The organism is Oscillatoria sp. FACHB-1406 (assembly GCF_014698145.1).
In the GTDB taxonomy this organism is placed as follows: Bacteria; Cyanobacteriota; Cyanobacteriia; order Cyanobacteriales; family Spirulinaceae; genus FACHB-1406.
The window spans coordinates 115,344-165,679 of sequence record NZ_JACJSM010000009.1; the positions used below are offsets into that span (position 1 = coordinate 115,344).

Here is a 50,336-nt window from a genome sequence, read left to right on the forward strand (position 1 = left end):
ACCGCTGGCGCGATGGCTTCCCTCGCCCTACCCGGAATGAGCGGTTTCGCTAGCGAACTTTCGGTGTTCGTCGGTTTAACCACCAGCGATATCTACAGTTCTTCCTTCCGTACCGTGACTGTCTTCCTCTCAGCGGTTGGATTGATTCTCACGCCGATTTATCTGCTGAACTTGCTGCGCCAAGTCTTCTATAACTGCGGTTCCGATCTCAGTTGCGGAATTTCGCCGGCCAACAAGAACGGAAATGAAGAGGCGGTTTGTTTCGGAACCAGTTGCGTATTACCTTCAGAAGCGCATTACAACGATGCTAGCCTGCGCGAGGTGTTTATTGCCGCTTGCTTCTTAATTCCGATTATCGGGATTGGGTTCTATCCCAACTTGGCGATGAAGGTGTACGATGCAACGACGGTAGCAATTAATGCTGAAGTTCGTCAGGCTCATACGGAAATCGCCCATACTAATCCTCGAATTTATGCTGATAATGTGTTATCGCTGCCCTCAACGTTAAAGCCTGAAGTTGCAACGCTTGCGGGTATTGTCAAATAAAGTTTCGAGACTCTCTGTTTAAATGCGATCGCACCCCAAAAGTGCGATCGTTTTTTTGCTTAAACTTCCCTATTTCCCGCTCGGAGAAAGGAAAGACCTTTAGCCTCGCCCCCTTAGCGGATTTGCGTAATGCGCAGGGTATAGGGGAAATATTTATCTTTTTGGTAGGAACCGATCCAAATTTCGTAGGTTCCTTCTTGCCATTGACCGCCAATCCCGGGATTTTTGCCGGTGATATCGTCGTTGCACCAAGCGCCGCCGGGACCTTTAACTGTCATGGTGGTGTCTGTGTCTTCGGAACTATTAACTTCAATGCTGAGAAAGTCAAAAAAGCTGGTGAGCGTAAGGGTATGATCGGGGGAGCTATCCATAAAGCCGACGCAGGGTCCGGTGGCTGTCTCAGCGCGCCCTGAAATTTCGCGAGCGGGAAACTGACCGCCGCTAATCCCGCGCAGGATAACGGGATCGGGTGAAAAGCTGGGGCTGACGGTGGCGTTTTCAAAGATAGGGGGCGATTGCGCAAGCGCACGTTCCGAGCATAACTCGAAGGCAATTCCTGCAAGCGAGGCGAGAAGGGGGAGGGAGAAGCGTTGAAGTTGGCGGTTGCGAGAGACTGAGTTGACCATGCCGGGTTGCGAATAGCGCGTTGATAGAGTGGTGGAAAACTAGACGATTGCGATTGACGCGAAGCGCGAGACATTTGTTTCGTTTGAAATCGCTCGAATCTGCATCTTAAAATAAACGATAGCGAAGCGAAAAGTATAAGCCATTATCCTGCCAGGTGCGCCGTTGAGTATTGGTTGAGGTTAGGGGAATCCCCCAATCTAAACGCATCTGCAAGCGATCGCTTTGTTCCCAGCGCAGTCCCAAACCGATCCCGGCTATCGTTTCGGTGGCTGTCGCCCCATCTGTCGCCCAAGCTAAGCCAAAATCGACAAAGGGCGAGACTTGCAGCAGTCCTTGAATGCTGGGAACGCGCAAAATGGGAATGCGCCCTTCTGCCGATACTAGCCAACCGCTGTCGGCGAGGGCATAATCTTGGCGGTAGCCGCGCACGGTATCGCTGCCTCCTAAGCCGAACTGTTCTAAGGTTAGCAGGGAGCGATCGGCAATTTGCAAGTCGGTTCGCAATAACAGGAGTGTTTCGGGGGCAAGCAGTCGCACCCATTGCGCTTGTCCGCGCCAGGTGAAGAAGTTGCTGTCGGGCGGATCGGCGTTTTGAGTGGAATCGAACCAGGGTACGCCGAAACTGAATTGGGAACGCGCGGCAAACACTTCGCGATCGCTGCGATTAACCCATTCTTGATAGAAGCGCAGGGCAGTCACCTTGGTGCGTCCTTCGCTATCGGCTCCGGGAGAGAGGGGAAAGCCATCGAGATCGGGTAAGATGCCGAGGGCGGTTTGACTGGTTTGGTGGGAGAGGGTAAAGCCGAGGGCGAATTCTTGATTGGGGGTTTGCAGCAGGGGTTGGCGCAAGCTGAGTTCGTAGTAGCGCGATCGCGAGGTGATATCGAGGATTTCAAAGGCGGGTTCGATGACTTTACTCAGGGAAGTCCCAAAGGAAAAGCGTAATGTGCCGTTGCGCGGATTGAGGGGGACGGTATAGCTGAGATCGAGGCTATTGCTGCCGTCGGTATTGCTATAACTGGCGCTCAGGCGATCGCCGATCCCCAGGAAGTTGGCTTCTGTTGCTTCGACACCGCGCCGAAAACTGCCGACATTGGGGGAACGGCTGTTATTGAGGACGACATCGAAGTTAAAGGTTTTGGCTTCAGCGATTGTAACGTTGAGAACATTAAAGCCAGTTCGCGTTCCTGCGGATAATTCCGCCGAAATACTACCAATTAGGGGATCGAGTTGCAGGAGTTGCAAGCCTTCTCGCAAGCGATCGATGTTTAAGGGAGTATCGGCGGCGAGGGCGAGGCGACTTTCGATATAACCGGGATTGAGTCGCCGCGTTCCCTGGATGTTGATGGCTTCGAGTCCCCCTTCAATGACTTGAATGGTTATGGTTCTGTCGGTTAGTTCTTGGGGGGGAATGATTGCACCCGTTGTGATGTAGTTGCGATCGATATAGTATTGAGCGATCAGCGATCGCACCTGCAAGAGTTCGGCAAAGCTCAGCGGGCGACCTAAAAAATCTTTGGTTATCTCGTCAACTTCTTCCTGCGACAAAATCGTGCTGCCCACCACCTCGAAGCGATCGACCTCAAAAGGTGTAGTGTCTGCTTGGGGCGGCGGAGTTTCAGGCATCGTTCCCGGCGGCGGCAACAACTCTTCGGGCGGCGGCAGTTGCGGCGGCGACTCGGGCGCGGGCTGCGGCGCAGTCGAAGGCGGTTCTGGTGGAAGCGGCTCGATCGCGGGCAAATTTACACCCGGCACTGTTACCGGGCGCTGAGCCATCTCAAAATTCAATTCCGAGCCATTGACAATTTCTAAGTCTTGTGATATAAACCTTTTTTCCGGTGGGAAGGTAGCTTCGTATTCCCCTTGCTGCGCTGTCGCTCCTGCGATCGCTTCTCCAACACCCAGCCCAGAAATGTGAACCCACGCACAAACTGCCCAGACTCCAACGCGCGCCAAGGGATTGAATCTGATGTTAACGGGCATAGACAACGTTTGATCCTAAAGTTTTGCCCCCGCGAGCGGTAGAAAGCCTCAATGCCTCAAACCCTTTTGTATCTTACCGTCTAAAGCCCGGTTTTTAGGCAGTAATTAGGAGATAGGGTAAGCTCAATTCACCCATTCAGGACTTTAAAATCCAAATTGAAGCAACCGGGAGACGGGAGGACGGCGCGAGCGTTCTTCTCACCTCCGAACCCCCAACTCCCAATCCAGTTCGGATTAACGGCTTGAAGTCGCGGTTTTATCCGGAAACGGGCGCTCCAGCGATAATTTCCGAGTTTCTGCCCCTTCATCGAGCGGTTCAAACTCAATGCGATTGAGCAAAGTCGTGACGAAAGCAAATAACAGAAAAGGAAGAGACAGCACTAAGATAATGCCAATCGTCGCGAAGGCGTAAGGTTGTCCCGTACTGCTCCACAGCGCCAGCGTCGCCGCCAAGCTCAAGAAAATGACGATTAGCCAGACGATGATTTGACCGTAAATATCTCCGAAGGTCAACGTGCATCTGAGGCGATATTTCGGTAGCTCGTTATCCATATACTTCTCCTAATAGCTCTCAATCATGATTTTCTAGCGTATAGCGAGCTATTTTTTTAGGGACGTATCTAAAGGTTTTTCTCAGAATTGCTGGTGAGGGGGGCGGGGGTGAGGGGGTGAGAGGGTGAGGGGGGGACGGGGGGAGGGGGAGACTGGGAGACTGGGGGACGGAGTGACGGGGTGACGGGGTGACGGGGTGACTTGGAGAGAAATTCTAACAGTCGTTCAAGTGTTTATTATTCACAATTCCCCATTCATTATAGCAGTTTTCACATGGATGAGGTACACTCAGCGGGCGAATACCATTCGCCCCTACCGATTTGATTTTTGGAACTGTACCTCACGCAAACGAAAAACGCTATATTCATTATTCACTATTCATTAAGCCGGGGTGACGGGCTAAATGTTGGCTGAAATCGGGTTCTGAAAAACTGAGCCAAAAAGTGAACCCAACGATTGAGCCAATCGGTCGCAGATATCCAGACAAACTATAGACAGAGAAAAAAAGAGCCGTCCGGAAAGCACGCCCGAACCCGGATCGTAGCTCTCCTTAGAGAGGGTAAACACAAAGCGTCCCAAAGCGATCCTTGATTCCACTGCACCCACCCACAAAAGCCAATGAAAACGCCGAACTTCCGCATCGCCGAACTTCTTGCCAGTTACGCTCGCAACCCTTCTATCGAACTGCGCAATCAACTCGTTAAGCTCAATACGGGTTTAGTCCGCAAAGTGGCTTATCAAATCAGCAGGCAATCGGCGGAACCCTACGAAGATTTATCGCAAGTCGGTTATATTGGTTTGATTCTCGCGATCGAACGCTTCGACGGACGCAAAGGATATGCTTTCAGTTCCTTCGCCATTCCTTACATTCGCGGCGAAATTCTCAACTTTATTCGCGATCGCAGCACAACCCTAAAAATTCCGCGCCGCTGGCAAGAACTCTACCGCAAAGGCAAAAAGGTGCGTGGAGAACTCGCACTTTCTCTCGGATATCAACCCTCAGAAGATGGCGTGGCGCGCGCCCTCGGCGTGACCCCGCAAGAATGGCGCGAATGCAAGAGCGCGGCGCAAAATCGCTTCCTCGTGAGTTTGGATGCAACCGCGAGCAAAGATACGGACAATTCCCTCCCCTTAGAAGAAATACTCGCCGATCCTCGCGATCGCGCCCGCCAAGCTTGGCAAGAAGATCGCCTGCAACTGCAAGGAGCGATGAGTCAACTCGATCGCAAAACCCAAGACGCGATCGAATTCGTTTACCTGCGCGACTTATCCCGCAAAGAAGCCGCAAAACAACTCGGAGTCAGTACCATTACCGTCAGCCGCCACTTGCAAAAAGGAATCAATCAACTCGCCTTGCAACTGCAAACCGCAGTTTAGTTTAAAGGCTGATGATTTTGAATCTTGAATTTGAGCTTACGCCAGGGGCAAGCAAAAACGAAACGTACTCCCTTTTCCTAACTCGCTCTCAACCTCCATCTGCCCGCCTTGCAACTCTACCAAACGCTTAGAAATCGCCAAACCAATCCCCGTACCCCGCGAACCTTTCAATCGTTCGCTACCCGCCCGCCAAAACCGCTCGAAAATGTGGGGCAAATCTTCTGGTGCGATTCCCGCCCCTGTATCGCTAACCGCTACCCAAACCCAATGGCGATCCTGCCAAGCTTTTAGGGTAATGGTTCCATTTTCAGTGTAGGAAATGGCATTACCGAGTAAATTGATTAATACCTGCTCGGCGCGATCGCTATCAGCCGAAACCGCAGGCAACGACGGCGAACATTTTAGCGCGATCGCGGGGCCATCCTCCAACAACTGCTCCGAAAACCGCTCCACCAACGATATCAGCAACGGATAAAGCTGCACCTGCGTCAAACGAATCGGCAAATACCCCGCCTCCGCCTTCGACAACTCCTGCATATCGTTCACCAAACGCTGCAACCGCTTCGTTTCTCGCATTAACCGCTCGTACAACTCCGGGGTTGGTTCGATATGCGCGTCGCTCAAACCCTCCAAATACCCGTGAATCACCGTCAGCGGCGTTCTTAACTCATGCGTCAAATCCCCTACCAACTCCCGGCGGCGCTTCTCAACCCCCTCCAAACTCATCGCCATGCGATTAAAACTCGCACTGAGGCGATTTAACTCCGGAATATCGCTCGGCGGCAAGCGTTTGTCGAGTTGTCCTTCCGCAAACTTTTGCGTCACCCGCTCGATTTGCGTTAGCGGTTTCGTAATCCGTTGCGACACCCAATAACTCAAAATCCCCGCTGTCGTCGTTCCCGCCAAAACCGCCCAAAAGGTACTGAGATTCCAAGCCGTTTCAAAACCTTGCACTAGCGAAGTGCGAACGTACTGCAAACTATATCCTCTTCCCTCCAGACGTTGCAGGTGCAAGACAAAAAAGCGAGGAGACGATAATTTTCCAATCGCCACCAAAGCACCCACCGCAACAATCATCACCAATAGATACGACAGAAACAAACGCGATGCTAACGGCAATGATTTTGTCCAACGCTGACTGGCCATAAAGAGAGGAGAAAGATGATTCTTATCTTTCACCCTAAAACATCTACCTTACTGCTTGCCACTTTTAAATTTCCATCTCAAAAATAAATTTCAAGCAAATTCGACGCTACAAACCGGGTTTCCTCAAATTTATCCTCAAAAGATTAGTTGGAATGAGGAACCCGGTTTCATTAAACCTCCGTGAAATTAAATATTCTATGACGTTATGACGGGTTCAAGGCAGCTTGAGTGTGAGAACCTGCCACACCATCAGCAGGCAAACCGTGCTTGCGTTGAAACGCGATAACCGCAGCGCGCGTTCCCCGCCCAAAAACACCATCAACTGTACCTTGATAGAATCCTGCCTTCTTCAGAGCTTCTTGCAGCGCTCTGACATTCTCCCCTCGGCTTCCTAAGCGCATTGTGCCGTTCGCCGATGCAACCGTTGAGCGATTCGCAGGTGGAGACATTGGCATAGAAGCAGCAGTAGGATTGGAATGAGAAGACGATGAGGTTCCCTGATGATGCGCTCCGTTTGGCATTTGGCTGCGATTGCTGCTGTTCTGAGCGGTGGAATTACTGGGATGATGCGCTCCGTTTGGCGTTTGGTTGCGATTGTTGCCTTTTGGGGCGGATAATTCAACCGCACTATTCGATTGATGTTGATGTACCTTTCCTGAAGGGTTTGTTGTTTCGGCACGAACGGGTAAAGTTATTAACGCGATCGCGGCGATCGATAGGGGGGCTAAATAACCCAATGTGAGTTTTTGTGTCATAAGGAACCTATTCTTTTGTAAGAAGAAAGAGTATTAATTTAAAAACACTCTATGGTTTTCAGATGACATTGCAATGTCAAGATTGTGGCAATCTCATGTTAGTTTTTAGATAAGTTTTTATAAGATTCCTAGATAAGCTCATCTTGTTTTAGCATTCCTTTTAAACTTCAACAAGACTCCGTAATAACTCGTGGTAGGGTTTAACCCCTCAGCCCCTCTAGGAGAAAAATATGATAGTAATATTATAAAGCGTGCTACGAGTTAAAAAATTTTAGTAAGTCCATTGTAAAGCAAGTTCTTACGAGAATTTACTGGCTCGTTAAGGAGAATTTTTGTTATTTATCACCTATCATTCAGTGATTTTATCGGGAGTATCACATCTATCTCTCTCTTTCTCTAGCTATGATGTTTTCTCAATCTTTTTTTCCAGAAGTTCGCGAAACACTTAACGACCTAGAACGTCTCTTTCACGAGCAAAATCAACTTGACCTCAAAGATAAAATTGCCGCTCTTTATTTATTTAAGTTAGGGCGCGCTAAAAATTCTGCCGATCTCGCTCGTATTATCGGACAGGATGTCACAACAATCGAGCAATGGCTTGAAATATACAGCAGACAGGGTTTAAAGGCACTCCTCACTATTTAAATCGTAAAAATGTTCCTTTGTTAACCCCTCTTTCCGCTGGAAAAAGGGGTTTTTATCCTGCTTAATTCGCCAAAGCAGGTTCGCTTTCCCGTGCGAGGCTTAAGGTTTGCGTAGCACGACGGCAATAAATTTCACAGGAATTATTGGGACTTTCAATCAATTTCACCTTATCGAGTTCGACACCGAGTTCTCGCAGCGGTTCCTGAAGAAGATTCGCGATATGAAGTGCAATATTTTCGGCAGTCGGAACAACTTTAGCGAAATAGGGAATATCTTTATTGAGGAAAGTATGATCGAAGGGTTCGATGACGAGTTCGTTGACAACCTTCTGAAAGTCCCCTAAATCCACAATCATTCCCGTGCGGGGGTTCATTTCTCCGACAACACTGACTTCGAGGTGATAGTTATGTCCGTGTCCGTTCGGGCGCGCGCACTTGCCGTAAATTTCGACATTTTCGGCGTAGCTGAGACTATCGAGAGCTAATCGATGCGCGGCGCTAAAATGATTGCTAATTGTCAGTGAAGCTTCCATACCGTTTCCGTAATATTCTGCCCAAAGTTCGGGATGTTCGACAAGTTGAATTTTAACGACGGGTAAGTGAGGGATAAGGCGCTGCCAAATCGCCTTAGCAATATTTTCCGTCGTGGGAAGGGTTTGCTCGAATTCCGGCCACGCCTGATTGAGGTAGGAGAAGTCGAGTTGGCTGGTAACTTCCTGCTTGATGACACGCTTGACATCTGACAGGTTTTGCACCATTCCATAACAATCGAGTTCCTCTTCAAGAGAAACATAGAGAACGTAGTTATGCCCGTGTCCGGGAAAGTTGCTGCCAACGCCAAATTTGGCTTGATTTTCTTCGGGCGTGAGTTCGGGCAACCAATATCGATGGCTTGCAGAAAACTGCGCTCGACGGTGAATGATACATTTCATTGGGTTTGGTGGCGTGCAAGACTTTGTGAAGTTCTGTGAACTCCAGTTTTTACTAGAATAAACGAATTCCCTTTCACTTGACTAGCAAATTACTCGGGAGCGCGGTGCAAAAAATTAACCCGTCCCAAACTTGGAGCAGAGGGCGGGTTCTAGAAGGAATGAAGTATTTACTGGGACAGGGGAAGAGTTTGACTCTCGGAAGTGGCGGGATTGTTGGGGGTGGGGCGTTGTTGCTGGAAAAGTTCGGCTTGCTGGCGGCGGAACTCTGCTGTTGCATTGTCGAGTTTTTTATTGCCGTCTTGCTGAAACTCGCTGAGGGTACGTTGAGGTCCCATAGTAGAACGAAGTATCCAATCCATCGGATTGAAGTTTCCTTGCTCGAGGCCGGTGAAGTTATCGATTTCGTTATTTTGATAGCCTTGAGAGGGCGCATTGGGTGTTAGCTGTGCTGCGGCAGGTCGGGCTAGCCCGCAGGACGCAAAGACTAAAGCAGCGCTCAGACCCAAGCTCGGAACTAAGGCGGGTTTGACAGAGACTATCGACCGAAAAGCTGTTGTTTTGGGGGTCATGACCGTATACCGAGAATTGAGAACGAATCTTAGAAGGGGCGGGGTTGAACCGTATAGCCATTATAGCGGCTGCTTTCGAGCGATCGCATCTCGCGCTCGGGGAACCGATCTCTTTTCCGTTCTTCGTATTAAAGATAGTTTCTACTCAGAATAACGTAAACTTTGGTGTCGGGTTTGTCCGCTGAAGAAGAAAGGGTGATAAATTAAGAATTGAAGCAAGTAAAGCTTCCCTGACAGAGATACCCTAAAAGGGTTGATTGAAAAGAAGCAAAGAGGTAAAACGATTGCCGATTCTATCTGTCTCGTTTCATAACAAAAACAGCAACCTACAAGAACGCTACGATTTCTTCTAATTTAAGCAGCGGGAGCTAAGCAACCGAACAAGTTGTTTGAGTTGAACTCCGTACCGTATTAATTATGAGAAGAAAAGGGTAAGCAAGTCTAGTCTGGTTGCTGTTTTTGCGCGCGTGTTAGGCGAGATCGAAGAGTATCACTTCAGCTTCAGTCTTAGCTTCGAGAACTAAGCGAGTTTGTTCGGAAATTGCGGCTCCATCCCCAGCATTCAGGAGCGTATCGTTAACAGAAAGTTCCCCGCGCGCAACTTGAATCCAAGCATGGCGCTGCGGTTGTAAGGTGTAAGAAAAAGATTCTTTTTGGGGTATCGTTCCTGCATAGAGTTTAGCATCTTGATGCAAGGAAATTGCACCTTCTATGCCGTCTTTTGCGGCGATGAGTTGAAGAGAACTGCCGTTACGATCTTGCTGTAAATCGCGTTGTTCGTAGCGGGGTTCTAAGCCGTCGCGATCGGGAACGATCCAGATTTGCAGGAGATGAACGGGATCGGTGCTAGAAGCGTTGTATTCGCTGTGGAGAATTCCGGTTCCAGCACTCATGTATTGAACTTCGCCCGGTCGAATCGTTCCCCGATTGCCGAGACTGTCTTGATGTTCTAAAGTGCCTTCGAGAACGTAGGTGATAATTTCCATATCGCGATGGCCGTGTTTGCCAAAACCAGCGCCGGGATCGATGCGATCTTCATTAATGACGCGCAAACTTCTGAAACCCATATAATTAGGATCGTAGTAGTTGGCAAAAGAAAAGGTATGACGAGCATCTAACCAGCTATGATGGACATGACCGCGATCGCTAGCGCGACGAATTGAGAGCATTTTTTCCTCCTGATTAAAAGTTTGAGGTGAGCGACGCGATTCGATAAGGATGTGCATTATGGCGCATTGTGTCGGTTCTCCGGAGAGTCAATCTCATAATGCGATCGCGTCTGTGTTTTTTTTGAGCGTTACCAGTTGTGGTGCGTATCTTTAATATAGCGAAAAGGTAGGTATGCTGGGAAGTACGCACTTAAAAGTCAGATAGTTACCTAAACGATACGATGGACGGTTCTACTTCATCAAAACCCCAAAAAAATTGTCCGGCAGAACAAACGCTAGCCGCAATTTCGGGACGCTGGAAACTCTTAATTTTGCGAGAACTCGATCGCGGTACTCAGCGGTTTGGCGAATTGCAACGCGCTCTAGAGGGTATTACTCAAAAAGTTCTGACGCAGCAATTAAGAGAGCTAGAAACAGATGGTTTAATACATCGAGAAGTGTACCCTCAAGTGCCGCCAAAGGTTGAATATTCGCTGACTGCACTGGGAGAAAGCTTACATCCTGTTATCCAACAAATGCACGCTTGGGGTTTGGAACGGGGGGAAGAATTGAGAATTAAAAATTAAAAATTAAGCATTCTACTGTAAGTCATAAGCTCAAATCCAGGCGCTTTTGTCGAGTTTCTCCGATTCGCAACCTCGTCCCCTCTATTATTGGGTAGGAAGCTGGCAGAGTTTGCCTTAGACTGAAATGAATCGGGTAGAGCGTTTTAGCGATCGCTTGATACAATGTTCTCAGTATCCGCGTCTTAACCCTTCAGAGCGTAAAATCGATGCAAAATACTCGTCTCAGCACGTTATTCGATGCTTTTAGCGATCGCATCGTCGGACTCTTCATCAATCCTTGGCGGCGCGTTGCCTTACTCGCAATTGCCCTGCTTACAGGTTTTTTCTTAGGGGGCAGTGCCGTAACCAGTACGGCGGGACAGTTGGCTTACTGGGATGTCCCAGCGGCGGCAGCAGTCACCGTATCCCTAGAGTTAATTAATATTTACGTTTATCGCCGTCCGCCTCGACCCGTGCGAGGAATTTTAACAGGAGGAAAACTCTTTGTCGATACGCTTAATGCGACCAAAATTGGTATTCTTTATGGTCTCTGTTTGGAAGGGTTCAAGTTAAATACTTAAAGTCGAAATGATATGAAATACGAGCGTTCGGCGAATCTCATTGCGAGCGCCGATTTTAATCTTTTAACAAAACCTCTATTAACATTTACCGATTCGGACTGGGCAAATTTAGCGGCAGAATTTGCGCGTTCTTCCCGGGCAATTAATGCCAAAGAAAAGGGCGGCGCGTACAAAGTTAAGGAAAACATTACGCCATCGACAGAATTTTATCGAAGTCTGCCGCCGGGAGTGCCGCGCTTGTTGCCTTCTCTTCAGTTGCGGGACTACCAGCGAGAGGCAGCGGTGCGATGGATAGAACATCGCGGTCGGGGGACGCTAAAGATGGCAACCGGAAGCGGCAAAACAATCGTCGCGCTGGCGATCGCGGCCGAACTTTACGCTAAAATTGGCTTGCAAGTTTTACTCGTTATATGTCCTTATCGTCACCTTGTCGCGCAGTGGGGGCGGGAATGCGAGCAATTTAATTTACAACCGCTTCTAGCTTTTGAGAGCGTTCGGACTTGGCACGAACAGCTAACTAACCAACTTTATAACCTTCGCGCTGGTACGCAGCCTTTCCTCACAATTATTGCGACGAATTCTACCTTTGTTAGCGAAAATTTTCAATCGCAATTGCAATTTTTACCTGAAAAAACCTTAATTGTCGGAGATGAGGCGCATAATTTAGGTTCGGTGCAATTAGAAGCTAGTTTACCGCGATCGATTGGCTTGCGTTTGGCGCTTTCTGCTACGCCGGAACGCTACTTTGATGAGGGGGGAACCGATTTGCTGTTGGATTATTTCGGCGCGATCTTACAGCCGGAGTTTACGTTAAAAGACGCGATCGCGCAAGGCGCACTGGCCCGCTACAACTACTATCCCCTCTTCGTCGAACTAACTCCCGCTGAAGCTTGGAGTTATGCCAAACTTACCAAACGTATCGGCTGGGCGCTTTCGGAAAATGAGGGTTGGGAGACTAATCCTACTGTAACCGCTTTGTTGATGCAGCGATCGCGCCTCGTCGGTTCCGCCGCCAACAAACTCAACGCCCTGCGCGAACTGATGCTTCCTCGCCTCAATACCACCCACACCCTCTTTTATTGCGGCGATGGTAGCGTCGATGTCACCCGCGAGAGTGAAACCGGATTTGCTAGCGTTCCCAGCAGCAAGCGCCAACTCGCCGCTGTCGCCCGCTTGTTGGGTTCGGAATTGGGATATCGCATTAATACCTATACCGCCGAAACCCCGCTTGCCGAACGGGAGGCGATGCGCGCGCAGTTTGAACGGGGAGAATTGCAAGGGTTAGTGGCGATTCGCTGCTTGGATGAAGGGGTTGATATTCCCGCCATTCAAAATGCCGTGATTTTAGCTAGTACCGGCAATCCGAGGCAATTTATCCAGCGTCGGGGGCGAATTTTGCGCCCTTATCCGGGAAAGGAACGGGCGAACTTATTCGATACTATCGTTTTGCCGCCGGAGTGCGATCGCGAAACTTGGGAAGTCGAACGCAATTTGTTACGAAAAGAACTCAAACGCTTTCTTGAATTTGCAGAACTTGCTGAAAATGCAGGAGAAGCAAAGCAGAAATTATTCACAATTCAGGAGCGATTTGGGCTTGAATGATTATGCTATGAATCTTAATGATTTGTGCTTTAAAAATATCGCTCAATTCTCAAATTGATAGCACTATAGCAGTTTTTATATGGATGAGATACACCTAGCGGGCGAATACCATTCGCCCCTACGAAATTGCGTTTGATTTTGAGACGATTTTATTGAAATGTGCTGCCATAAATTGAGGCAAAACATTGAATCAAAGCTAAGTTTTAAGCTTGCCGGTCTAGTAGGGTGGGCAGCGCCCACCAGCCAAGACTTTGGTGCGTTTATAGACTGATTCTATAGGATTTTGCATGATTTCTCAAGAGGGCATAGCAGCGATCATTAGCATCAACTTAGGGTGAAACACTTAGCCCGCCAGGAACTCAAGTTCCTGGCTAATAGCTGAAACCCGTTGAAACGGGTTAGATACATCTGAATTTCCCAGTCCTATAAATGAGGACTTGAGCTATTAGCCTTGGGTTTGAACCCAAGGCGGGCTGCGCGAGCAGGTTTAAGCTTAATTAAGTTGACACCAATGAGCAGTGCTATGCCCCTACAGTATTGCGTTTAATTTTGAGGCAATTTTGATTAAATTTCTTTACTATAAATTGAGGCAAAAAAATGACTTGAAGTTACGGATTCGTTACCGCTTTAACTGCGGCTTCAGCATTCAACAAACCGCTGCCGAAGAAATAACGATTGGCAGAAGGGACGCGATTTTTACCTTGTTGTTGATAAATTTCTTGCTCTTGGGCGGTTAACTTCAAACCATCGTAACTGGCGGTTTTATCGAGAATGTTGAGAATTTGGGCGCGAGTGAGGCTGCGCTGTAGATCTTTGCCTTTCACGAGCGCGATCGCGCCTGCTACCATTGGCGAAGAAAAGGACGTTCCCGTCGTCCAGCGATAGTTACCCCGCGCGTCCAAATTTGGTCCCCAATCGGGAGTAATTTTTGCTGTCGGAATGTCGCTCCAAAAAGCATCTAACCCCGTTCCTCCCGTGGTTAAAATACGCCCTAAAGGACGCGGTTCGGAGTTGTCGCCACCGGGGGCGACGAGGGTAAGCGCTTGTCCGTTGGGGGTTAAACCGTAGTTGCTGTAAGGCGCGCGATAGCCGGAGCGATTGGTTGCACCGACTGCAATTACGCCATCGATCGCGGCGGGATAGTTCAATTGTCCGCGATTTTCGTTACCGGCGGCAGCAACGATAACTAACTTGGGATTTTTTTGCAACAGTTCGGAGATGAGTTCGATTTCGCCGCGCGCCGGAAGCCCAGAACCCAAGCTAATGTTAACGATCTCCGCACCCCGCGCCACAGCATAAGCGATCGCTTCTAAATACCCACTCAAAGAAAAACTATCGTTAATCCCCATCACCCGCACGGGCAGAATTGTCGCCTTCGGAGCAACGCCAATCGTTCCTTCTGTGCCGACAGGACGCGCCGCGATCGCACCCGCTACCATCGTACCGTGGAAATCTCCGGCGACTTGATTGGCAAGGCGAGATCGCACCAACTTCGCAACTTCTGCTTCCGAAGCTTTAGCATTTTTGCTCTGAATATCTTGGTACGTTTCGGGATACTTCTGCCGCAGTTCCGCTTCCGCCAGCAAAAAGGAATCTGCAAACTGAGGGCGAACGAGGCGCAATTCCGCCTCGCTGATGCGCGTGTCGGGATCGTTTTCAACAAAATCCCAACCGTGGACTTCCCCCGGAAGCGCATTGCTCGTACTAACCTCGTATAGATTGGGAGCGAGATCCGGGCGATCCCACTGAATCCAACTATCGATAATCGCAATTGTCACCCCTTCCCCTTGGTTGCTTAGCTGCCAAGCTTCAGGCGCGCGAATATCGACGCGCGGTTGGCTGAAATTGCTCGTTGGTTCGCTTTGCAAGCATTTGCCCACAGGTTCGGCGAGTCCGTCCGATCCGGCAGTCGTATGTTTGAGGCAGGTAGAAAGCGGGAGACTGTTGAGATACCATTGCATCGGTAATAGAGAAGCCGAAGCAACAGCACTTTCATTAGCCAACAGCGCCACCTCGCGATTGACCAAGGTTTGGATAAAATTGGGCGTAGCCGACTGAATTTTGGCAACGCTGTTGAGTCGCTCGACAACGCGCAACACTTCCAGTCCGGTAGCAAGGCGGGAGCGCACTAAGTAGCGATTTTCCGCAAAGCGAAACGGGTGCAAGAGTTCCAGTTGATTATCATTGAGAATGGCTTCTCGCTCGCTGTCTGAAAGTCCCGGTTGCAACGTCAGAATAATCTCATTCGGCAAAACAATCGAGCCTTCTTCACTGCCTTTTGCGCCTTGGCGCGCGAGTACGGGCAAGGTGGTTTCGACATAAGGTTGCGCTTCGATGCGCTCTTGCACCCGATTGCTGCCGCCAGAAGTGAAGTTAACTAAAGCGTAGTCTGTGTTTAAGGGACTGACTTGGACGGCGAGGGGTGCTGCAAAATCGGCACTACTACTCTCGGTGGGTTCTACCCCCCCAAAGGGCGTAACGCCTCGAGTCGGACTGCTTGGGGCGGGCGGTTCGACTTGTAAATCTTCTTGCAGTTGTAGGTAAAGCGGAAGTTCGGGGCTGCGTTCTTGCTGAACCTGAAACTCTCCTCCTCCTCCTCGCGTTACTTGCGGACTGCTTTGGGCGAGATCGGGCGCTTTGAAGGATACCGCGATCGCGTCATCTCGAACGACGAGGGGAACTTCGCGATCGAATACCCTGTAAGTTATCGGTTGCTGTGCCGGAGTTTGAGCGTTGGCGCGCTCCAGAAAATGAAGACTGCGAGCGAATATGAGCAGGCAAGCTACCGCCAGCGAGAGGGTCAGGAAGCGTAAGATAGACTTGTTCGTGGTCATTGTCCCCCGCGATCGTCGTTCGCCCAATATTTTAACATTCAGCTTAAAACCGCAATCGAGGCATGACAGAGCAATGTTGTTGCCTCCATTTCGCCGATGATGTCGGGTGTCAATGCACCAGTTTTAAGAGGGTTCCAGGACTAACAGTTTTCTCGATTGTTGCCTCTGCGACTAATCCTTTGCGTCTGGTAAGTCGTACTTGTCCGGAACCGGAAAGCGCTTTGAAAACCATCCCGCGTTCCAGAATTCCCCCATCAATCCCGCCTAACCATAATTTTGCCTGCGTTTGGTTCGCTTCTGTCACGACGGCATCGGCTACTGGATTTGAAGGATTGACAAAATACAAAGGTTGTGTATTGTAGTCGCTATCGGGCTTAACTTCAAACTTTGGGCTTTGACGGTACTCTTTGGGTATTTGAGGCAGGATGCGCGCGATCGCACTTTCTGGCGTTCCATCTTCTTGCCACAGGTATTGCGTCAGCAGGTAGGTAAAAATCCCGGCAGTAAAACCGTTCAATTGTGCATCGGCGGCAGTTTGGTACGGTTGGGCGGCGGCGAGAAGCACGCCTTTGGCAACGCCGCGTCGATACCCTTCGATAAACTCCTCGCGGGAGAGGTTGAGGCGAGATAACCACCGGGCTTGATAGTCTTTTTCAGCTTGGGATAGCTGCAAATTTTTGCCGCCATTGCGCGATCGCGCCCGAAATTCTCGCGTCGCCCCGCCGGAAAAACAGCTATCCAGCACCGCCGTCACGTTCTCGGTTTGCAACGCAGACATCAACAAAAAGAGCGTATGCCCCATAATATCTTTAACTTCGCCACCTTGTTCGGGATATCCCGGTGGCAAGCTCGCATCGACGGGGACAAAAGTCCCGTTGGTTCCAAAAAGAGGATCGGCGCGGTTTGTAATAATTGAATCCGGATCTGAAGCGATAGAACCATGTCCGGAGTAATGAAAAACGACGACATCTCCCGGTTTGGCTTGTTCGATCAGATGCTCTTCAAAAGCATCCAGGATGCCTTGGCGCGTGGCTTGTGCGTCCGTTATGGTAAGAATATCGCTGGGGTTAAACCCAAAGCGGTGAATCAATAGATGTTTTTGTAGCTCGACATCGTTAACGCATCCTGCTAATGCTAATCCTTGTTCGGGATAGGCATTGATACCGACGAGTAGGGCGAGTTTGCGCGATGTCGGCTGGGCGAGAACTTTACCGTAGCGATCGATTTGGTGCAAGCCAAGGGAAGCAAGGACTGCACCCGCAAATTGGAGAAAGGGACGGCGAGATAGAGGATTCATAGCTCTCCAGTAAAAATTACTATATATCTATTTTTCAATTTACCCTGCAACTTAGATGCGCGATCGCCCGTTACAATTTTGATAACGATTAGTTACCTGGCGCGATCGACAGCAGGGACAATGCGCCGAACTTGGGGTTTTTATCCCTCAGCGCCACTCGCCCTGCGCCGTAAACGCCGCCCAATAATAAGGCGCGCTCCACTGTTGCGTTTGCCACATCTCCAACTGCGCCGAACGCAACGCCGCAACAGGATTCATCCCCTCGCTCAACATCTTGCGATAAAACCTCGCCATCAACTCCGAAGTTGCCGTATCGTTAACGCTCCACAAACTCACCACCACGCGACGCGCCCCTGCATACATTAACCCTCTTGTCAACCCCACCATCCCTTCTCCCCCGACATCATTGCCCAGTCCCGTCTGACAAGCACTCAGCACCACCAACTCCGCCGGGAGATTGAGATTAAAAATATCGCCCAAACGCAGAAACCCATCTTGAGGATTCCTCTGCGCGTCCAGCATCGACAGCACCACGCCCGATAACGTTGGATTATCGCGAAGGCAGCCGTGCGTTGCCAGGTGAACCATCTGGTACTGGGCAATTTCCGGGCTAGTAGCCGTAGCGCGAGAAGCATCGAAACCGAGCGCTTGCAAGCGTTGCCCTTCCGGGACGAGAGCCAGAAGGTTTTGAGCTTCTTTTGCCGTGTATTCGAGACGATTGAGGGAAGTACAAGATTCTGGGGCGAGGCGCTGAGCATCGGGCGGACTCGTTTGGGAGGTATTATTTCCGCTCAAACGCGAGTCGGACTCATCAAAAACCGGATCCGCAAGTACGGCGAGGGTTTTGGGCGCGCGGGGACGATTTTGCAGTTGGCTGCGCGAGATGTCGATAGTAGAGGCGGAAGGGAGGGTAACGATTTCGTGGTTAACCAGTAGGGGAGGAGATGGGGTGACTGGGGGAGTGGGGGACTCGGGGACGAGGGAAGTAGGCAAAGCGGCGAAGGGGATGGTTTGCAGAATACCGTCGCCGACAATTAACAAGCGCTGTCCGTGCAGTTGGGAAGCGACGGGCGCGAGAAGCATTTGAGTGAGTTGATTTGCCGCAGTTAAATCGGTACTTTGGGCAGCAATCGCACCTAAAAAGTTCTTGGCAGCGGCTTCAATTTCGGCGCGGGGCGGTAAGGTATAGCTGGCAATTCCGGTTTTGCTAACTGCCCAGAGATAGCTGCGATCGTCGCCGAGGGAGTATTCGAGCAGTAGGGTGTCGCTGTCGAGGACGCGGCTTTGGATTTCAGGGACGGTGAGGGGTTGGGGATATTTGAGGTTGGCGTAGGTGGGACTTTTAACGCGGATTTGGGCGGCGACTTCATCGAGTTGGGCGAGGAGAGATTCAGTTCGTTTTTGCAGGGTTTCTAATTCTCGATTGGAAGCGCCTTCTTTATAGCTTTGGGTTCTTTTGAACTCGGTGGCGTTGATTTGTTGGAGAAGGGTGCGTTCTTGGGTTAATAAGGCAGGATCGACTCCTTGACGGATGTTGGCGTTGGCTTCGGTGAGGAGTTCGAGGAGAACGCGGGCGCGACTGCGTTCGCTGATATTTAGCGCTTCGATGTTGTAACCTTTGTTGGGGTTTTGTTGATGCAGTTGCATCAGCAAATCGATGTAGAACTGGTAGTAGCTTTGGACGGTGGCGAAGTAGGAGGTACGGAGTTCGGGGCTGGCGATTTTGGTGCGGAGTGTTTCGATGATGTCGATGGCGGCTTCGATATTTTGGCGCGCGCCTGCAAGATTGCCTAAATTGTGTTGGTATCGAGCGAGATCGGCTAGGGTTTCAGCTTCATTGTTTTTGTCCCCTAACGTTCGATACAGTTCGAGCGCGCGTCGGTCAAATTCAAGGGCTTTGGGATAGTCTGAAAGCCCATCGTAGACGGAAGCAATATGACCCAATATTAGTGCTTGACTCGATAGGTCTTCTAAGGTTGGGACAATAGCGATCGCGCGATCGAGATATTCTAGAGCTTGGGATTTATCTTCCAAATAGCTGTAATACAACGCGAGTTTGCCCAGAATGAAGGCTTTTTGGTGTTGAGTTCCCTCAGTTTGAAAAATTGAGAGGGCTTGCTTAAGTTCCTCGAGTCCCTGTTGATAATCGCCCGTTCCATACACAAAAGGATTCCAGTAGTGAATCGTACTGATATCTTCGAGGGTTGTGGCTTCTTCAACTCGATTATTTAACTGTCGCCAAAGGGTTAATGCTTGGTTGTAGTAAGAGAGGGCTTGCTCGAAGTCATTCGAGTTGTAATAAGTCATACCAATATCCCTTAAGATTGTCGCCCGTCCGGAAGGATTGTTGAGGGATTCTTGCAGGGTAAGAGCGCGATTTAAAGAGATAAGGCTGGAGCGATTATCTCCCAATTCCAAGTATATTTGAGCTAATACCTGTAGAATATCTGCTTCTTCGGAAGTTTTTTTGAGGGCTTGAAAGCGGTTTAATCCTTGGTTGTAATAGTCTAGTGCTTGTTGGTAATTGCCAAGATCGCTCGACAAGCCTCCGATTATTTTTAACGTATTAGCTTCGCGCTCTGTCTCTCCTGTGGCTTGCCAAAGGGGAAGGGATTGTTGGAGTTGCGAGAGTGCTTGGCTATCGTTGCCGAGTTGATGGTAAATAAGGCTGAGATAGTCGAAAGCATTCGCAGCGCTGGAAAGGTTATTGACTTCGAGATATAAAGAAGCGGCTTGTTTTAAAACAGTTAGCGCTTGCTCTCTCTGTCCGAGCTTGTTGTAAGCTTGTCCCATTAACAGAAGGACGTGAGCTTCTTTGGTTTTATCTGCGGTTTCTCTGACAAGGGGTAATGCTTCCAGGGCATAGGCGAGGGCTTGCTCGTAATCGCCTAATTCAGAGTAAGCCAAGCCAATCCGAACGAGCGCTGTCATTTCATCGGTGCGTTTGCCTAAAGCTCGAAAGATTTCTAGGGCTTGTTTGAAGTATTCGATGGCCTGCGGATTTTGTTCTAAATCGGAGCTAATAAAACCCAAATATCCTAACGTTTTGCCAATGCCCTGGCGATCGCTGGCTGCTTGAAATCCTTCGAGAACTTCTTGAAATTTGAGGCGAGCTTGTTGCAGAGATTCCGGCGTTCCCTGCTCGTAGATCTTTTTAGCGTCTTGAAACAGTTGTTCTATGGCAGGGTTGGCGAGTTCTGAGGAATTATTTTGCGGTTGTTGGGCGAGGGGGATTGCTCGACTCGGTATCCCTATAAATCCGAAGCAGAGAAATGCGGTTGCCAATCCCAAAAAACAACCTTGCCACCCAACTGCACCCGGTTTGCTGCGTCGCGCGATCGCCATAGCCACCTCGGTTAGTTACATAGCTCGATAACCAATTATCGATTTTCTCTATTCTCCTGTCAATTATGGCAAAGCAAGTGGGATACGATCTAATCTGACGGCTCAGTACCTAAAGGAGCTTGACGGCGGTGACGAATATGCAAGATGGCGACGGTATCGCCCTCGATCGCAAACAGAATCCGATAGGCTCTTGTTTTGCCAACCCACAGCTGCCGAATTTCTCGACCAATGATATCGGCTTCAGGTGCAAACGAGCAGCGGTAGGGAAACTTTTGCAGAGAGGCGATCGCATCTTGGAGATCGTAGTACCACTGGTTTGCTGCATCAGCACTGAGATTATCGCACATCCAACGGTAAGCAGTTTCAATTTCTGCAAAAGCAGGAGGTTGGATGAGTATTCGATAGCTCATGGACATGGAGGAATGTTGAACTGCCGCTGTAGCGCTGTCATGGCAAGATCGGCTGGGATACCTTCACCCCGCTCGAAGCTTTCGAGTCCTTTGCGGATACCGATAATGGCTTCGAGGTAGTCAATTCGCTCTAGCAATTGTTCGTAGATATTAAGCTGACTGGGTGGAGAGGATTTCAGCGATCGCACTAAGCTAAGAAGTTCGACAAGCAGTTCGTCGGGGGTGTTATCAATTTCTTGGATTAGAAGTTCTTTGAGCGTCATCGTAGCATCTACCGAGGGTTAATACTTTGAGTATACTCTGCCCATACTTCAAATTGTCTCAGAAACCATCGCTCAGGAGCTAGAGCGATCGTCTATGTACAGACGGATAAATTCAATTGCTGCTTCCGGATCGATTTTTTGCAATCCTTTACGAATCTCTAATACCGCCTCAGCAGACGGATCGCGACTTTCATTGACCCAACGATGAATATTAGAACGCCTGACCTCCATCGCGATCGCCAATTGATTTTGGCTAATGCCGTACTCGTCTAATACTTGCCTCAGTGCTTGACCTGCTTTTCCCATGCTTCAAATTGTCTCAGAAACCATCGCTCAGGAGCTAGAGCGATCGTCTAGATACAAACGAATAAATTCAATTGCCGCCTCCGAATCGATTTTTTGCAATCCTTTACGAATCTCCAATACTGCTTCAGCCGCTGGATCCGTCGTTCCACTAACCCAGCGGTGAACGTTAGAACGCCCAACCCCCATGACAACGGCTAATCGATTTTGGCTAATGCCGTACTCGTCTAATACTTGTTTGAGTGCTTCACCTGCTCTTCCCATGCCTCAAATTTTGTCAGAGGCTCATAATTCCGTAAATGTTCCAGATATGAAACATTCGAGGTAAGATAAAGGCGTTCCATATACGGAACACTTGCGTCAAAGCCTAAACTTCTTTATGCCTAAAAACTTCCTTGCCGATCGCGCTCTAGCGACTCTTTCCGCAACCCCAACCGCCGTTCCCGAACTCCAACCGCCCCAACGAGAACCGCTCAAAGTAATGCTCGTAGGTTCTCCTAAAGCTGTAACCCGCACCATTCACCGCTTGCATCGCTTGGGTTTTGCTGAAGTGGGAGAATGGAGTCCATTGGTTCCGACTCAAAATCCCGGCGAGGTGTTGAGTATTTTGGTGCGTCGTTTGCTGATGTAGGCGCGCCCGGGGTTGGCTTTGCCGATCGCTAATCTACCGCTTTTAGCAAAATTACGATGATGGGCATTGCCGACTTTCTGCCCTTTTATTAGGTTTAATCCCAGGAACAGCAATGCGATCGCATTGCTGTTTCAACGATCCCCGATTCCGGTCAATTTGGGCGAACCTTCCGAGGTGGAATACAATACGGATGCAGGGAACCGCAATTGCCAAAGGGTGTAACTAAGAATGGCCGGGAGTGAAGTTAAAGCCGATCTGTGGCTCAAAGATTACATCACGCCGTGGGATGTGTACGAACATGGCGTGACGAAAATTCTAGCTTGCCAGAAGACGGCCTACCAAGAGATGCACATTGTCGAAACGGGAACCTACGGAAAAGCGCTGGTTCTCGATGGCAAGTGGCAGTCCTGCACGGGCGATGAGTTTCTGTATCACGAACCGCTCGTTCATCCGGCAGCGATTTGTCATGGCGCGCCGAAAAATGCCCTGATCCTCGGTGGCGGCGAAGGCGCGACGCTACGGGAAGTCCTGCGCTGGAAAACATTGGAGCGGGCGTTGATGGTGGATATCGATGGGGAAGTCGTCGAAGCCTGCAAAAAACACTTGACAGAGATGCACAGAGGTGCATTTGACGATCCGCGAGTCGAAGTGAAGATTGCCGACGCGATCGCGGTACTCGATCGCATGGAGGAACGGTGGGATACGATCGTTTCAGACCTATCGGATCCGATTGAAGAAGGACCATCCTACCGCCTCTTTACCCAAGAATATTTTCAAAAGTTGCGGGAAGTTCTCGCTCCCGGCGGTTACTTAGTCGTCCAAGCGGGGCCGACTTCCCCCGGAGAAATTCAAATGCACGCGCGGTTGGTCAAAACCTTAAAAACGGTCTTTCCTTACGTGGTTTCCTATTCTTCCCCAGTTCCCACCTTTGCAGGGGCTTGGGGTTTTGCGTTATGTTCCGATCGCGCGATCGAAACGCGACCCGATCCCGACGAAATCGATCGCTTACTTGCCGAAAAAACAACCGGAGGACTGCGCGGTCTTGATGGAATAACCTATTTGGGCCTGCTGCAAACGCCGATTCATATCCGCCGCGCGATCGCGCAAGCCGATCGCATTTATACCCTTGCAGAACCGCCTAAATTTGGCAATAGCTACGTTGCACCTTCGAGCGAACCGGAAACAATCGATCGATTTAACCCAATCTCTATTAATTCAATCTCTTAAAAAAAAATGACTAAATCGCTCGCACAGATGGGTTTATATATCAGCTTATTAATCCTGGGGGGTGGAATTGGTGTATTCGGCAGTCGCGCCCTTGCACCCAAAGCACAGCAAACGACCCAATCGGTGCAACCCCTCGTCCCAGCCACCTTAAAACCTTCAGCCGTTCAGCCTAGCACGACTCCGGTAGAGACGGATAATCGACTCAATTTTATCGCCCGTGCCGTCCAGAAAGTTGGACCGGCGGTGGTTCGCATTGATGCGTCCCGAACCATCGATCGCGACACTCAACCCCCCTTCTCCCAGCCATTTTTCCGCCGCTTTTTCGGGGAAGAAGCGCCGATTCCGCAACCGCGCGTCCAACGGGGGACGGGATCGGGTTTTATTTTAAACTCGGACGGGCGCTTAATCACTAACGCTCACGTTGTCGAAGGAGCCGATCGCGTCGTGGTAACGCTCAAAGACGGGCGAGAACTGGAAGGGCGCGTCGTTGGTGTGGATGATGTCACCGATGTAGCAGCGGTCAAAATTGACGCGAAAGAATTGCCAACGATTAAATTGGGAGAATCGGAAAAAGCGATCCCCGGCGAATGGGCGATCGCGATCGGCAATCCTTTAGGCTTAGATAATACCGTTACCGTTGGCATTATCAGCGCGATCGGACGTTCTAGCCGTCAAGTCGGCGTTCCCGACAAGCGCGTCAGTTTCATTCAAACCGATGCGGCGATCAATCCCGGTAATTCGGGCGGTCCGTTACTCAATGCTAACGGCGAAGCGATCGGCATGAACACGGCGATTCGCGCCGATGCCCAAGGATTGGGTTTTGCGATCCCGATTGAAACCGCCCAACGAGTCGCCAATCAATTATTTGCAAAAGGACGCGCCGATCATCCCTATTTAGGCATTCAAATGCTGGATCTCAGTCCCGAACTGCGCAAAGAACTCGAGGCAGATCCGGAAACGCGCTTTAAGCTCGATCGCGATCGCGGCGTTGTTGTCGTCCAAGTCGTCCCCAACTCTCCTGCGGCTCGAGCCGGACTGCAAACAGGAGATGTCATTCATACCATCGCTGGCAAACCGATTCAAGAGTCGGCAGAAGTGCAGCACGAAGTCGAACGCAGCGCGATCGGTCGCGTTTTAGCTGTGGAGATTTCGCGCGGCGGACAAAAACTGACCTTACAAGTTAAACCCGGGCCTTTCCCTGCACGCAATAATGAATAACGTCTGATGTGCATTATCCAAAAATCTTGATTTCTCTCACCCCCAGCCCTTCTCCCGATCCCCCCTAACCCCCCTTACTAAAGGGGGAAAATGCGAGGGGAGAAAGAACAGTAAGATGGCTCTTTCTGGCTTCTAATTCACATTAGGCGTGAATAATGAATGATACTGAATTTAAAGTATAGTAAGTGATGCCTCATTAATACCCTCAGAATTCCTAATTCGCGGTCATTGAGACTTCGGCGCGAACTACAGCATTTCGGAATTTAGGTATTTCGGCAAGTGCTACACTGAGCTTGTGAAGGTACGTTTATAAACGCACAAAATGTCCTAACCGAGTTGCGTAGCGCTTTAGCTGTCGAACTTCATAATTCCCTTTTCATAACTCATAACTTATAATTCATAACTCATAACTCCCTTTTCATAACTCACCATTCATAATTCCCCCCACTCATAACTCACCACTCATAACTCATAATTCATAACTCCTCCCAGCGTGATAAAATTGCGTATCGTTTCAAAGGAAGAGACTATCGTGGTTCAATCGCCAGTTTCCGCGTCTTCACGGGAATTTGAACTTGCAACCGGAACCGCTCTCGCCGCCGAACTCAACCGATTAGCCGATCGCATCATCAACGGTTATCGGCTGACGCGGGACGAAGCCAGAGCGTTAACTCAAATAGAAAGTCAAGATGACATCTTGCTCTTATGTGCGGCAGCCGATCGCGTGCGCCAAGGGTGCTGCGGCAATACCGTCGATTTGTGCAGCATCATCAACGTCAAATCGGGCAACTGTTCGGAAAATTGCGGCTTTTGCTCCCAATCCGCCCACCATCCCGGCGAAGGTTCCCCGATCTACGGTTTAAAGAGCAAAGAAGAAATTCTCGCCCAAGCTCGCGCGGCGGCGGAAGCAGGAGCTAAGCGTTTTTGCTTAGTGAGTCAAGGACGAGGCCCTAAGTATAACAGCCCGAAATCAGGAGAATTCGAGCAAATCTTAGAAACCGCGCGCGAAATTGCCGAAACGCTCGATATCAAACCTTGTTGCGCCCTCGGCGAAGTCACAATCGAACAGGCGCAAGCATTAAGAGAGGCAGGCGTAACGCGCTACAACCATAACTTAGAAGCATCGGAAAACTTCTTTAGTGAGATCGTCACCACACATCAGTGGCGCGATCGCGTCGAAACCGTTCGCAACCTGAAAGCAGCGGGAATCCAAGCTTGTAGTGGCGGTATTTTTGGCCTCGGGGAAAGCTGGGAAGATCGCATCGATCTCGCCTTCTCCCTGCGCGAGTTGGAAGTCGAATCCGTACCATTGAACCTGCTCAACCCGCGCGGCGGCACGCCTTTAAGAGATCGTCCCCAACTCTCGCCTTACGAAGCGATTAAAGCGATCGCGATTTTCCGCTTGATCCTACCCCAACAAATTCTGCGCTACGCAGGCGGCAGAGAAGCAGTCATGGGCGAGCTACAAAGCCTCGGATTCCAAGCCGGGATTAATGCTATGCTAGTCGGGCATTACCTAACAACTTTGGGGCAACCCCCCGAACAAGACCGCGCCCTATTAGAATCTCTAGGACTTGAAGGTGGCGAAGCTCCAATTCCCGGGGAATACCCGCTCGCGTCGCCGGACTAGGCGAACGTCCAACGCCGGACGAAAACCCTCGCGTCGTCCTGAAGGCAAACCCAAAAGCGAGCGATTGCCCTGGGTTACGCCCTACCAATTGCTGTGGGCAGCGATCGGTCTATTGCTGACCATTAGCGGTACGCTCGTCGAAGCCTTCGTCACGAATTCCCCCTGGCAATGGTCGCAGCAAGGCATTCAACCCCAATCGTTAGGCGTAACCTGCCAAATTGGGGCAGTGCTACTCGTCGGTTGTTTGGGGGGAAAGAAAGCGGGTGCGATCGCGCAGATCGCTTATGTTATCTTGGGCTTGACCGGCTTGTACCCCGTATTTACCCAAGGTGGCGGCTGGCGTTACCTGCTCGAACCAACTTTCGGTTACATTATCGGCTTTATTCCCGGTGCTTGGTTGTGCGGTTGGCTCGCCTTTCGTCGCAAGCCCAAGCTGGAAACCCTCGCTTTTAGCTGTACGATAGGATTGTTCGCCGTTCATCTGGTCGGGATTGCGTATTTGTCGGGATTGCATCTTTTAAGCCATCCTGGGGGGGAAAGGGCGCTTTTGGTCGGCGCGATCGAAAAGTATTCTTTGAATCCCTTAGCAAGCCAATTCGCGATCGTCTGTGCCGTTTCTTTAATCGGCTATATCCTGCGCCGCATTTTATTGTACTAATGTGAAAAATCGTTTTTTTTGGATAATTGCCCTCAGCGGATTGCTCCTCGACCAACTCACCAAGATGTGGGTCAGCCAAAGCTTTCAAGAAGTGGGCGATACCATTCCCCTGATTCCGGGAATCTTTCACCTCACCTACGTTCATAATACCGGAGCAGCCTTTAGCTTGTTTGCAGGCGGTGCAGATTGGTTGCGTTGGCTGTCGCTAGCCGTGAGTTTGGGGTTGATTGCACTGGCGATTTGGGGGCCGAAGTTGCGCCCCCTCGAACAGGTTGGCTATGGGTTCATTCTGGCTGGTGCTTTGGGCAATGGGATTTGTCGTTTTCTCAACGGTTACGTGATCGATTTCCTAGACGCACGCTGGATTAATTTTCCTGTGTTTAATATTGCCGATGTCTGTATTAATTTAGGAATTATTTGCTTGCTTGCTGCCAGCTTGAATTTGAAGCAATAGAGGGATAATTGATAATTGATAATGGACAATGGATAACGCCTTCAAGAATTGATAGATAATGGACAATGGACAGTCGAGCAATGCCCAGCAACGATATTCAAGCCCCCGACGACCGTCGTGGTGGTAAGATATAATTACGAACTACGAATGATCGATCGCGAATTATGTTGACCCAAGGCAAACCCTTCAACTTCTGAGTTCTTCTATCCATTGTCCATTATTCTACACAAGCCCTCGTCAAAGGGCGATCGCGCCTACCCTCGATACTAGGAGTGAGAACTTTAGCAAGGAGCAGAAAGAAGTTGTAGGCGGGTTCGGCGGCAACGCAACCGTTCCTACCGCTCTACTTCGCGATCGTGCAAAGCCTTAGCGATCGAGAACATAAAGTTTCCGCTTCCTTAACCGAGCAGATTTGTCAACTCCGACACGCTACGATAATACAGTAGGCTTAGAGTTAAAGGCATACCAGCAGTTCTTCTTTCTGCTGTTCTCCTATCCGCATCCTAAAGTTTTTGTAACTGCTGAGAAGATGAAAACCGTTTTGCTTGTCGAAGATAGTTTGACCGATAGAAATATCATGGCATCTTACTTGCAACAAGCGGGTTTGCTGGTTGTTAGCGCATCCAGCGTCGAGGAAGCTCAAGAAAAGCTTTCTCACAATAAGCCCGATCTGATCGTTCTCGACGTAATTTTGCCCGGTCAGAGCGGGTTTGAAATGTGTCGTACTTTAAAAACAAATCCCGAAACTCGTAAAATTCCCGTCATTATCTGCTCGACTAAAGGAACCGATGTCGATAAAATTTGGGGCAATATGCTGGGAGCCGATGCCTATTTAATCAAGCCCGTTAACGATGCAGAGCTTCAAGTAACGCTAAAGCAGTGTCTCGGATAGTCGTTAAAGGTTAACTCTTAGAGACTGCACCGGGGAATCGCTTAGAATCCCGCTCCCTTCTAGAAAGGGGAATCTAGGAAGAGCGGGCTTTCGCTGACTGTTCGTTGGAGCCGCCTGTAGCGTATTTGCGGGCAATATCCAAAAGTTTTTGTTTGTCGGCGGGCTTGGTCAAAAAGTCCGTCGCACCAACAACTTTAGCGCGTACCCGGTCTACTAATCCATCCTGACTGGTCAGAATAATAACGGGCGTATCTTTAAGATTGGAAACGCGGCGGATTTGGCTGCAAATTTCGTAACCGTTGGCGATCGGCATCATCAAATCGAGGAAAATGACATCGGGTTTGTGCTGCAATAACGTTGGTAAGGCTTGAATGGCTTCTTGAATGCCGATAAACCGATAGCCTGCTCCCGTTAGCAGTTTTTCCATTGCTTTGCAGACTCGAGGACTATCATCGATACAGACAATGCAAGGGCGATCGGGAGACGAGTCGAAAGTCGGCACTCTCTCGGCTGTCGGGGTCGCCTCTCGAGCCAGATCGCAATAGGATTGATAGGGGTTCGGTAAATCTGGGACTTCCACTAAACCGATCAATTGTCGGCGAATATAGGGTAGTAACGATTGACAGACTCCAACAAGATCTTTTTTAAGGAGAACGCTAATATCTCGCATCGTGCGCCGACCATCAATTAGTGCCACTAAATTTTTGTAGGTACTGGGAGAAGCTTTAGCTTGAAGCTGTTCGCTTTTTTTGATGACGGGGGCGAGATTGGGGGAATAGAGGGCGAGTCCCATTTGACTCCACTTTTCCCACACTTTTTGAGTACCGCTGAGCGCAAGTTCTATATCCCAGCTTCGCGAACGGGGGAAAATTCCTAAGTCTTTACTCGAAGGTCGCGCGCCTAACTTGGGTTTAATTTTAAAAGTGGAGGCAGTCCTAAACTCTTCAACCGACTCGCCTCGATCCCTAGGTTTCTCGTAAAATTGAGCGATTTGTTGGGTGACGGCAGCAATCTCAATGGCTTGGAGGAGATCGAATAAAACTTCCGCAATGAGTCCGCGCGCAATCTCGACCACATCATCAGTCTGAGCGAGATTGCGCTGCACCAATAAGGCGAGAGCGTGATAGTCCCAACACTCAAAAAAGTCCGATTGACGGGGCGAGATGGCTTTAGGGTTGACTTTCGGTAAAGTGCTGGCTAACTGGCGGCGAAACCGCCGCACCGGATGCAAGCCTTCTGTTGCCCAAACTAAATTTCCAAGACTTAGGTAAAGCCCCCATTGCTGACCCGTCACCAACTGAATATCCAACCTTCCTGTAAATTGTTGCTGACTGTAAAGATTTAGCTGCGAAAAGAAAGCTTCGTTGCGGTTTGGAGCAGATGTCATCATGAGCAATATGGCTGTGCCGTTACATTAAGACTTGTTCAATAACTGGATACCCCCAAGCTTTTTTGAGACTGGATAACCGGCGTTCTGTCTTGATTTCTACGGACTTGCTGCTTGGCTCGATCGCGGTTTGTCTGGTCGGTGCAATCTAACAATTGATATTGGTGCTTGTTGATTCTTGCTCCTTCTCCTCTGGCGACGAACCTGACAAACGTTGATTTGCTCTCGGTTAAAAGAAGACTCGATTTTGAGTCGCCTTTGATTCGCAGCTATGCCTTCTCATGCAGGCGCTTTTCAGCTATAGTGTTGGCTTGCGAATTGCAAGCAGGGATGTCTTGCAGTTGGGAGCATCTCGGCCAACGAGCTAATGCTTGCAAGCTCAAAAGAACGGCATTATCCATAGGACAGCGCGCTTCAGAAATCTTGAAGGAAATATATAATTCCTTTCAATCTTAACTTTATTTTAAGGTTAACTGTTACTCCGACCGAATTTTAATCTCAACCGTTACTTCGACCGAATATAACTTTATCTTACTTTTGAACCTAAAATTATAAACGATAGGGTCTCCCTAGGGTTGGAGGGTGTAGCCCCAATCGCTGGTAGCGTCCGCGTTTGCTAGCCATTGCGCCGAGCTTTCAAACTTTTCTACAAGTCGTCCTCCCCAGCAGTAGTGCTTTAGGGCAAGCGATCCATTAGCATAGAGTTAAGCGACACCTTTGGCGAATTATGGCAGTTTATCCTCAGCAAACCAGTCCGGAGCAAAATCGAGACGGCGAACGAGACATCGCCGTCGGTCAGAATGGTAAAGGTCAAACCCAACCCGAACGCCCGACAGCCGCCGTCAGCGCCCTGCGATCGCAACTCGAACAAGCAGGCCTGCTGTCAAACCCGCAAATCGAGCAGTATTGGCAGCAAATCGAGCAATTAACGGCAAAACAACCGGAACAAAACTCTTTTAAACTCGCGCGAGAGCGTTGGATCGAGCTAGCAGCCACTTTGCGCGCCTGTCCCAGTCGCAATGTCCTGCTCGAAACGGCAGTGACTCTACTCCGACAAACCTTGGATGCCGATCGCGCCATCATCTGCCAGATTAAAGGTCAGCAATCGGCAACGTTGCTCGCTGAAGCGCGAAGTCCCGGCTGTCCCCCTCTAGTCGCCTCTAGCCTTCCCTTAGCCTGCTTTGGAACGCGCTCGACAGCCGAGTTGCGCGATCGCGGCACGATCTCAACTCCCGCCCCCGAACGAGGCGAAGCCAATCCCTACATCGGGCAAACGCTGCAACAGTTCCAAATTCAGTCCCAGTGTTGTGCGCCCATTCTCCTCGACGGGCAGGTCTGGGGCATTCTCGCGCTGCAAAGCACCCAAGCCCCGCGCATCTGGCAAGAGTCCGAACTCAACCTCCTCCTCGCGATCGCCACCGAACTCACCGCGCTCTTGCAGCCCCTAAAATTCCGCTTTCAACTGCAACAGCAGATCGAACGCGAAAAAACCTACGATAAAGTCGTCGAAGACCTCGCCAGCGAAGATCGCACCATTGACGAACTGTTCCTCAACACCTGCCAAGAAGTTCGCCAGCGCTTGCGAGCCGATCGCGCCATCATTTATCGTTTCAATCACGACTGGAGTGGCGAAGCAATTGCCGAATCCGTCGGGCGCGGTTGGATTTCCCTGCTTTCAGCGCAAGAAACCGACGAGGTTCTAAAAGGCGATCGCAGCGGTAACGAACGTTCCATCCTCCGTGCATGGGGCAAAGGCGGCAGCATTATCGCCAAAGACACTTACCTGCAAAATAGTCAAGGTGGCTCCTACTCCCACGGTCAAAAATTCACCTGCGTCAACGACGTTTATGCAGCGGGTTTCTCCCCCTGCTACCTCGAAAGCTTAGAAAAATACCAAGTCCGCGCCTACGTCATCGTTCCCATCTTCCACGACGAACGCCTCTGGGGCTTGATCTGCGTCTATCAAAACTCCGGCCCTCGCACTTGGCAAGACGCTGAAGTACAACTCGTGGTGCGTTTGAGCGCTCCCCTGGGGGCTGCCCTGCAAAAATCTGCCAGCCGCGAACAGATCGCCGCCCAATCCCAAAAGCTCGCCACCGATGCCAAACAAGACCTCGCCTTTATCAAAACGATCGAGCGTCTGTGGCAGTCCTTGGACGTTAATACCCTATTTCAAACCGCTGTCGATGAAGTGCGACAATTGTTGCAAGTCGATCGCGTCCTCCTCTACCGCTTCGCCGACAAACAAAGCGGGGACTTAATCGCCGAATCGGCAGGCAAAGAATGGTCGTCGCTGATGCAAGAACGCAAAAAGAGTAGCGCGATCGATCCCGCCAGCGGACAAAACCTCTACGATGCCTATTTTCGGGAAAGTGGAGACGAGTTGCGGCGCAAGAATGCAGCCTTCTCGCGCGTAGACGATATTGAAACCGCCGGAATTGCGCCCTTTAGCCTCGAACGGCTCAAAGAAATGGAAGCCCGCGCTTGCATTCTGATTCCTATCTTTCAACCCAAGTCCGGCAGTAAATCCGAGAGTCTCTGGGGATTGCTGGGCGTTTATCAAAATCGCAGTTCCCGAGAGTGGCAGCAAAGCGAACTGAATCTGTTGGTTCAGTTAGGCAAACAATTGGAAGTCGCGATGCAGCAAGCTGAATACGTTGCGCAATTGGAGCGGCAAACGCAGCAACTCTCCCAAAACGCAGAACGCGATCGCGCCCTGGCCCAAATTGTCGATCGCATCCGCAGCAGTCCCGACATCGACAGCGTTTTTCGCAATACCGTTCGGGAATTGCGCGGCATTTTAGAAGGCGATCGCGTCATGATTTATCGCTTCAACCCAGATTGGAGCGGTATTGTCCTCGCTGAATCCGTCGGCGCGGGTTGGGTTTCCTTACTGAACGAACAAGACAACGATGAAGTATTGCGCGGCGATCGCATCGCCACCGATCGCTGCATTCTCCGCGATTGGTCTACTAACACCCTTGTAGAAGATACTTACCTCCAAACCACCAAAGGCGGACGCTACCGCAAAGGCGAAAGTTATACAGCCGTCAGCGATATTTACGAAAAAAACTTTCCCCGTTGCTATGTCGAGTCCCTAGAAAAATATCAAGCCCGCGCCTATATCATCGCGCCAGTTTTCCAAGGCGAAAAACTCTGGGGACTGTTGGGAATCTATCAAAACAGCGGCCCGCGCGCTTGGACAGAAGCAGACATTAACCTCGTGCAGCGCATTAGCCTGCCCCTCGGTCTAGCCATCCAGCAAGCCGAAGCCCTAACTCGCCTCTCCAACCAAGCCAAGCAAGAACAAGTCCTCAGCAAACTCCTCGAAAAGATTCAGCAGGCTCCGGGGATAGATACCATTTTCCGCACAACTTGTCAAGACTTGCGCCAACTGCTCTCGGCAGATCGCACCGCCATCTACCGCTTTAACGCAGATATGAGCGGCGAAGTCCTTGCCGAAGCCGTCGGTAGCGGCTGGACATCCCTGTTGATCGAACAAGAGCAAGATCCCGTCCTTAAGAGCGATCGCGTTGCTACCGACCGCTGCATCCTCAGAACCTGGGCAACCGGCAGCATCGTCGAACGCGATACCTACCTCCAAGAAACGGGCGGCGGCAAATACGCGCGCGGCGTAAAATTCACCCGCATCGACGACATTTACAACGCCAACTTTCCCTCCTGTTACACCGACACCCTAGAAAAATATCAAGCCCGTGCTTATGTCATCGTCCCCATCTTTCAAGGCGAAAACCTTTGGGGACTCTTGTGCGCCTACCAAAACTCCGGCCCGCGCCAGTGGCTCGAAGAAGAAGTGCAACTGATGACGCGCTTGAGTGTCCCGTTAGGCGTAGCCCTGCAACAGATTGAAGCCCTCGATCGCCTTTCGGAACAATCGAGCGCAATGGCAGCCGTGGCAGACCGCGAAAAAGCCGCAAAAGAACTGTTCCAGCAGCGGGCAATTCAAATTTTGATGGCAATTCGTCCCTCCTTTGAAGGCGACTTAACAGTACGCGCGCCCATTACCGACGACGAAATGGGAACAATCGCCGATGCTTACAACAACGCCATTAAAAGCTTGCGGCGCATCGTCGTACAAGTAAAAGAAGCCGCCGATAAAGTCGGTCAAACCTCCAACCAGAGCGAAGCTGCCATTGAAGTTCTCTCCACTCAAGCCCAAGACGAACTTCGAGCGCTCAAAGCCGCCCTCGAACAAATCGAAAACATGGTGGCGGCTGCTTCCACCGTAGCCGGAAGCGCCAAGCAAGTAGAACTGGCGCTCCAACAAGCGCGTTCCACCGTTCAAACCGGCGATACGGCGATGAACCGCACGGTAGAAGGGTTCTCAGAAATTCGCAAAACGGTGGCAGAAACCAGCCAGAAGATCAAACGCTTGGGCGAATCTTCCCAGAAGATTACGAAAGTCGTGAACTTAATCGGGAACTTTGCCACGCAAACTAACCTGCTTGCGCTCAACGCCGCCATCGAAGCAACCCGCGCTGGCGAATACGGGCGCGGTTTCGCTGTAGTCGCCGACGAAGTGCGATCGCTCGCCCGTCAATCCGAAGAAGCCACCAGCGAAATCGAAAAACTGGTTTTGGAAATCCAACAAGAAACCAGCGAAGTGGCAGCAGCGATGGAACGAGGGATTCAACAAGTCGTATCGGGGACAAACTTGGTTAACGAAACGCGCGCTAGCTTAAACGCTATCGTTGAAGCAACGGCGGAGATCGGCAAACTGGTCGAAAATATTACCCTCTCGACGCAAGCCCAAACCCAACAATCGCAATCGGTAACGCAGACAATGGAAAATGTCGCCGCGATCGCGCAATCGACCTCCGAGAGCGCCCTCCAAATCGCAGCATCAATCCAAGCACTGCTTGCCACCGCTGAAGAGTTACAAGATAACGTCGGTCAGTTTAAAGTTGAGTAAGATCTCGAGTTGGGACGCGCAATTTTGGAGGTTAGAGAAGGGGGAATTAAGAATCGGGCGTTGAGAATTGTTGAATTATTGAGTTTTGATTTTGCTGGCTCTCTTAGACTCGGAGTCAACCTCCAAATTCAGTCTCAGAATTTTCAATGCGTAAATTTTGAACAGTGAATTGTGAATAACGCCTAATGTGAATTAGAAGCCGAAAATCCCATTTTACTGTTCTTTCTCCCCTCGCATTTTCCCCCTTTAGTAAGGGGGGTTAGGGGGGATCGGGAGAGGGGCCGGGGGTGAGGGAAATCAAGACTTTTGGATAATGCACATCAGACGTGAATAATGAACAGCAATCTCGACTCGGAACGAATTCATGCTGACTTCCTCAACGAAGCTCAAGAACTTTTGCAGAGTATCGAGCAAGAACTCTTGAGCTTAAGAGAAGAAAAAACGCCCGCGAAAGTGCATAACTTAATGCGAGCGGCTCATACGTTAAAAGGCTCTTCGGCTAGCGTTGGGTTCCATAACTTAAGCCAGATCGCTCACGGCTTGGAAGGTATTTTTAAATCTTTGTATAATCCTAATTTAAAGATTGATGAAAAATTAGATACATTACTCTTTCAAGCTTACGAATGCCTGCGGTTGGCGGTGACAGAAATGACCGCGCAAGTCCAAGAAAACGACCTTGACGTTCTGAATCGAGCCGCGTCAACCTTAGCCGAAGTTCAGCTTGAATTGGGCGAGGATTATAATCCCGATGCCGCAATTCCCTCCTCGGTAGAACTCGGCTTCGATGTGGTCGGTTCTATTTTTGAAGTGGGGGTCAAACAGCGTCTAGAGGAAGTTAAGGCGATATTAGAGGCGGGCGACGAGATCGCGCTGGCCCAAACCTTGCACGATTGCAACGAAATCTTTATTGGTTTGGCAGAATCGTTAAACCTGCCCGGTTTCGGCGCGATCGCAATAGCCATTAAAACGGCCTTAGAAACCCAACCCCAGCACATTCTCGAAATCGGTCGCATCGCCCTCGAAGATCTGGAAGCTGCCCATAAAGCAGTATTAGCGGGCGATCGCGAGCGTGGGGGCGAGCCGTCCGCCGCCTTAGAGCATCTAGCCGCCGGAATCGGGAAAGCGGACGACGAAGCGAGCAACGGCGAATTGCAGCCTTTTAGCCCCAACTCCAGCGAGACATCCGGCGATTCGACTCTCCCTCCCGTCCGGTTTCCGTTTGCTGGCGACTTTGAGGAAGACGAAACTGCTGATAACGACTCCTCAGAGGAAGAACCTCTAAGGGACTGGGAGACTGAGAAACCGAAACGATTGGAGCGGCGGAGCGAAAACAATTTTATCAACGGCGAAGTCGAGTCTTTTGAGTATGCTGAGAACGACTCTTTAGAGCGTATGTTTGGGAATTTCGACCCCGCCCTACTCTCGGAATTTACGCCAGTCGCAGAAAACCTCGATACTTCGGAGTTCGACTTTGCTGACAAGGGGCGCACAGAAGACAAAATAGAGATTTCCCAAACCGATGCGCCCTTGCAAGTCGCCGAAGAAGAATTCGACGAATTGCTGTTGGCAACCTCCGACGACGAGCCAACGGTCATCGCCTCCTTCGCAGAAATGACGAAATATCAAACGTTGCTTTCCTCGGAGGAAAAATCGAGTCTGTTGCGCCCGCAAACGGTGCGCGTTGAAATCGAGCGCCTAGAACGTTTGAACTTTCAAGCCAGCGAACTCTTGGTCAATCAGAACCGACAAACCGATCGCAACGAACGCCTGCTCGCAGCAGTTCAGGAATTGCGATCGCGTTTGAGCAAACACGCCGCCACCCTAGGGCAACTTCAGACCTGGGGCGCAATGGTCGCCGATAGTTCGCACCCGCACGGGATACCGTCGATGGAAGTTAAGGCAAGTCCGTGGGGGACAGCCGAGATGGACTTCGACACGCTCGAATTCGATCGCTACAGCGAACTGCAAGTTCTGTTGCAGTCGGTGAGCGAAGAAATGGTACAGATCGAGGAAGTGTTGGAAGTGTTCGATCTCTATGCCAGCCAATCCGGGCAAATCTTAGACAAGCAACAACGCCTGCTTGAGGCCGCGCGCGACGACCTGACGCAATCGCGAATGCAGCAACTCGGCGAAATCCTCAGCCGGATCGAGCGCGTCTTGCAACAGTTATCCTTGGTGTATCACAAATCGGTCGAGTTTAAGATTACTGGCGAGCGCGTCCTCGTTGATAAGGCGATCGCGCAACAACTTTACGACCCCTTGTTGCACTTAGTCCGCAATGCCTTTGCCCACGGGATCGAACCGCCGGAAGTGCGCCGTTCGCTGGGCAAATCGCCCCAAGGTCAGATTGACATTCGCGCCTACACGCGAGGCAATCACTCTTTTATTGAAGTCTGCGACGACGGGCAGGGGATAGATTTCGAGCGCATTCGGGAGCGCGCGATCGAGCGAAACTCGGTATCTTTAGAGGAAGCCGCAGCACTGACGCAAGACCAGTTGCTCGAGTTTATCTTTGAACCGGGATTTTCGACCGCGCGCCAAGCTAACGACTTATTCGGTCGTGGGGTGGGTTTAGATGTGGTGCGATCGAACTTAGAAGCAATCCGCGCGACGCTTTCGGTTAGCTCGCAATGGCATCGAGGTACTTGCTTTTCGATACGCCTGCCGCTCACCCTCAGCGTTGCCAAACTGTTAGTCTGTCAGGTCGGAGATTTAGTTTATGCTTTACCCTCCGATAATATCGAGCAGATCGTCTTGTTGCAAGCGCAACGGATTAAACGCTTGGGCGACCAGCGGATGATGCAATGGCAGCAGCCCCCCTCCCCGCACCTCCAAGACTCAACCGGCGGCGTTCGTGCCGTTCCCATTCATCGTTTAGCCGATTTGCTCGCTTACCGCGCGGGGTTTATCGATTGGTCTGGGGGCAACAGTCCGCAGCCCGCTCAGACAGAAGCAGGACACGATCGCCGGATGGTCATGTTACTGCGAACTCCCAACGGTTTGGTAGGGATTGAAGTCGATCGCGTCCTCGGCGAGCAAGAATTGGCAATCCGGCCCCTCGGCAATGCTATCTCGCCCCCCAGCTATGTAGATGGTTGTACGATTTTGGGGAACAGTCGCTTAGCGCTCGCGATCGATTTGGTTGAATTAGTCGCGATCGCACTCGGTCAGTCGCTCCCTGAAACGCTGGAAATGTCGGCGCGCGAGGCGAACGGGAAGCGCGATCGCTTGGCTCTTATCCCCGATACCGCGAGACTTCCCGCTTCTTCCCCCGTTCCAGCGCCAGCCAGTCATCCCCTAGCCGAGATTGAGGTTACTGCTGAGGAGGAAATCGACCCACCGTTACGGCAACTGCCCGCAACACATCGTTGCATTCTGGTCGTAGACGATTCGATTACGCTGCGGCAAAACGTGAAGAGAACCCTAGAACGGTCGAATTATCGCGTGCTGCAAGCCAAAGATGGATTTGATGCTCTCGAACGCCTGCACCAACATCCGGATATTTCTTTGATTATTTGCGACTTGGAAATGCCGAATATGAATGGTTTGGAGTTTTTGAATGCTTACCGCCAGAATCCAGCCGCGTGCCACATTCCTGTCGTGATTTTGACCTCTCGGCAAGGTGAGAAACATCGTCAGTTAGCGCTGGGTTTAGGAGCTTCGGCTTATCTGACAAAACCGTATTTAGAGCGCGATCTCTTGACAACAGTGAGGAAATATGTACAGGAGCCAGCTTAACGATCTCGGTTGAAGACCTTTTTGTATTTTGAGTGGCGACGAGTTAGCTTGACATCCTCACCGCCCTAAAAGTGCGGTGATTCCTAAACCTCACGATTCAGGTTTCTGCTTCATTGCAACTGCCTCCACCCGCAAGGAGTTTTATGGTCTTACGTTCGCTCCACAGACTATCCCCGCTAGCCCAGCGGTTCTTAGGTGTCGAAATTCCGAAAAGAATTTCTATGTTTTTGGTTGATTCGAGGGATAGCTCTACCCATTGCCCCGTCCTCTTTTCCCGGTCTACCGATTTTTCTTCCCCGTTGCGAAGTTTCGCAAGCTTTGGTGTTAGGGTTTATGTCTCCATCGTCGCGGGTGGGTCATTGACCAACACGATTCTACCAAAAATTAATGTAAAGCCGTGCTTCTAGCACGGGGTTTCAAACCCATTTTTCTGATGACACAATTCCCCATTTCCCAGACCCAAGGTATCGAACCGGCGACCCATAAAGCGATTTTGTTTAAAGCCAACCGCTACTGGTTCGCCTTGCCAATGGTCGCAGTTCTCAAAGTCGTCAACTTTCCGCAGGAATTGCGGACAGTGTTGAATGAAGTTGGTTTTGTGAGTTTGGGCGATCGCGCGATCTCTTTGCTCGACTTAGAGCAAAGCCTCGACAGCACTAACCGACGACACGCCAAACAAGGGCGTTTTTTGATTATCGTGCAACTGTCTGCCCAACAACTGTGTGCGATTCCCGTCGATACGCCACCGACGCTGGGCGAGATCGATTTGGCTAACGTCCGTCAACTGCAAGTACGCGCTACAACGCCACCGTTAAATTTAACCAGTCATATTGCGCCAATGCGATCGGAAGACTCTTTCTTAGAAGTCTTTTTGCTGGATCTCGATAAGCTCGCCCAACTTTTGCACTAGCCCAGATTTCCTAGCTGCTTTGCCCCCCAGAGGACAGCGCGAGCATCAAGGACAATCGCGTTAGATTCTGTTAAATAACCGCGCGTAAAGGGTAGCAATTGCCGATCGAACAGTCCTGCCCTCGCCGGTTCGATTTGTTGTAAATCGTGCTTTTCGATATCTTTGATTTGCTCGACGAGCAAGCCGAGAACCTGCCCTTCCACCGAAAGCGCGATCGCGCTACTCCTACCGCCCCGAAAGCTACTGCCACTGCGATTGTCGCTATCGGAAAATTCTCTCGATTCCAACCCGAGCAAGCGCTTGAGATCGACCATCCACAGCATTTCCCCGCGCCAATTGTAGGCTCCCAAGATGCGATCGCTCGTATGAGGAACCGGCAATACCTCGCTCGCGGAAACTTGCAGCACTTCCTTAATGCAGGCAATCGGCAACAAAGCAGCATCTTGAGGGCTGAGATGAAAGCGTAGAAACTCTTCTGTCGCTATTTTCGGCGCGATCGCGCCCCCATTTTCTGGCGAGGACGGAAACACGAGATTCGACTCCAGCCAAGCCGATAGCGATTGAGTCACTGCTACGGAATGCAGATTGACAACTTCTACCCAATCTGCATCTGGCTCGGTGTAACGATAAGCCCAAATTTCCACGGTTGCGATTCCTTCCGGCTCGAGCCTGTTCATTGCTTTCGCAATCCACTCTACTAATTCCGAGCGTTCGGGTAGCGTATGGGATTCCAGGACAATCCCCAAACGATCTCTTTCGCGTTCGACCCGCACTGCAATCTCGCGATCGCGGAGTTTGCGTTCGAGCAGCGCTGCTAGCGTAACCGGATCGCCCTGCTTAGCAAGTCTCAGGATTTTTTCGCGCGCTGACTCTCTCATTTGACTCATAAGATTTTTAGAGCAGTCGATTGATTAGCTCTAACTTCATTGTGACATACTCGACTGCCGCAAAGCTTATGGATTCGGGCGAGATTCGCGACATCCCTGCGGGCGCGCGTCGGAATTTCCCTCAAACGAGCAATCCCTCGGATTCGCTACACTAAGATTAATTTTCCGCTCGTAATTCTCCCTCTAAGCGCCATTTCTTCTTAAATCTTTCCGCAAAACCCATGAGCTATCTTCCCCACGATTGCGAACTTTTAACCGAACAAGGGACTTACCCCTGTCCCATCTGTCGCTGCGGCAGCATTTCCACTCTCTCGCTGATGGAAGCCATGAGTTGCAGCTTTTGCCATCACATCTTTAGTACCGACTTCGCCCAACAGTCGATTGCCATTGCCGATAGTCCGATGGCTTTTTCTTGGCGCTGGAATGGGAAAGGATGGAAAAGTCTGCGCGGGACTCGGACTGAATTCGGCTGGGACGCGCTCATTATCGCCTTTGTTTTTGTTCTTCTCCCCCCCTTTGTGGTGGGTTTCGCCGCTTATTTGTTCCCTCCCCTACCCGGAACCCCAGGAGCTTGGTTCCCCATTGCTTGGACAATCGTCGTCTTTTTCGTACATCTTGCCTGTGTTATTTGGCTGACGGTGGAATATTACCAATTTCCTATCAACCTTTATGCTCGCGCGATCGGCCGTCGTTGGTTGGGACGCTTATCTAATTGATAATGGATAATGGATAATGGATAACGAAGAAGGGATCATTGATAAAGAAGAATTGAAAGTCGAGCGTTAAAATGATTTTGTGAGTTAGAACGCTGGGCGACAAACTTTAATTTTTAATTTTAATCAGCGTTGCTGCCTCGAGAGCCAAAATAAAAACCGAGAGCAGTTCCAATTAAGCCGGTTTGAGCCGTAAGAATAAAAGTAATTAAATCTTTAACGAGGGTTGTATTTTTATCGAAAGTTGCTGCCTTGCGTTCGTCAATAAAACCCGACATAATGGTTAAAGTAATAACGGCGGCGAAGCTTGCAGCAACCGTTCCCGCTAGGATTCTAATTAAAAAAGTTGCCAGTTGCGATCGCGTTGTTTCTTGCCGTTCCTCTAATTTGATATTTGTATCCACCATAGAAGGCAACAAATTTTTGATATCGGCTTCTCGATTTTGAGCTACCAGAGTCGCCGCTCTAGGGAGAGAAATCTCTGTAAGTGGTTTTTCCTCAATAAGGTTAGCAGGAATAGGCGGTTGTTCTGATTCTAAGGGCATTACTGCTATGGCTAGATTGATTATTTAAAAACGATTTCGCCGACGGTATTGTCTTTGCGATGTACTAAAAGCTTGCCCCCTTGTCTTTGGGTAATATCGTAAATATAAGCAGCCGTAGCTACCGCTTTCTTTAATGCTAGTTCCGGACTCATTCCTTGTCGCTCCGCCAACCAAGCTATGAGGTTGAGAACTTCGCGATCGACTTCAACAGTAACACGAACGCGATCGCTACCCGGAGCAGGCGCACTTTCGATCGCTCCTTGCGAAACGCTATAAATATGGGAGCGGGAGACATCTGCTTCATCAGAAAACATACCCGTATTATCTGGCAGAGGAGGTTGAACCATTGCAACTTCGCCTAAAGGATAGGTCTATTCGTAGTATAGCCGCAGACGTTCGCTCGTTCCGAAAAATCGCTCCCAGGACAGCCCCCTTCATTAAAATTTCTTGAAAAATCCCTCCTTTAGCAGTGGGAATGCACGCACGAGGATGCACAATGGGGATATTCCTCAAGGAGTTTCTGGCTATGACTGTCCGTTACCCGCGCCGTCGCTGGCGGTTTTCCCCGGCTCGCTTGTTCTTCTTTGCCTTCATCGCTTTCTCAGCACTCTTTTTATCGGGCTGCGTGCGCTACGATGTCGGTATTAATTTTAAGGGGCAATTTCAGGGCGCGATCGTACAACACATCCGACTCAGCGAACAACTCGCCAGCTTCAATCAATTAGAAGCACAAAAATGGTTGAAATCCTTTGACAGTCGCGCCAGCAAGCTTCAAGGCAAAACGCAACATCTTTCCGATCGCGAAATTCTCGTTACCATTCCCTTTGCCAACGGCGATGAACTCGTCGAAAAATTTAATCAGTTTTTTAATCCAACTCAACAACCCGTCACTGCTAAAGCCGAAAATAACAGCAGCCTCAGCCCCATTCCCGTTCAATCCCAACTGTACCTCAAACAAAGAAATTGGGTGCTATTCGAGCGAGAAAGAATTCAATTAACAGTCGATTTACGCGGGCTGGGTGTAACCTCTGAGGAAGGACCGTTAATTGTCAGTCCGGATTCGTTAGTTAACTTAGAACTGGCACTGAATACGCCTTGGGGCGCGAAAAATGTGACTCATGAAGAAGTCGGTATCGCCCCTCCCGCTCGCACCGAAGGAACCCAATTAATCTGGCAATTACAACCGGGACAAGTCAATCTTTTAGATGCAATATTTTGGGTTCCCAGCTATTTGGCGTGGGGAGCGATCGCGATCGCGCTTTTGGTTTCCTTTGGATATTTCCTTAAGTACAAACGCATTCCGCTCCTTCCCTAAGAACAACAGTCTATGAGCAAAATTTTGAAAAGATTTTGGAAGTAGCTTGCGATTTCTCAAACCATTGCTTGAAATTAAGAAACCCCCAACTTAATTGTTGGGGGCTTTCAGTTATATAGGGAGAGATTGAAAATCTACAGCCATTCGAGAACGGCTTCTTCCTTCGTATTGGTATTGCGAGAAGGCGTTTCGCGCTCGAACTTCATATGAACCGATCGCGTTTGTTCGCCGTCCGCCGCAACCGCCATAATCGGATAATCGATTAAGCCATCTTGGAAAGACATTTGGAAGCGGAACGTTCCATCCGGATTCAACTTAATCGGTTGTCCGCCAATCGTCACCGTTGCATCCGGTTCGGTTGCGCCGTAAACAATCAGTTCTGCATCCGCTACCAGCCAGAACTGGCGAGGGCGAATCGGAGGGGCAGAAGCGGAGAAACCCGCGCCAGACATCGTGTAGCCCGCACCAGACATTGTGTAGCCCGCGCCCATACCAACGCCAGACATCGTTTGTAGCGAAGCCGACCACATTCCCGCACTCTCAGCAAGAACGTATGAACTCATCACTGAACCCGCGACGTGCTGCATGGAACCAAACAGCGAACCCGCGACGCGCTGAGCTTCGGAAGATTCTGCCATGCCGAAAATTTGGTCGTAAATGGCATTACCCGTTTCCATTCCGGCTGATGCTGCCATCGATGCGCGCTTGCTGGGAGGAACGAGGTTATAAACCGTTTTGCCTTCTAGGTTTTCTTCCCAGTTGACCGTTACGAAGACATCTTCAATCCAGTCGGAAGGATAGACGGGCGGGATGCGAACCGTGGCAGAGCGCGCCAGAATCAACCAACGACCGTCAGAACAACGATAGCCGATCTCAGCGACATAATCGCGATCGCTGACGGGGATCGGGAGATACCATTCTTGGGCGAGTTCGTCGCAAGGATACTCCTGAATGCTATGAGGCGCTTTGTAGCCTAAATCCACATCGGTAGCATCATAAACTCGAAGCGCCAACTGCTGACCACCTTGACGGCGCAGGTCTTCTTTATGCTCGTTGGGGACATCCCAATACGCATAAGCCCATTGAGGATCTCGGGGCATTAGGACAATGCGACTTTCTCCATATCCGCCCGGTAGATCGCCAAATCCTTCATCGACGGAAGCTAGGGTTCCACCCGTGGGATCGTCTTGACCGAGTTCAAATTTTGATGCTTCCACAGTTTCTTTTACCTCTAAGGGACGCGATGGACTGGTAGAAAATCTTTCTTTTTCAATAGATTGAATAGCGGCTAGCAATTGCGATTTCCGCATTCGGCTGTATCGAGAGATGTTGTATCTACTCGCGACTTTACGAAGTTGCCGTAAGGTCATTTCTTCAAGGGGTTGGCGTTCTTGAGCCATGATGGTCTATATCCGATTTAACTAAACGGCAAATATCTATGACCTAGTGTTAAGCGGACCATTCCCAGCGAACTTGGCAAATGTGCCTAACCTCTCAAAACGATCCAGCTTTTTCTCGGCTTTTAAAACTTCGGGATCGCTTTGGGATCGTTTTGTTAAGTCTATATAACAAAATGGATCGGCGATGCGTCAAGGGGTTTAGAAAAAGATTTTGCGAGATTTGACGAGTTTACGTGCGGGGGCGGGAGCATTATGTCAAGAATTCATGACATAAGCAGGGGGAATGGGGGATCGGCAGCGAGCAAGATCGATAGCTACTCGCGGATATAGCGCGACGCAACTCAGTTAAGAGATTCGGTAGTGCGAGCAACGCCCACCAGTCAAGACTTTTGGGCGTTTAGTAAAAGTCGATTTACGTTTCAAGTAGCGCTATCACTGATAACTGTTATTGCAGTTGGGTATTTAGTTAGGAATCCACTTCAAAGCGAGCGCGCTGAGGATCGCCAAACCAAAAGCTAAGCGATACCAAACAAACAGCCAGGTATTTTGGCGCTTGAGATATTCGATTAACCAAGCGATCGCAATGTAAGAAAAAAATGCGGACGACACCACCCCCATAATCAACGGATAAATATCCGCGAGCTTAATCCCCACATCCAGTACGTTTGTTTTTAGTTCGACTAACCCCGCGAGGGTAATGGCTGGAATCCCCAACAGAAAAGAGAATCGAGCGGCGCTGGAGCGTTCGAGATCGAGAAATAATCCCGCTGTAATTGTCGATCCCGATCGCGAAACGCCGGGGATCAATGCCAACGCCTGCGCCAATCCCATCAAAATCCCATCCAACGTCCTTAACCCTTCAAACCCTCGCTTGCGCTTGCCGAAGCGTTCCGCTAGTCCCAATAAAATTGCCATCCCAATCGATGCAATGGCGATCGCAGCCATACTGCGCAAAGGCGAGCGATCGAGATCCGGGACTAACTTTTTGAGCAAAAGCCCAAAGAATAAAATCGGGATCGTTCCCAGCAAAATTCCCACCGCGATGCGCAAATCGCTCGACTTATAATCCTTGTTAACCAAAGCCTTCCAAGTTCCACGCACTAATTGAGCCAAATCCGACCAGAAATAGCTCAATACTGCCGCAATACTCCCCAATTGAATGATTGCCGTGAACGCTACTCCGGGATCGCCCCAACCCAGAAAGACGGGGATCGCTTTCAAATGGGCGGTGCTGCTGATGGGTAAAAACTCGGTCAATCCTTGGATAAAGCCTAATACTATTGCTTGCCAGAGGTTATAATGAGCCGTCGGCGCAGGGGAGATCGCTTCGGGTGATGGAAGCGATTGAGCTAAAACTTGCGTTATTCCTGGAAAAGCGAGCGAAAAAAAAGCTCCAAGTAGGAACAGCGCCACAATACTCATTAATTTTCTCGTTAATCTGCTCATTCAAGCTGTAGGGGATAAAGTTTTAAACTCTAGGGTTAAAGTGTAACAACGGCTTCAAGATGGGTTTCCTGTTGCTCGTTGTAACGCTTTTATTCCTGAATGTCTATCTAGAACAGGAAGTTCGGTAGGGGCTAATCTTCTGCCCTCTCATATTTGTAATTTGTAAGTTTTAAATTTTAATTAAGTTAACTGGGTTGCCCCATCGTCCCATCGCTTCGTCACCTCTGAGTTCTAGAAATTGCGATCTCTCGAACGATATGCGAAGATAAGTAAAGTTTTTTAAACACTTATTAAATAAATTCAAGTTCGCGCCGTGCAATCCCCCTCTAGTTCTCCCCTAAACCCCCGTCTTCCTTGGTTGAATGTATCGGAACTCGCACCGATCGCTCCGGTTCCTGCCCTCTGTCCTCCCAAACTTTGGCATATTTTTGCGGCGGCCGCTTTCTTAGTTTCCATTCCAGTCTTCTTCCAAGCGTCGTTGGTGCGACAGCAACCCCTGCTGAGTTTGCTGTTGAGTGCGATGTGGGTTGCCTTGGGCTGGAAGTTGCGCCAGCGCCCGAAATTCGAGGTTTGGGGCGATCTGCTGCTCGGTTTTAGCTGGAGTTGGCTGGCTGGCTCGATTTATTGGGGTTGGTGGCGCTGGGAACCCTTGTATCACCTCCCGATTGAGTCCATTGGCATTCCTTTTGCTCTGTGGGGGATGCGACGCAAAGGGTATGCGGTTGGCTCTTTATTTTATTTGGGATCGCTGTTCGGCACGGCAATTGGTGACTTATATTTTTACTTAACCGATTTAATCCCTTACTGGCGGCAAGTGATGGAAGTGTCTCCGAGTCTTGCTCCTGTCATCTTGCAAAATGCCTTAACTCGAGTCCAAACACCTTGGGGAATTGGCTGTGCGATCGCGTTGGGAAGTCTTTTAACCCTCGTTGGGATCGCAGCGCTGCAAAAGCGGCAGGCTTCGAGTTGGGCTTTTGGGGGTGCAGTATTGAGTACAATTGTGGTTGAAGGACTTTTTGCTTTAGCAGCCGCTTTCGCTTTATAAGCAGTTCTTAGAACGAGTGGCGGGCAGAGAGAAATTAATTTTTTTTTAAAAGTTTGCCGCTTTCAGTAGAAATGCGCGCTTGCCACATCTTATGGGAATCGCTACTCTAGAGCAACATTCCTTAGTCAGCAGTCTACTGCCTATCGCGTTGTGATGGCTCCGGGATCGACACCTTACTTAATTTTGCGCACGGTCAACGGAAATCGCTATCTTCCATTGGTTGGTAGTAACTGTTGGACAATCGGCCGCAGCAACGATAATAACTTCGTGATCACCGATCAGTGGATTTCGAGAAATCATTCAATGCTGCAATGCACGGAGACGGGAGAATTTTATTTGATCGATTTGGGCAGTCGGAATGGCACATTTGTCAACAGTCGGCGGGTGAATATTCCGGTAACACTGCGAGATGGCGATCGCGTCACCTTCGGACAAACGGAATTAGAATTTCACTGTCCGCCGCGCGATCGCCACAACGTCTCCTACGATCTCTCTATTAGCACCACCGACACTCTCACTTCCACCCTGCACGTCAGACGCTTGATGTCAGTGATGGTCGTTGATATCCGCAATTTCACGGGTTTAACGCTCCAACTCGACGAAAAAATCCTCTCGGAAACAATCGGGAACTGGTTTCGGCAAGCAGGAACGATTATTCGCGAGGGGGGAAGCTGGGTGGATAAGTATATTGGCGATGCGGTGATGGCGCTGTGGTTTCATGGCGAAACTGATATTACCAAACAAGAAGTGCTGCAAATTTTTCGCGCGATCGGCGATCTTCACAAAATGACAGCGGATTTGAGCAACCAGTATCCCCTACCCTTTCCCCTGCGAATCGGAGCGGGGATCAATACGGGGTATGCGATGGTGGGCAATACGGGCAGCGGCGATCGCCCAGATTATACCGCGATCGGCGATACAGTTAATGCAGCCTTTCGCCTCGAATCTTGTACTAAAACTTTAGGAGTGGATATTGCCCTCGGTCAATCCACCTACAATTACCTCGCTAGTATCGATCGCGCCCAAAAGCGCTTCAAACCAGCCACCGTCGAATTGAAAGGGTACGAACACCCCGTCGAAGCTTATGTCTCCACCTTCGAGGAACTCGATAATTTCCTTCTCGATGAATTTTTGTGGAACCATAACAATCAATAAATTGTTTCGGCAGACCGTAAGTTTATCGCCTCTCTCGTCCCAGTTAGGATTGAATGCAATCACACCCCCGAAGTAATGGTGAATCCCGAACCGTTAATCGAACTTAGAGGAATTCATAAATCCTTCGGGGAAAACACTATCCTCGATGGTGTCGATTTAACCATCTACGCAGGCGATGCTCTCGTGATTCTCGGGCCGTCAGGGACGGGAAAATCGACCATTCTGCGAATTATTGCAGGACTGTTAAACCCCGATCGCGGTGAAGTTTATATTAAGGGTCAACAGCGCGAAACCACCATCGAAGATAACCCCGATGACGCTGAGGTCGCTATTGGTATGGTTTTTCAACAAGCAGCCTTATTCGACTCGCTAACCGTGGGCGAGAACGTTGGGTTCTTGTTGTACCAACATTCTCGCTTACCCCGCGATCGCATTCGCGCCCTCGTCGAAGAAAAATTAGAAATGGTGGGTTTGGAGGGGACGAGTCAACTCTATCCCTCCGAACTTTCTGGTGGGATGCGCAAGCGCGTCAGTTTTGCCCGGGCGATTACTGCCGATCCCGACAATCCTAAGTTAAACCCAGAAGTGATTCTTTACGACGAACCCACTGCCGGTTTAGACCCGATCGCCTCTACGATTATCGAAGACTTAGTACGTCACTTACACGGTTCAAACCCGAGTTGCGGAACCTATGTTATGGTTTCTCACCAAGAAAGTACCATTCGCCGCACCGCCGATCGCGTCCTCTTTCTCTCCGAAGGAAAGGTGCGCTGGCAGGGTAGTATTGAAGAGATTGATTCTACCGACAATCCTTGGGTGCGACAGTTTTTTAGTGCCAGTATCGAGGGACCCATTCGTATAGTGAGTTAAATTAAAGTCGTCGCTCGAGGAGGAATAATGAGATCGCGGGCAGTACGAGAAGGATCGGTCGGACTATTAATCGTGGCGGGTTTAGCCCTGTTTGGCGGCGTAGCTTTTTGGCTGCAAGGTCTTCGCTTCGGCAGCAAAAGCTATCATATTGTCGTCGAATTTGCCGATGCAAAAGGGTTATCGGTGGGAACGCCCGTGCAATATCGAGGTGCAGAAGTGGGTAAAATTGTCAGCCTCACCCCGCGTACCAATGGCGTAGAAGCCAAGCTCGAAATCGAATCCAGCGATCTCCTGATTCCCAAAAACGCAATTGTGAAGGCAACTCAATCGGGATTTCTCAATCAAAGCGCGATCGAAATTACCCCCCTTGAAGCTATCGCCAGCGAAAATCTCAACCTCAAACCCTTCGGCGAAGAATGCGAAGCCTCGCCGATTCTCTGCAACAATCAGCGCTTGACCGGAAAAGCCGGTGCTTCGATTGACGATCTTCTCGATAGCACCGTCCGCCTCAGTCAAGCTTACGGTTCCCCCGAAGTGACCAATAACGTCAACAAACTGCTGAGTGCAGCTACCGCAACAGCCACCGACTTTGCCAAACTCAGCGCCGAATTTAGATTGTTATCGCGCTCCCTGCGCGGACAAATTGCACCTTTATCGAACAATGTCGCTCAAACCACGGACTCGCTAACAGCAACGGCTCGAGATATCTCTAGAAGCAGCGCGCGTCTCTCTAACACCGTTGATGCAACGGCAAATCGTCTCTCCAGCACCGTTGATGCGAGTGCCAATCAGATTACGCAAAACCTCAATAGGACAACTCAAAATTTTAATGTTCTCTCAGAAAATCTCAATCGTTTGGTTCGCGCTAATGAAAGCAACCTCAGCAGTACGCTTGCCAGTCTGAGAATGACTGGCAGCAGCGTGCAGGAGACTTTAACCGAACTCAAACCTGCAGTCCAAGGATTGAATACCGCCCTCAACCCGCAAGAAGTAGAAGGTTTAGTCCGAAATCTAAATGTGTTAGTTGCGAATGCCACCAAAGCTTCTAGCAATATTGATGCCCTCGTTGCGAATACTGCGGCCACCTCCGAAAATCTCCGCAGCTTAAGTGCGAGCTTGAACGACCCACTACTGCTACTCTCGCTTCAGCAAACCCTAACTTCGGCTCGGGAAACCTTTGAAAATGCTCGGAAGATTACCGCAGATCTCGACGAACTAACGGGGGATCCTGCTTTTCGCAATAACCTGCGCAACCTGGTTGACGGGCTGGGTAATTTAGTCTCTTCTACTCAGCAGTTAGAGCAGCAAATGCAGTTAGCGCAAGCGTTGGAAGCATCGCATCAAACGGTAGAGGTTCTAGCTGCGGATGCTCGCAACCAAGCCAGCGCGCCGGAAACTCCATCGACCTCAGAAAAAGTTAGTCCGACTGCGGCGACTGCTACTGAGACACCCAAACAACAACAAAAAAGTTTAACGCGATCGACGATTCGCACCGAGCCGACGCTGATTCCTTTAGAGAACCAGTCTCCCCAGCCTGAAGAAGAAGAAAGAAAGACATCGGACTGAAGCAAAAATTTTTGAGGTCAATGGCGAGCGATCGCGATTTCCGCAAGAAATGGAGAGATCGGGAGCGCTGCTGTCGAAAAATCCGCCATTGAGGGTTCGGTTTAACCCCCATTCCGCACGACAAAAAGTAGTCCTTCTGTGCGACAGGTGAGAGGGAGTAGGAGTCAAGTCCCCTGATGAGGGAAAATGAAATCATGGCACTGTAACTGATGGGCTTCTCAAAGATGAATTCCCCC

The 50,336-nt window shown here is 50.1% G+C and carries 43 protein-coding genes (1 of these 43 only partly in view); 22 read left to right on the plus strand and 21 right to left on the minus strand.

Annotation, left to right across the window (positions count from 1 at the left end):
• Nucleotides 1-546, plus strand: partial view of an NAD(P)H-quinone oxidoreductase subunit 4 gene (locus H6G50_RS11615; protein ID WP_190716336.1) — the 3' end only. Its footprint begins 1,140 nt before the window's first position; the window shows 546 of its 1,686 coding nt (coding positions 1,141-1,686); its start codon lies beyond the left edge, outside the window; it ends in the stop codon at nucleotides 544-546.
• 113 nt (nucleotides 547-659) lie between these two features.
• On the opposite strand, the gene H6G50_RS11620 is transcribed toward H6G50_RS11615, so the two are convergent.
• The 3 genes from H6G50_RS11620 to H6G50_RS11630 all read right to left on the minus strand — a co-directional run bounded on the left by H6G50_RS11620 (nucleotide 660) and on the right by H6G50_RS11630 (nucleotide 3,708).
• Nucleotides 660-1,172 (minus strand): hypothetical protein, encoded by a 513-nt coding sequence (locus H6G50_RS11620; protein WP_190716338.1) that lies wholly within the window; start codon nucleotides 1,170-1,172, stop codon nucleotides 660-662.
• Nucleotides 1,173-1,278: 106 nt separating this feature from the next.
• Complete coding sequence (locus H6G50_RS11625) at nucleotides 1,279-3,156, minus strand: ShlB/FhaC/HecB family hemolysin secretion/activation protein (RefSeq protein WP_190716340.1); 1,878 nt, start codon at nucleotides 3,154-3,156, stop codon at nucleotides 1,279-1,281.
• A 234-nt stretch (nucleotides 3,157-3,390) separates the two neighbouring features.
• Nucleotides 3,391-3,708: a hypothetical protein gene (locus H6G50_RS11630; RefSeq protein ID WP_190716342.1), complete on the minus strand. Its 318-nt coding sequence runs from the start codon at nucleotides 3,706-3,708 to the stop codon at nucleotides 3,391-3,393.
• 618 nt (nucleotides 3,709-4,326) lie between these two features.
• On the opposite strand from H6G50_RS11630, the gene H6G50_RS11635 reads away from it, so the two are divergent.
• On the plus strand, nucleotides 4,327-5,085 hold the full coding sequence (locus H6G50_RS11635) for a sigma-70 family RNA polymerase sigma factor (protein ID WP_190716344.1): 759 nt from the start codon (nucleotides 4,327-4,329) through the stop codon (nucleotides 5,083-5,085).
• Nucleotides 5,086-5,121: 36 nt separating this feature from the next.
• Here the strand turns inward: H6G50_RS11635 and H6G50_RS11640 are convergent, their stop codons facing one another.
• Both H6G50_RS11640 and H6G50_RS23865 read right to left on the minus strand, forming a co-directional pair.
• Nucleotides 5,122-6,264 carry a HAMP domain-containing sensor histidine kinase gene (locus tag H6G50_RS11640; RefSeq protein WP_347239922.1) on the minus strand — a complete coding sequence of 381 codons (1,143 nt, stop codon included), beginning with the start codon at nucleotides 6,262-6,264 and terminating at the stop codon, nucleotides 5,122-5,124.
• A gap of 170 nt (nucleotides 6,265-6,434) precedes the next feature.
• Nucleotides 6,435-6,986, minus strand: coding sequence for a peptidoglycan-binding domain-containing protein (locus tag H6G50_RS23865; RefSeq protein WP_199302825.1), 552 nt, complete (start codon nucleotides 6,984-6,986; stop codon nucleotides 6,435-6,437).
• A 402-nt stretch (nucleotides 6,987-7,388) separates the two neighbouring features.
• On the opposite strand from H6G50_RS23865, the gene H6G50_RS11650 reads away from it, so the two are divergent.
• Nucleotides 7,389-7,631, plus strand: a complete 243-nt coding sequence (locus H6G50_RS11650; RefSeq protein WP_190716346.1) for a hypothetical protein — start codon at nucleotides 7,389-7,391, stop codon at nucleotides 7,629-7,631.
• A 61-nt stretch (nucleotides 7,632-7,692) separates the two neighbouring features.
• Here H6G50_RS11650 and H6G50_RS11655 read toward each other — a convergent pair whose 3' ends face one another.
• From H6G50_RS11655 to H6G50_RS11665, 3 genes are all read right to left on the minus strand, one after another.
• On the minus strand, nucleotides 7,693-8,562 hold the full coding sequence (locus H6G50_RS11655) for a 6-carboxytetrahydropterin synthase (RefSeq protein ID WP_190716348.1): 870 nt from the start codon (nucleotides 8,560-8,562) through the stop codon (nucleotides 7,693-7,695).
• Between the two features lie 167 nt (nucleotides 8,563-8,729).
• Nucleotides 8,730-9,131, minus strand: a complete 402-nt coding sequence (locus H6G50_RS11660) for a hypothetical protein (protein WP_190716350.1) — start codon at nucleotides 9,129-9,131, stop codon at nucleotides 8,730-8,732.
• 470 nt (nucleotides 9,132-9,601) lie between these two features.
• Nucleotides 9,602-10,300 carry a pirin family protein gene (locus H6G50_RS11665; protein ID WP_190716352.1) on the minus strand — a complete coding sequence of 233 codons (699 nt, stop codon included), beginning with the start codon at nucleotides 10,298-10,300 and terminating at the stop codon, nucleotides 9,602-9,604.
• Nucleotides 10,301-10,521: 221 nt separating this feature from the next.
• On the opposite strand from H6G50_RS11665, the gene H6G50_RS11670 reads away from it, so the two are divergent.
• The 3 genes from H6G50_RS11670 to H6G50_RS11680 all read left to right on the plus strand — a co-directional run bounded on the left by H6G50_RS11670 (nucleotide 10,522) and on the right by H6G50_RS11680 (nucleotide 13,028).
• The gene (locus H6G50_RS11670) at nucleotides 10,522-10,866 is read left to right on the plus strand and encodes a helix-turn-helix domain-containing protein (RefSeq protein ID WP_190716354.1); all 345 of its coding nucleotides are present in this window, start codon (nucleotides 10,522-10,524) and stop codon (nucleotides 10,864-10,866) included.
• Between the two features lie 206 nt (nucleotides 10,867-11,072).
• Nucleotides 11,073-11,426, plus strand: a complete 354-nt coding sequence (locus tag H6G50_RS11675) for a DUF565 domain-containing protein (RefSeq protein ID WP_190716356.1) — start codon at nucleotides 11,073-11,075, stop codon at nucleotides 11,424-11,426.
• Between the two features lie 12 nt (nucleotides 11,427-11,438).
• A complete protein-coding gene (locus tag H6G50_RS11680; protein WP_190716358.1) occupies nucleotides 11,439-13,028 on the plus strand; it encodes a DNA phosphorothioation system restriction enzyme in 1,590 nt (529 codons plus the stop codon).
• A gap of 608 nt (nucleotides 13,029-13,636) precedes the next feature.
• Here H6G50_RS11680 and H6G50_RS11685 read toward each other — a convergent pair.
• The 7 genes from H6G50_RS11685 to H6G50_RS11715 form a co-directional block, all read right to left on the minus strand.
• Complete coding sequence (locus tag H6G50_RS11685; protein ID WP_190716361.1) at nucleotides 13,637-15,862, minus strand: S8 family serine peptidase; 2,226 nt, start codon at nucleotides 15,860-15,862, stop codon at nucleotides 13,637-13,639.
• Between the two features lie 109 nt (nucleotides 15,863-15,971).
• Nucleotides 15,972-17,159 carry a caspase family protein gene (locus H6G50_RS11690; RefSeq protein ID WP_190716363.1) on the minus strand — a complete coding sequence of 396 codons (1,188 nt, stop codon included), beginning with the start codon at nucleotides 17,157-17,159 and terminating at the stop codon, nucleotides 15,972-15,974.
• Nucleotides 17,160-17,306: 147 nt separating this feature from the next.
• Nucleotides 17,307-20,504: a CHAT domain-containing protein gene (locus H6G50_RS11695; protein WP_190716365.1), complete on the minus strand. Its 3,198-nt coding sequence runs from the start codon at nucleotides 20,502-20,504 to the stop codon at nucleotides 17,307-17,309.
• Between the two features lie 89 nt (nucleotides 20,505-20,593).
• Nucleotides 20,594-20,914 (minus strand): type II toxin-antitoxin system RelE/ParE family toxin, encoded by a 321-nt coding sequence (locus tag H6G50_RS11700; RefSeq protein ID WP_190716367.1) that lies wholly within the window; start codon nucleotides 20,912-20,914, stop codon nucleotides 20,594-20,596.
• Complete coding sequence (locus H6G50_RS11705; protein WP_190716369.1) at nucleotides 20,911-21,177, minus strand: prevent-host-death family protein; 267 nt, start codon at nucleotides 21,175-21,177, stop codon at nucleotides 20,911-20,913. Before H6G50_RS11705 ends, H6G50_RS11700 begins: the two co-directional genes overlap by 4 nt.
• Before the next feature lie 72 nt (nucleotides 21,178-21,249).
• On the minus strand, nucleotides 21,250-21,483 hold the full coding sequence (locus tag H6G50_RS11710) for a helix-turn-helix transcriptional regulator (RefSeq protein ID WP_190716371.1): 234 nt from the start codon (nucleotides 21,481-21,483) through the stop codon (nucleotides 21,250-21,252).
• Nucleotides 21,484-21,510: 27 nt separating this feature from the next.
• Complete coding sequence (locus H6G50_RS11715) at nucleotides 21,511-21,744, minus strand: helix-turn-helix transcriptional regulator (RefSeq protein ID WP_190716373.1); 234 nt, start codon at nucleotides 21,742-21,744, stop codon at nucleotides 21,511-21,513.
• Between the two features lie 115 nt (nucleotides 21,745-21,859).
• Between H6G50_RS11715 and H6G50_RS11720 the strand changes: the two genes are divergently transcribed.
• The 7 genes from H6G50_RS11720 to H6G50_RS11750 all read left to right on the plus strand — a co-directional run bounded on the left by H6G50_RS11720 (nucleotide 21,860) and on the right by H6G50_RS11750 (nucleotide 28,190).
• Nucleotides 21,860-22,111, plus strand: a complete 252-nt coding sequence (locus H6G50_RS11720) for a peptide ABC transporter substrate-binding protein (protein ID WP_190716376.1) — start codon at nucleotides 21,860-21,862, stop codon at nucleotides 22,109-22,111.
• A gap of 228 nt (nucleotides 22,112-22,339) precedes the next feature.
• Nucleotides 22,340-23,338 (plus strand): fused MFS/spermidine synthase, encoded by a 999-nt coding sequence (locus tag H6G50_RS11725; RefSeq protein ID WP_190716378.1) that lies wholly within the window; start codon nucleotides 22,340-22,342, stop codon nucleotides 23,336-23,338.
• 6 nt (nucleotides 23,339-23,344) lie between these two features.
• Nucleotides 23,345-24,556 carry an HhoA/HhoB/HtrA family serine endopeptidase gene (locus tag H6G50_RS11730; protein WP_190716380.1) on the plus strand — a complete coding sequence of 404 codons (1,212 nt, stop codon included), beginning with the start codon at nucleotides 23,345-23,347 and terminating at the stop codon, nucleotides 24,554-24,556.
• A gap of 532 nt (nucleotides 24,557-25,088) precedes the next feature.
• Nucleotides 25,089-26,186 (plus strand): biotin synthase BioB, encoded by a 1,098-nt coding sequence (gene bioB, locus H6G50_RS11735; protein WP_190716382.1) that lies wholly within the window; start codon nucleotides 25,089-25,091, stop codon nucleotides 26,184-26,186.
• A gap of 64 nt (nucleotides 26,187-26,250) precedes the next feature.
• Complete coding sequence (locus tag H6G50_RS11740) at nucleotides 26,251-26,844, plus strand: biotin transporter BioY (protein WP_199302834.1); 594 nt, start codon at nucleotides 26,251-26,253, stop codon at nucleotides 26,842-26,844.
• A gap of 1 nt (nucleotide 26,845) precedes the next feature.
• Nucleotides 26,846-27,298, plus strand: coding sequence for a signal peptidase II (lspA, locus tag H6G50_RS11745; RefSeq protein WP_190716387.1), 453 nt, complete (start codon nucleotides 26,846-26,848; stop codon nucleotides 27,296-27,298).
• Nucleotides 27,299-27,710: 412 nt separating this feature from the next.
• Nucleotides 27,711-28,190 carry a response regulator gene (locus H6G50_RS11750; RefSeq protein ID WP_347239923.1) on the plus strand — a complete coding sequence of 160 codons (480 nt, stop codon included), beginning with the start codon at nucleotides 27,711-27,713 and terminating at the stop codon, nucleotides 28,188-28,190.
• Between the two features lie 73 nt (nucleotides 28,191-28,263).
• Here H6G50_RS11750 and H6G50_RS11755 read toward each other — a convergent pair whose 3' ends face one another.
• Nucleotides 28,264-29,580, minus strand: a complete 1,317-nt coding sequence (locus H6G50_RS11755) for a response regulator (protein WP_242032796.1) — start codon at nucleotides 29,578-29,580, stop codon at nucleotides 28,264-28,266.
• A 724-nt stretch (nucleotides 29,581-30,304) separates the two neighbouring features.
• Here H6G50_RS11755 and H6G50_RS11760 point away from each other — a divergent pair.
• From H6G50_RS11760 to H6G50_RS11770, 3 genes are all read left to right on the plus strand, one after another.
• Nucleotides 30,305-34,510: a GAF domain-containing protein gene (locus H6G50_RS11760; protein ID WP_190716389.1), complete on the plus strand. Its 4,206-nt coding sequence runs from the start codon at nucleotides 30,305-30,307 to the stop codon at nucleotides 34,508-34,510.
• A 333-nt stretch (nucleotides 34,511-34,843) separates the two neighbouring features.
• Nucleotides 34,844-38,248, plus strand: coding sequence for a hybrid sensor histidine kinase/response regulator (locus H6G50_RS11765; protein ID WP_190716391.1), 3,405 nt, complete (start codon nucleotides 34,844-34,846; stop codon nucleotides 38,246-38,248).
• A gap of 433 nt (nucleotides 38,249-38,681) precedes the next feature.
• Nucleotides 38,682-39,158, plus strand: a complete 477-nt coding sequence (locus H6G50_RS11770; RefSeq protein WP_190716393.1) for a chemotaxis protein CheW — start codon at nucleotides 38,682-38,684, stop codon at nucleotides 39,156-39,158.
• On the opposite strand, the gene H6G50_RS11775 is transcribed toward H6G50_RS11770, so the two are convergent.
• Nucleotides 39,155-40,045, minus strand: a complete 891-nt coding sequence (locus H6G50_RS11775) for a chemotaxis protein CheW (protein ID WP_190716395.1) — start codon at nucleotides 40,043-40,045, stop codon at nucleotides 39,155-39,157. The genes H6G50_RS11770 and H6G50_RS11775 overlap by 4 nt on opposite strands.
• A gap of 221 nt (nucleotides 40,046-40,266) precedes the next feature.
• Here H6G50_RS11775 and H6G50_RS11780 point away from each other — a divergent pair, with 221 nt between their 5' ends.
• A complete protein-coding gene (locus H6G50_RS11780) occupies nucleotides 40,267-40,761 on the plus strand; it encodes a hypothetical protein (protein WP_190716397.1) in 495 nt (164 codons plus the stop codon).
• 119 nt (nucleotides 40,762-40,880) lie between these two features.
• On the opposite strand, the gene H6G50_RS11785 is transcribed toward H6G50_RS11780, so the two are convergent.
• Together H6G50_RS11785 and H6G50_RS11790 are read right to left on the minus strand one after the other, a co-directional pair.
• Nucleotides 40,881-41,303: a hypothetical protein gene (locus H6G50_RS11785; protein ID WP_190716399.1), complete on the minus strand. Its 423-nt coding sequence runs from the start codon at nucleotides 41,301-41,303 to the stop codon at nucleotides 40,881-40,883.
• 20 nt (nucleotides 41,304-41,323) lie between these two features.
• Nucleotides 41,324-41,650: a hypothetical protein gene (locus H6G50_RS11790; protein ID WP_190716401.1), complete on the minus strand. Its 327-nt coding sequence runs from the start codon at nucleotides 41,648-41,650 to the stop codon at nucleotides 41,324-41,326.
• A 179-nt stretch (nucleotides 41,651-41,829) separates the two neighbouring features.
• Here H6G50_RS11790 and H6G50_RS11795 point away from each other — a divergent pair, with 179 nt between their 5' ends.
• Nucleotides 41,830-42,618 (plus strand): DUF3153 domain-containing protein, encoded by a 789-nt coding sequence (locus H6G50_RS11795; protein ID WP_190716403.1) that lies wholly within the window; start codon nucleotides 41,830-41,832, stop codon nucleotides 42,616-42,618.
• A 134-nt stretch (nucleotides 42,619-42,752) separates the two neighbouring features.
• Here H6G50_RS11795 and H6G50_RS11800 read toward each other — a convergent pair whose 3' ends face one another.
• Entirely contained in the window at nucleotides 42,753-44,018 is a 1,266-nt protein-coding gene (locus tag H6G50_RS11800) for a DUF4912 domain-containing protein (RefSeq protein WP_190716405.1), read from the minus strand.
• Nucleotides 44,019-44,480: 462 nt separating this feature from the next.
• Nucleotides 44,481-45,440, minus strand: a complete 960-nt coding sequence (locus H6G50_RS11805) for an undecaprenyl-diphosphate phosphatase (RefSeq protein WP_199302837.1) — start codon at nucleotides 45,438-45,440, stop codon at nucleotides 44,481-44,483.
• A 337-nt stretch (nucleotides 45,441-45,777) separates the two neighbouring features.
• Between H6G50_RS11805 and H6G50_RS11810 the strand changes: the two genes are divergently transcribed.
• The 4 genes from H6G50_RS11810 to H6G50_RS11825 all read left to right on the plus strand — a co-directional run bounded on the left by H6G50_RS11810 (nucleotide 45,778) and on the right by H6G50_RS11825 (nucleotide 50,100).
• Nucleotides 45,778-46,509 (plus strand): DUF3120 domain-containing protein, encoded by a 732-nt coding sequence (locus H6G50_RS11810; protein ID WP_347239924.1) that lies wholly within the window; start codon nucleotides 45,778-45,780, stop codon nucleotides 46,507-46,509.
• 153 nt (nucleotides 46,510-46,662) lie between these two features.
• Entirely contained in the window at nucleotides 46,663-47,664 is a 1,002-nt protein-coding gene (locus H6G50_RS11815; RefSeq protein WP_190716409.1) for an adenylate/guanylate cyclase domain-containing protein, read from the plus strand.
• 75 nt (nucleotides 47,665-47,739) lie between these two features.
• Nucleotides 47,740-48,534, plus strand: coding sequence for an ABC transporter ATP-binding protein (locus H6G50_RS11820; protein ID WP_190716411.1), 795 nt, complete (start codon nucleotides 47,740-47,742; stop codon nucleotides 48,532-48,534).
• A 27-nt stretch (nucleotides 48,535-48,561) separates the two neighbouring features.
• Entirely contained in the window at nucleotides 48,562-50,100 is a 1,539-nt protein-coding gene (locus H6G50_RS11825; RefSeq protein WP_190716413.1) for an MlaD family protein, read from the plus strand.
• Nucleotides 50,101-50,336 lie beyond the last annotated feature (236 nt).

Bases quoted from the DNA above. Each gene is read 5' to 3' on its own strand.
- H6G50_RS11730 (WP_190716380.1), top strand. From the start codon at position 23,345: ATGACTAAATCGCTCGCACAGATGGGTTTATATATCAGCTTATTAATC.
- H6G50_RS11825 (WP_190716413.1), top strand. From the start codon at position 48,562: ATGAGATCGCGGGCAGTACGAGAAGGATCGGTCGGACTATTAATCGTG.
- H6G50_RS11655 (WP_190716348.1), bottom strand. From the start codon at position 8,562: ATGAAATGTATCATTCACCGTCGAGCGCAGTTTTCTGCAAGCCATCGA.
- H6G50_RS11630 (WP_190716342.1), bottom strand. From the start codon at position 3,708: ATGGATAACGAGCTACCGAAATATCGCCTCAGATGCACGTTGACCTTC.
- H6G50_RS11770 (WP_190716393.1), top strand. From the start codon at position 38,682: ATGACACAATTCCCCATTTCCCAGACCCAAGGTATCGAACCGGCGACC.
- H6G50_RS11775 (WP_190716395.1), bottom strand. From the start codon at position 40,045: ATGAGTCAAATGAGAGAGTCAGCGCGCGAAAAAATCCTGAGACTTGCT.
- H6G50_RS11720 (WP_190716376.1), top strand. From the start codon at position 21,860: ATGCCTAAAAACTTCCTTGCCGATCGCGCTCTAGCGACTCTTTCCGCA.
- H6G50_RS11670 (WP_190716354.1), top strand. From the start codon at position 10,522: ATGGACGGTTCTACTTCATCAAAACCCCAAAAAAATTGTCCGGCAGAA.
- H6G50_RS11760 (WP_190716389.1), top strand. From the start codon at position 30,305: ATGGCAGTTTATCCTCAGCAAACCAGTCCGGAGCAAAATCGAGACGGC.
- H6G50_RS11790 (WP_190716401.1), bottom strand. From the start codon at position 41,650: ATGGTTCAACCTCCTCTGCCAGATAATACGGGTATGTTTTCTGATGAA.
- H6G50_RS11660 (WP_190716350.1), bottom strand. From the start codon at position 9,131: ATGACCCCCAAAACAACAGCTTTTCGGTCGATAGTCTCTGTCAAACCC.
- H6G50_RS11700 (WP_190716367.1), bottom strand. From the start codon at position 20,914: ATGAGCTATCGAATACTCATCCAACCTCCTGCTTTTGCAGAAATTGAA.
- H6G50_RS11765 (WP_190716391.1), top strand. From the start codon at position 34,844: ATGAACAGCAATCTCGACTCGGAACGAATTCATGCTGACTTCCTCAAC.
- H6G50_RS11710 (WP_190716371.1), bottom strand. From the start codon at position 21,483: ATGGGAAAAGCAGGTCAAGCACTGAGGCAAGTATTAGACGAGTACGGC.
- H6G50_RS11625 (WP_190716340.1), bottom strand. From the start codon at position 3,156: ATGCCCGTTAACATCAGATTCAATCCCTTGGCGCGCGTTGGAGTCTGG.
- H6G50_RS11780 (WP_190716397.1), top strand. From the start codon at position 40,267: ATGAGCTATCTTCCCCACGATTGCGAACTTTTAACCGAACAAGGGACT.
- H6G50_RS11725 (WP_190716378.1), top strand. From the start codon at position 22,340: ATGGCCGGGAGTGAAGTTAAAGCCGATCTGTGGCTCAAAGATTACATC.
- H6G50_RS11715 (WP_190716373.1), bottom strand. From the start codon at position 21,744: ATGGGAAGAGCAGGTGAAGCACTCAAACAAGTATTAGACGAGTACGGC.
- H6G50_RS11705 (WP_190716369.1), bottom strand. From the start codon at position 21,177: ATGACGCTCAAAGAACTTCTAATCCAAGAAATTGATAACACCCCCGAC.
- H6G50_RS11675 (WP_190716356.1), top strand. From the start codon at position 11,073: ATGCAAAATACTCGTCTCAGCACGTTATTCGATGCTTTTAGCGATCGC.
- H6G50_RS11650 (WP_190716346.1), top strand. From the start codon at position 7,389: ATGATGTTTTCTCAATCTTTTTTTCCAGAAGTTCGCGAAACACTTAAC.
- H6G50_RS11815 (WP_190716409.1), top strand. From the start codon at position 46,663: ATGGCTCCGGGATCGACACCTTACTTAATTTTGCGCACGGTCAACGGA.
- H6G50_RS11635 (WP_190716344.1), top strand. From the start codon at position 4,327: ATGAAAACGCCGAACTTCCGCATCGCCGAACTTCTTGCCAGTTACGCT.
- H6G50_RS23865 (WP_199302825.1), bottom strand. From the start codon at position 6,986: ATGACACAAAAACTCACATTGGGTTATTTAGCCCCCCTATCGATCGCC.
- H6G50_RS11800 (WP_190716405.1), bottom strand. From the start codon at position 44,018: ATGGCTCAAGAACGCCAACCCCTTGAAGAAATGACCTTACGGCAACTT.
- H6G50_RS11795 (WP_190716403.1), top strand. From the start codon at position 41,830: ATGACTGTCCGTTACCCGCGCCGTCGCTGGCGGTTTTCCCCGGCTCGC.
- H6G50_RS11690 (WP_190716363.1), bottom strand. From the start codon at position 17,159: ATGAATCCTCTATCTCGCCGTCCCTTTCTCCAATTTGCGGGTGCAGTC.
- H6G50_RS11620 (WP_190716338.1), bottom strand. From the start codon at position 1,172: ATGGTCAACTCAGTCTCTCGCAACCGCCAACTTCAACGCTTCTCCCTC.
- H6G50_RS11680 (WP_190716358.1), top strand. From the start codon at position 11,439: ATGAAATACGAGCGTTCGGCGAATCTCATTGCGAGCGCCGATTTTAAT.
- H6G50_RS11785 (WP_190716399.1), bottom strand. From the start codon at position 41,303: ATGCCCTTAGAATCAGAACAACCGCCTATTCCTGCTAACCTTATTGAG.
- H6G50_RS11685 (WP_190716361.1), bottom strand. From the start codon at position 15,862: ATGACCACGAACAAGTCTATCTTACGCTTCCTGACCCTCTCGCTGGCG.
- H6G50_RS11695 (WP_190716365.1), bottom strand. From the start codon at position 20,504: ATGGCGATCGCGCGACGCAGCAAACCGGGTGCAGTTGGGTGGCAAGGT.
- H6G50_RS11755 (WP_242032796.1), bottom strand. From the start codon at position 29,580: ATGATGACATCTGCTCCAAACCGCAACGAAGCTTTCTTTTCGCAGCTA.
- H6G50_RS11820 (WP_190716411.1), top strand. From the start codon at position 47,740: ATGGTGAATCCCGAACCGTTAATCGAACTTAGAGGAATTCATAAATCC.
- H6G50_RS11805 (WP_199302837.1), bottom strand. From the start codon at position 45,440: ATGAGTATTGTGGCGCTGTTCCTACTTGGAGCTTTTTTTTCGCTCGCT.
- H6G50_RS11665 (WP_190716352.1), bottom strand. From the start codon at position 10,300: ATGCTCTCAATTCGTCGCGCTAGCGATCGCGGTCATGTCCATCATAGC.